The following is a 56,791-nucleotide window of genomic DNA, read 5'->3' as shown; positions in this document are numbered from 1 at the left end:
GGGCCGACACGAAAACCGGCCTGCTGCTGCGCGCACAGACGCTCGATCCGAACGGCCAGGTGCTCGAACAGCTGTCGTTCACGCAGATCCGCATCGGCGTGCCGGTCGACAAGGCAGGTATCGCCAACGGCATTCGCAATACCGCCGGCTGGACCGTGGTGCATCCGCCGGTCGAGCCGGTCGACATGGAAGCGCAAGGCTGGCAGATCGCACCGACGGTGCCGGGTTTCCGCAAGATTCGCGAATTGCGCCGACCCATGGCCGCGCGCGATGCCGGCGATCCCCCGATTCCCGTGGACCAGGCGGTGTTCTCCGACGGTCTCGCCGCGATTTCGATTTTTGTCGAACCGACCGAAAAGAATTCCCGCAAGGAAGGTTCGGGCAGCAGCGGCGCGACGCATGTGCTCGTCAAGCGGCGCGGCGATTTCTGGATCACCGTTCTCGGGGAAGTGCCCCAGACCACGTTGCAGCAATTTGCGTCTGCCATAGAATACAAAGCTCCCAAGTAAATCCTTCGGCTCGCTACGATATGACGACTCTCCCGGTGCGCAAATTTCTCGCGGCCGCAGCGGTGGCTGTTTGCCTGCCGTTCGTACCGCACACGGCTTCCGCGGCGCCCGCGGCCAGTCTTCCCGACTTCACCGATCTCGTCGACAAGGTCGGTCCTGCTGTCGTTAACATCCGCACGACCACCAAGGTGTCGAATTCGACGCGTGGTTTGCCGCCGGGTCTCGACGACGGCGACATGTCCGAATTCTTCCGGCGCTTCTTCGGCATTCCGTTGCCGCAGTCACCGCAACAACCCGGCACGCCTCGCGGTAATGGTGGCGGTAAAGGGGACAATGGCGGCAACGGCGGCAATGGTGGTAACGGCGGCAGCCAGGATTCGCCCGATAGCGGCAGCGACTCCGAGCAGAGCAGCGGCGTCGGCTCCGGCTTCATCCTGTCTTCGGACGGCTACGTGATGACCAACGCGCACGTCGTCGACGACGCGGACACGATCTACGTGACGCTCACCGACAAGCGCGAATTCAAGGCGAAGCTGATCGGCGTCGACGATCGCACCGACGTCGCCGTCGTCAAGATCAGCGCCGCGAACCTGCCTACCGTCACGATCGGCGACTCGAACAAGGTTCGCGTCGGCGAATGGGTGGTCGCGATCGGTTCGCCGTTCGGGCTCGAGAATACGGTCACGGCGGGCATCGTCAGCGCGAAGGGTCGCGATACCGGCGACTATCTGCCGTTCATCCAGACCGACGTGGCCGTCAATCCGGGTAACTCGGGCGGTCCGCTGATCAACATGCAGGGCGAGGTGATCGGCATCAACTCGCAGATCTACAGCCGGACCGGCGGCTTCATGGGGATTTCGTTCGCGATTCCGATCGACGAAGCGATGCGCGTCGCCGATCAGTTGAAGACCACGGGCAAGGTCACGCGAGGCCGTATCGCGGTCGCGATCGGCGAGGTGACGAAGGACGTCGCGGATTCGCTCGGTCTGCCGAAAGCACAGGGTGCGCTCGTCAGCAGCGTCGAACCGAACGGCCCGGCCGATAAGGCAGGCGTGCAGCCCGGCGACATCATCCTGAAGTTCAACGGCCATTCCGTCGATACCGCGACCGATCTGCCGCGCATGGTCGGCGAAACGAAGCCGGGCACGAAGGCGACGATCACCGTGTGGCGCAAGGGTCAGTTACGCGATCTGCCCATTACGATCGCGGAAATGCAGACCGACAAGGTCGCGAAGGCCGACCAGAAGAAGACGCCGCCGCCGAAGCCGCGCGCGTCGAATGCGCTCGGCGTTGCGGTCAGCGACCTCCCGGCCGACCAGCAGAAAGCGTTGAAGGTGAACGGCGGCGTGCAGGTCGATTCCGTCGACGGGCCGGCGGCACGCGTCGGACTGCAGCGTGGAGACATCATCCTGCGGGTCGGCGACACCGATATCACGAGCGCTCGCCAGTTCGAAGACCTCACGTCGCATCTGGATTCGCAGAAGATGGTCGCGCTGCTGGTCCGGCGCGGCGACAACACGCAGTTCGTGCCGATCCGTCCGCGCGCGCCGGCGCAGAAATGATGGCGATGGCACCGCTCACGCTCTATGGGCGCGCGTGGTGCCACCTCTGCGACGACATGCGCGCGGCACTCGAGCCCGTGCTGGCCGAGTTCGGCGCGACGGTCGACGTACTCGACATCGACGCCGATCCAGCGCTCGAAGCGCGCTTTAACGAACTGGTGCCGGTGTTGATGTGCGATGGCGTCGAGTTATGCCACTACCACTTCGACGAGGCACGCGTGCGTGCGGCATTGACGGCGCGCGTTGCGCGCAGCGTCTGAATTACAAATAGTCAGAGATAACCCTGCGGCTAGTCCGAAACGCCGAACGGCGTGCTCCAGTCTGGTAAACCCGCCGGGCGAGGCCCTTTTCGGCTAAAATAGATAAGTTTTTCACCTACTTACAAGGCGTGCTCCGCAATTGTCAGAGCGCGCCTTTTTCGCTTGATCGGCACTGAATGGATCATATTCGTAATTTCTCGATCATCGCGCACATCGACCATGGCAAGTCGACGCTCGCAGATCGCATCATCCAGCTGTGCGGCGGTTTATCGGACCGCGAAATGGAGTCGCAGGTGCTCGACTCGATGGATATCGAGCGCGAACGGGGCATCACCATCAAGGCGCAGACCGCCGCATTGTCGTATCGCGCGCGCGACGGCCAGGTCTACAACCTGAATCTGATCGACACGCCCGGGCACGTCGATTTCTCGTACGAAGTGAGCCGTTCGCTGTCCGCATGCGAAGGGGCGCTGCTCGTCGTCGATGCGAGCCAGGGTGTCGAGGCGCAGACCGTGGCGAACTGCTACACCGCGATCGAACTGGGCGTCGAGGTCGTGCCGGTCCTGAACAAGATCGATCTGCCGGCGGCGGATCCCGACAACGCGATTTCCGAAATCGAAGACGTGATCGGCATCGACGCAACCGATGCCACGCATTGCAGCGCGAAGACCGGGCTGGGCGTCGAGGACGTGCTCGAAGCGCTGATCGCGAAAGTGCCCGCGCCGAAGGGCGATCCGAACGCGCCGCTGCAGGCGCTGATCATCGATTCGTGGTTCGACAACTACGTCGGCGTCGTGATGCTCGTGCGTATCAAGAACGGCACGCTGCGCCCGAAAGAGCGCATCAAGCTGATGGCGACCGGCGCGCAATACCCGGTCGAGCACGTCGGCGTGTTCACGCCGAAGTCCAGGGATCTGGAGTCGCTGTCGGCGGGGCAGGTGGGCTTCATCATCGCGGGGATCAAGGAACTGGCCGCGACGAAAGTCGGCGACACCGTCACGCATGTGACGAAACCCGCGTCTGAACCGCTGCCCGGTTTCAAGGAAGTGAAGCCACAGGTGTTCGCTGGCCTGTATCCGGTCGAGGCGAACCAGTACGACGCGCTGCGCGAGTCGCTCGAAAAGCTGAAGCTCAACGACGCATCGCTGCAGTACGAACCCGAAGTTTCGCAGGCACTCGGCTTCGGTTTCCGCTGCGGCTTCCTCGGTCTGCTTCACATGGAGATCGTGCAGGAACGGCTCGAGCGCGAGTTCGACATGGACCTGATCACGACCGCGCCGACCGTCGTCTACGAGGTGCTGCTGCGCGACGGCTCGACGATCATGGTCGAGAACCCCGCGAAGATGCCCGATCCGTCGAGGACCGAGGAAATCCGCGAGCCGATCGTCACTGTGAACCTGTACATGCCGCAGGACTACGTCGGCTCGGTGATCACGCTGTGCACGCAGAAGCGCGGCAACCAGATCAACATGCAGTATCACGGCCGCCAGGTGCAGCTCACGTACGAAATCCCGATGGCGGAAATCGTGCTCGACTTCTTCGACCGGCTGAAGTCGGTGTCGCGCGGCTATGCGTCGATGGATTACGAGTTCAAGGAATACCGCTCGTCAGATGTCGTGAAGGTCGACATGCTGATCAACGGCGACAAGGTCGATGCGTTGTCGGTGATCGTGCACCGTTCGCAGTCGCAGTATCGCGGCCGCGAAGTGGCGGCGAAGATGCGCGAAATCATTCCGCGCCAGATGTACGACGTTGCGATCCAGGCCGCGATCGGCGCGCACATTATCTCGCGCGAGAACATCAAGGCGCTGCGCAAGAACGTGCTGGCCAAGTGCTACGGCGGCGACATCTCGCGTAAGAAGAAGCTGCTCGAAAAGCAGAAAGAGGGGAAGAAGCGGATGAAGCAGGTCGGCTCCGTTGAAATCCCGCAGGAAGCTTTCCTTGCTATCCTGCGCGTCGAAGACAAATAAACCGTCCGACAAAAATAGGTCCGATAACAGGAACCCGTATGAATTTTGCGCTGATTCTTTTTGTGCTCGTCGTCTTGACGGGTGTTGCATGGGTCTTGGATAAACTGATTTTCGTGCCGCAGCGCCGCCGCGCGGCAGACGCGGCCGTCGCCGAGTTCGATCGCCAGCAAGCACGCGTGGGCGAGCGTTTCGCCGACGAGAACGCACCGCAGACGCGAGCGCACCTGCGTGACGAGAAACTGCGCCAGCCGTGGTGGCTCGAATACACCGCGAGCTTTTTCCCGGTCATTCTCGTTGTGTTCGTCGTGCGCTCGTTCGTCGTCGAACCGTTCAAGATTCCGTCGGGGTCGATGGTGCCGACGCTGCTGGTCGGCGATTTCATCCTCGTCAACAAGTTCGATTACGGCATCCGCCTGCCGATCGTCAACACGAAGATCACGCAGGGACGGCCGCTGCAGCGCGGAGACGTAGTTGTGTTCCGCTATCCGAAAGACGAATCGGTCGACTACATCAAGCGCGTGATCGGCCTGCCCGGCGATGTCGTCGCGTATCAGGACAAGCAACTGACGATCAACGGCAAGCCGGTGCCCGAAACGGCGCTGCCGGACTACTTCGACGAAGAGCGCATCGGCTATGCGAAGCAGTTCGAGGAAGATCTCGACGGCCGCAAGAACGCCATTCTGAACAACCCCGCAGTGCCGCCGTTCATCGTCGGCGCAGAAGATTATCCGTATCGCGACAACTGTCAATACAACGCGCGCGGCGTGATCTGCAAGGTGCCGCCGGGCAACTACTTCATGATGGGCGACAACCGCGACAACAGCGCCGACAGTCGCTATTGGGGCTTCGCGCCGGACCAGAACATCGTCGGTCGCGCGTTCTTCATCTGGATGAATTTCAGCAACCTGAAACGCATCGGACCGTTCCACTGAGTTTGACGGTCGCGCAACGTCTGCGCATGCCTCGCATCCTCTTCGATACACGCCGCGCACTCGCGCGGCGTGTTATCACGCTACTTTAAGAACGCGCGGTAACGTCGCTTCGCGACGGTTTTTCGCCTGCCGGACCGCGTTGTCGCCGGGCGAGGCGCCCGCGTTATACTCTGCACATGCCTTCATCTCCGTTGGAAAGCCGTTTGCGCTACGAATTTCGCAATGCGGAATTGTTGCGCCAGGCTTTGACACATCGCAGTCACAGCGCCACGCATAACGAACGGCTCGAGTTTCTTGGCGACTCCGTTCTGAATTGCGCGGTTGCTGCACTTTTGTTCCAGCGTTTCAGCAAGCTGGACGAAGGCGATCTGTCACGTGTCCGCGCCAACCTGGTCAAACAGCAATCCCTCTACGAAATAGCTCAGGCCCTGAATGTTTCGGAGGGGTTGCGCCTCGGCGAAGGCGAGTTGCGCAGCGGCGGGTTCCGCCGGCCGTCGATCCTTGCCGACACGCTGGAAGCCATTCTGGGTGCGGTCTTCCTCGACGGCGGCTTCGACGCCGCCCAGACGGTAATCAAACGCCTGTACGTGCCGATCCTCGACCATATCGACCCGCGCACGCTCGGCAAGGATTCGAAGACGCTGCTGCAGGAATACCTGCAAGGCCACAAGCTGCCGCTACCGACCTACACGGTCGTCGCGACGCATGGTGCGGCGCACAATCAACAGTTCGAAGTCGAATGCTCGGTGCCCAAGCTGGACGTCAAGGTGTCCGGGTCGGGTGCGAGCCGCCGCGCGGCCGAGCAGGGCGCCGCGAAGAAGGCACTCGACGAGGTCATGGCGGCAGCGCCGGCGATGGTCGCGAAGCCGCGCCGCTCGAAGGGCACCCGCGCCGCGAAGCGCGCCGAGCCGGAAATCGTGCCGGGCGTCGCTGGCGTGCAGACAGCACTCGATCTCCGTACACCTGATCGCAAGAGCGAACGCGCCGCGCGCAGCGAGGCGAAGCCGGCTGTCGTGCCCGACGCACCGACTGCAGTCTCACCGGCGCTTGCCCCCGTACCCGCGCCGCTCGCCGTGATCCGGGCGGCTCACGTGGAATATAGCCAGCCGGCTGCGTCGTCTGCGGACAAGGACAAAGCCGACCGGACCGAGAAGAACGACAAAAACGAGCGCGGCGAGAAAGCCGTCGAAAAGCTCGTCGAAAAGGTTGCCGAAAAAACCGCCGCACATCGCCACACCCGCGGCGAGCCGTTGAACGGTGCAGCCGCCGAGCCTGGCACGGCCGGCGCCGCCGAAGCCGAACTCGAACCCGGGCTCGTCGACGTACCGCAGCGTGTCGCCGACGCCGGCCATTGATCTACCGATATCGACCGGGCGCCGCACACGACGCCCGCTCCCCCTGAACTTGCGGTAACCGAATATGAACGCTCCCACTCCCTCTGGTTTTCGCTGCGGCATGGTCGCGATCGTTGGCCGTCCGAACGTCGGCAAGTCGACACTGATGAATGCGCTCGTCGGCCAGAAGGTCAGTATCACGTCGCGCAAGGCGCAGACCACGCGGCACCGCATCACCGGCATCCATACGCTCGAAGACGCGCAGTACATCTTCGTCGATACGCCCGGCTTCCAGACGCGCCACGCCAGCGCGCTGAACCGTTCGCTGAACCGCGCGGTGACATCGACGCTGTCGTCGGTCGACGCGGTGCTGTTCGTGATCGAAGCGGGCCGCTTCGGTCCGGACGACCAGAAGGTGCTCGACCTGATTCCCGCGTCGGCGCCTACGCTGCTGGTCGCGAACAAGCTCGACCGCGTGTCCGACAAGGACTCGCTGTTCCCGTTCATGCAGCAGATGAGCGCGCTTCGCGAGTACAAGGAAATCGTGCCGCTGTCGGCGAAGAATCCCGACGACATCAAGCGGCTGATGGTGACGGTGCGCCCGTATCTGCCGGAAGGCGAGCCGATCTACGGCGAAGACGATCTGACCGATCGCAGCGAGCGCTTCCTTGCGGCCGAAATCCTGCGCGAGAAAGTATTCCGCTGGACCGGCGACGAGTTGCCGTACACGAGCACCGTGCTGATCGAGAAATTCGAAACCGAAGGGCGGCTGCGCCGCATCTTCGCGACGATCCTCGTCGAACGCGACACCCACAAGGCGATGATCATCGGACAGAAGGGCGCGAAGCTGAAGCAGATCAGCACCGATGCGCGCATCGACATGGAAAAGCTGTTCGACGGCCCGGTGTATCTCGAGACTTTCATCAAGGTGAAGAGCGGCTGGGCCGACAACGAAGCCGGACTTCGTGCGTATGGGTACGAATGACGGGTGGATGACCCTGCCGTCGGATGCAGAGCCGGACGACGCCGAACCGGCCGAGCCCACGCGTCCGCGTGCCGCGAAAAAGACACCACGTGCGTCGACCAGCAAGCGTTCGTCGGCTGCCGCCGGCTTCGACACCGATCCAGCCGCAGCCGAACCTGAAGCGGCTGAACCCCGCAAGACCCCGACCCGCCGTACACCCCGCACCCCCCGCGCAACTGCATCCGAATACCGGATCGCGGAGCAACCGGCGTTCGTGCTGCACAGCTATCCGTACCGCGAAACGAGCCTGATCATCGACGTGCTGTCGCGCGATCACGGGCGCCTTGCGCTCGTCGCGAAGGGCGCGAAGCGTCCGCATTCGGCGCTGCGCGGCGTGCTGCAGACGTTCCAGCCGCTGGCGCTGTCGTGGTCCGGCAAAGGCGAGGTGCGCACGCTGACCGGCGCCGAATGGGTCGGCGGGATGCTGCCGCTCGGCGGCGACGCGCTGCTGTGCGGCTTCTACGTCAATGAGCTGATGGTGAAGTTCTGCGCGCGCGAAGACCCGCATCCGCAACTGTTCCATCACTACGTCGTCACCATGACGCGTCTTGCGCACGACGAACCGCCCGTGCAGGTACTGCGCTCGTTCGAGCGCGTGCTGCTGCGCGAGACGGGCTACGCGATGGCGCTCGACCGTACGGTGACGCGCCAGGCCGTCCAGGCCGAGCGCCGCTACGTGTTCGATCCCGAACGCGGCGTGCGCGAGGCCGCCGACGATCTGCCCGCACAATGGCCGATCGTCGCGGGGCAGACCTTGCTCGACATGGAGCACGACGATTACCATCGGCCGCAGACCGTCGCGCAAAGCAAGACGCTGATGCGCTTCCTGCTGAACACCTACCTCGGCGGCACGCCGCTCGCGACGCGCCAGATCCTGATCGACCTGCAAAACCTATGAGCTTCTTTCTCACCTCGCCCAACGTGATCGACCTCGGCGTGAATATCGACCACGTCGCCACGCTGCGCAACGTGCGCGGCACGACCTATCCCGATCCGATCCGCGCGGCACTCCTCGCCGAAGAGGCCGGCGCCGACGCGATTACGCTGCATCTGCGCGAAGACCGCCGCCATATCGTCGACGCGGATGTGCGCGCGCTGCGCCCGCTGCTAAAGACGCGGATGAACCTCGAATGCGCGATCACGCAGGAAATGCTCGACATCGCGTGCGACGTGAAACCGCACGACGTCTGCCTCGTTCCTGAAAAACGTGCGGAGCTGACGACCGAAGGCGGTCTCGATGTCGCGGGCCAGTTCGACTCGGTGCGCGCCGCGTGTGCGCAACTGGCCGAAGCCGGCTCGCGCGTATCGCTGTTCATCGATCCCGACGACGCGCAGATCCGCGCCGCGCACGAAGCGGGCGCGCCGGTCGTCGAGCTGCACACCGGCCGCTACGCGGAAGCGCACGACCCCACCGAACAGCAGCGCGAATACGAACGCGTCGTGCGCAGCGTCGAGCTGGGCGTGTCGCTGGGTCTGAAGGTCAACGCGGGGCACGGCTTGCACTACACGAACGTCCAGACGATCGCGGCGATCGACGGCATCGTCGAGCTGAACATCGGGCACGCGATCGTCGCGCATGCGATTTTCGCCGGCTGGGACAACGCGGTGCGCGAGATGAAGGCGATCATGGTCGCGGCGCGTCTCGCCGCGCGGACTTAACTCTGCACGGGCGACGACGCATGGCGATCTACGGCATCGGTACCGACATCGTTCAGGTCAGCCGCGTCGCGGCCGTGATGACGCGCACGAACGGCCGCTTCGCCGAGAAGGTGCTCGGCCCGGACGAACTGCGGGTTTATCACGCGCGCCGTGCGCGCTCGGAGGCACGCGGGCTCGCGTTTCTCGCGACGCGTTTTTCGGCGAAGGAAGCGTTCTCGAAAGCGATCGGCCTCGGCATGCACTGGCCGATGACGTGGCGTGCGCTGCAGACCCTGAACGAACCGAGCGGCCGGCCGATGGTGGTCGCATCCGGCGAACTCGCCGAATGGCTCGCCGCGCGCGGCATTACCGCGCGCGTGACGATCACCGACGAGCGCGACTACGCGGTGTCGTTCGTGATCGCGGAAACCGGCGAACCTGCCGCGCTGTAACTCTTTGATCACCCCGAGGCACGGTTCGCACTGTGCCTCTTTCTTTCTGCCTATCTGTTGCTTAATCGAATGAAAACCTCTCCTGGACCGGTGATGCTCGACGTGGTCGGCAAGACGCTGACCGATGACGACCGTCATCGTCTCGCCCATCCGATGACGGGCGGCGTGATCCTGTTCGCCCGCCATTACGAAAACCGCGCGCAGCTGGTCGCGTTGACCGACGCGATCCGCGACGTGCGCGAAGACATCCTGATTGCCGTCGATCACGAAGGCGGTCGCGTGCAGCGCTTTCGGACCGACGGATTCACCGTGCTGCCGTCGATGGGCGCGCTCGGCCAGCTGTGGGACAAGGACGTGCTGCGCGCGACGAAGGTCGCGACGGCGGTCGGCTACGTGCTCGCAGCCGAACTGCGCGCGTGCGGGATCGACATGAGCTTCACGCCGGTGCTCGACCTGAACTACGGGCAGTCGAAGGTAATCGGCGATCGCGCGTTCCATCGCGATCCGCGCGTCGTCGCGATGCTCGCGAAGAGCGTCAATCACGGCCTCGCGCTGGCCGGCATGGCGAACTGCGGCAAGCATTTTCCGGGGCACGGGTTCGCGCAGGCGGACTCGCACGTGGCGGTGCCCGTCGACGACCGGCCACTCGACGCGATCCTGCGCGACGACATCGCGCCGTACGACTGGCTCGGGATGTCGCTCGCGTCGGTGATCCCGGCGCACGTGATCTATCCGCAGGTCGACACGAAGCCGGCGGGTTTTTCGCGTGTGTGGCTGCAGGAAATCCTGCGCGGCAAACTGCGTTTTCCGGGTGCGATCTTCAGCGACGATCTGTCGATGGAGGCTGCGCGGCAGGGCGGTTCGCTGACCGAGGCCGCGACGGCCGCGCTCAACGCCGGCTGCGACATGGTGCTGATCTGCAATCAGCCGGACCAGGCAGGTAAGGTGCTCGAGGCGCTGCGCTTCACGCCGACGAAAGCGTCGCAGCGTCGGTTGAAGCGGATGCGTCCGCGCGGCAAGGCGTTGAAGTGGAGCAAGCTGATCGCGGAGCCGCAGTATCAGCAGGCGCAGGCGCTGTTGCGCGAGGCGTTCGCGTAAGTATCAAGCAGCGCGGGGGCCGTCGTTCAGAACGACGGCCCCCGCGTCTTCATGCCAATCTCACTCGCGCTCAGTTCAGCCGCATGCGCTGCAGCTTGTTGTAGAGCGTCTTCGGACTGATGCCGAGCAGCGATGCAGCGCGATGCCGCGTACCGCCGACCGCGTCGAGCGTCGCGCGGATCAGCATTTCCTCGACGTCCGCGAGCGGTGTGCCGACGGTGACCTGCACACGGCTACCGTTCAGATCCCGCGTGCCGCCTGCGCCGGACTCGTCCGCGCGCAGCGATTCGAGCACGTCGCCGGACGCCTGGTACGCACGCCGCACGCGCTCCTGCAATTCGCGGACGTTGCCGGGCCAGTCGTACGAAAGGCATTCGCGGATGAAGTTTGGGCTCACCAGGCGCGTCGTGTCCGCGACGCCATGCGCGTTCGCCTCGCGATTCAGTTCGTCGATGAGCGCCTGCGCGAACAGCGCCGGGTCGTCGCCGCGTTCACGCAGCGGCGGCAGCGCCAGCGCCGCGGCTTCGAGCCGCAGGCCCAGGTCCTCGTGCAGCGAACCGTCCGCGATCGCATTGCGCGGCACCTTGCGGGTCGACGCGATCAGCCGGAAGTCGGTGACCACCTGGTTCGTGCCGCCCACGCGCATGAACGTCTGCGAATCGAGCGCGCGTAGCAGCGCTTCCTGCAGCTCGCGCGGCAATTCAGCGATCTCGTTGATGTACAGCGTGCCGCCGCTCGCCTGCTCGAAGAGCCCGGGTTCGCGTTGCTCGGCGCCGCTGAACGCGCCGCGTTCATGACCGAACAGCAGGCTTTCGAGCGAACGGCTGCCCGCGCGTTCGATGGCAGCCTGTTCGGTGCGGCAATCGAACACGACGAACGGCCCCTTGCGACGCCGGCTCATCTCGTGCAGCGTGCGCGCCGCGACGCTCTTGCCGGTGCCGACCTCGCCGGAAATCAGCACGGCCGTCTCGGTCGGTGCGAGTTGTTCGATCGTGTCGTACACGTGCTGGATCGCACCGCTGCGCCCAATCATCGTGCCGAAGCGGCCGAGCTGACGCAGCGTCGCACGCAGCGTCTGCACCTCCTCGGTCAGTTCGTACGGACGCGGAATACGCGCCAGCAGGCTGCGCAGCCGCGGGATGTTGACCGGCTTCAGCAGATAGTCCCAGATGCCGTGGCGCAGACCCTCGATCGCGCTTTCGACCGTCGCGTTGCCGGTCATCACGATCACGGGCAACGCGCCGCCGGGCGGCTGCGCGGGCAGATGCTGCAAGAGGTCCAGTCCGCTGCCGTCGGGCAGGTTCAGGTCGACCAGCACGACGTCCGGAATGAACCGCGTCAACGCGGCACGTGCTTCGGCGAGCGTCGTGGCGGTGTCGACGGAGAAACCGTCGGCGGCGAGGATCGCGGACAGCCCGGACAGGCTATTGGGATCGTCTTCGACAATCAGGGCATGTGGCATGGCGAGTGCAACTGGTTAAGTGAATCGAAAACCGGCCGATCTTCTTGCGGACGGCACCGGCATGTCTTGCTGCAGCAGTCGGGGCGCCGCAGCCTTGCCGACGATCTGCTTCCACGTTCCTTCAGCAATATCGTTGTTCATGGTTCGCTCCCTCCGTTCGAAACCCGTCTGGGTGATCTCTTCGAACTAGCAGAGAGCATGCCATTCAGCTTAATTCAGTGAATTCAGTACCTTACGTTCGTCGCTGGCGACGCGAACCGTGCAGTGCCGCCAATTTGACAATCGAACCGGTAAAGATTGCTTCAACCATACACGGTCGCGCAAAAAAGAAAAAGCGCCCGGGAGGGCGCTTTTTAATTCGGCCGCGAATTTTGCGGCCGTGCAGCGACGCGCTTTATGCGCGGCTGCGGTACTCGTTGGTGCGGGTGTCGATTTCGATCTTGTCGCCGATGCTGCAGAAGAGCGGCACTTGCAGTTCGAAGCCGGTGTTCAGCTTCGCGGTCTTCAGCACCTTGCCCGACGACGTATCGCCCTTGACCGCCGGTTCCGTGTAGATGATCTCGCGGACCAGCGTGGTCGGCAGTTCGACCGAGATCGCTTTCTCGTTGTAGAAAACGACTTCGCAGGCCATGCCGTCCTGCAGATAGTTGAGCGCCTCGCCCATCATTTCCGCCTCGACTTCGAACTGGTTGTAGTCGGCGTCCATGAACACGTACATCGGATCGGCGAAATACGAGTAGGTGACTTCCTTGCGATCCAGCAAGACGACGTCGAACTTGTCGTCGGCCTTGTAGACCGTTTCCATGCCCGCGCCCGTCAGCAGGTTCTTGAACTTCATCTTGACGACGGCGGAGTTGCGGCCCGATTTGTTGTACTCGGCTTTTTGCACGACCATCGCGTCGTTGCCGATCATCACGACGTTGCCCGTGCGGAGTTCCTGTGCGATCTTCATAAAACTGTCCTGTCCGAAATAAAGTGCTTCAAATTCAATAGATTCAATGACCTGTGGCGCAGTAGGCCCGACCCGCCTGGCCTGAGGCCGCGGCGGCGTGTTTGCCGACCGGCGCTGTACTTTTTCGACGCTGTTCTTTCTCGAGTTACCGACCGGCCGGGTACGTTTCGCGCCATTCGCGTGCCGGTTCCCCGGCGGAATGCTCCGCAGCTTTGCCGCGGTCACGTAGCAACGCTGCGTCGGCGCGATTTACCGCTTCATCGCCGATACCCACAGCCATGCCCGCGATCGGATAACCGCTTATTTTAACTGACTTTTTGCGAATCCGGCCAGATTTCCGGCGAGGTCGCCGATCACCGCGAGCTCCGATGACCAGGTCTTCGCGCGGGCGTCGAACGCGGCACGATGACGCTGGAAATCCGCCCAATCCGGCTCGCCCACCCCGTTCCATGCATGCCAGAAGCGGCCGAGTGCCGCGCGGGCGTCGGGTGCCAGCGGCGCGGCATAGTGGGCGAGCGTAGCGTCGAGCTTTGGCAGATGCGCGTCGTCGGCTTGCGGGTAGATGTGCCAGACGAACGGCCGTGCTGCCCACTGCGCGCGGACGAACGAGTCTTCGCCACGCACGAAATTGACGTCGCTTGACCACAGCAGCCGGTCGTAGCCCGCCTGGTCGGTGAACGGCAGCGCGTGCGCGGTGAGGTTGCCGCGTTGTGCGTGCGTGCCGGCCGAGAATGACGACAGCCCGGACGACACCCCGAAAAAGCGTGCGATGGCGCCGGAGATCCGGCCTTCGGGCACCAGTAGAACAATCGGCTCATTACTGTCGCGCCATTGGGCGAGCAGGCTGTCCGCCGCGCGGTTCTCGTACGCGAACAGCGACACGACCGTCGTGCTGGCGTCGGGGGGCGGCTCGCCCGTCGTCTCGCGCCACCACGCGGCGCGCGCTTCCGGTGAATCGACAAACGCCGTGCGGGCCACATCCAGCGTGCGTTCTTTCAGCACGCCGCCGGTGCCGGGTCCGAGCCCCGGGAAAAAGAACGATTTAACGAGCGAATAGCGCGGATGCGGCGACGGCCGCAGATGGAAATCGGCGACCCAGTCTTCGCCGCTCAGATATTCGAGGTTGATCCACGCCGGCGCCTGCTCGCGACGCGCCATCGCCGCGACGTACGCAGGCGGCAGCTCGCACGCAAAGGCCTCGACGACGACGTCCGCGACCTCGAGCGTCTGTCCCGCATGCGCCGGCTCGTGCCAGTGCTCGACGACGATGCCGTCCACCGTCTGTCGCGCGCGCGCCGTGTCGAGCGCGGGGCACAGCTTCTGGAACGTATGCAGGTCGTCGACGAACACGCGCACCTGCCAGCCGTGCTCGTGCGCGAGCTGGCGCGCAAGACGCCAGCACACGCCGATGTCGCCGAAGTTGTCGATCACCGCGCAGAAAATGTCGCACGCGATGCCGGTCGACGCGGGTGCCGTGGACGTGTCGTTGACGGAAGAAGAGTGGGCGGAGGACATGGCGTTCCGCGTCCGTGTTCGGACGTGTGCGGAATGTTCTAAACTGACGATTCTAAAGCAGCCGCCGCTATCCGTTTTTGCGGCGGCTCATGTCCCTTTCTGGCCGTCGGCCCCGCATTCATGCTGGGCCGCCCAATCGACCTGCATGACCCGAACCGACGTTCCCCAAGCTTCCAGCGACCCGGCGCCCACCGATCCGGCCGATCCCTTCGATCCGAAGAAGGTGCTTGTCCAGTTGCCGCATCTGCCGGGCGTGTATCGCTATTACGACGTGCACGGCGCGGTGCTCTACGTCGGCAAGGCACGCGATCTGAAGAAGCGCGTGTCGAGCTATTTCACGAAGACGCTACTGTCGCCGCGTATCGCGATGATGGTCACGCGCATCGCGCGGATCGAAACGACGGTGACGCGTTCCGAGGCCGAGGCGCTGCTGCTCGAAAACAATCTGATCAAGGCGCTCGCGCCGCGCTACAACATTCTGTTTCGCGACGACAAGTCCTACCCGTACCTGAAGATCACCGGACATGCGTACCCTCGCATGGCGTACTACCGCGGTTCGGTCGATCGCAAGAACCAGTACTTCGGGCCGTTTCCGAGCGCGTGGGCCGTGCGCGAGAGCATTCAGATCCTGCAGCGCGTGTTTCAGCTGCGTACCTGTGAAGACTCGGTCTTCAGCAATCGCACGCGGCCGTGTCTGCTGCATCAGATCGGTCGCTGCACGGCGCCGTGCGTGCACGCGATCAGCGAAGAGGACTACGCGCGCGACGTCGCGAACGCATCGCGGTTTCTGCTTGGCCGGCAAAGCGAGGTGATGAGCGAACTCGAGCAGAAGATGCACGCGTTCGCCGCCGAACTGAAGTTCGAGCAGGCCGCGGCGGTGCGCAACCAGATGAGTTCGCTGTCGACCGTGCTGCATCAGCAGGCGATCGAAGTGGGCGGCGACAGCGATGTCGATATCCTCGCGGTCGTCGCGCTCGGCGGTCGAGTGTGCGTGAATCTCGCGATGGTGCGCGGCGGCCGGCATCTCGGCGACAAGGCGTATTTTCCGGCGCATGTCGAGAGTGCGTTGAGCGTCGAAGAAGGGGGACTCGGTTCCGATGAAGGCGCCGATGCGCAAGACGTCGACGACGCGGTCGAAGTGCTTGCGGCATCGCGCGATGTGCTTTCTGGTGTGGACGTGGAAGACGTTACTGTGATTAGCGATGAGGCAGGCGATCTCGTCGACGAAGCGGAAGGGGTCGAAGAAACGCAACCGCAAGCCAGCCCGCGTCGCGGCGGCAGAAAACCCCTTCCCACAGGCATCGAAGCCGAAGTGCTCGAAGCGTTCATCGCGCAGCACTACCTGGGCAATCGCGTGCCGCCAGTGCTCGTGGTGAGTCACGCGCCCGCGAATCACGAGCTCGTCGATCTGCTGATCGAGCAGGCCGGTCACAAGGTCACGGTGCTGCGGCAGCCGCAAGGCCAGAAGCGCGTGTGGCTCGGGATGGCCGAACAGAACGCGCGGCTCGCGCTCGCGCGGCTGCTGTCCGAGCAGGGGTCGCAGCAGGCACGCACGCGGGTGCTTGCCGAGACGCTCAGCCTCGAATGCGATGACCTCGGTCAATTGCGGATCGAATGCTTCGACATCAGTCACACGATGGGCGAGGCGACGCAGGCGTCGTGCGTCGTGTATCACCATCACAAGATGCAGTCGGGCGAGTACCGCCGCTACAACATCACCGGCATCACGCCCGGCGACGACTACGCCGCAATGCGCCAGGTGCTCACGCGGCGCTACGAGAAGATGGTCGCGCAGGCCGCGGCGAATGCGGACCAGCAGACGGAAGATGAAGTTGTCGTCGCGCCGGCCGAAACCGGGGCCAACACCGAACCGTCCGCGGAAAGCACGCCCGCTGTCGTTGCGGAGCTTCCCGCGGCAGGCAGCACGATGCCGAACATCGTGTTGATCGATGGCGGCAAGGGGCAGGTCGAGATTGCGCGGCAGGTGTTCACAGAACTCGGCATCGACCACAGCATCCTCGTTGGCGTCGCGAAGGGCGAGGGGCGCAAGGTCGGGCTCGAGACCCTCGTGTTCGCCGACGGCCGGACGCCGCTCGAACTCGGCAAGGAAAGCGCCGCGCTGATGCTGGTCGCGCAGATCCGTGACGAAGCGCACCGGTTCGCGATCACAGGCATGCGCGCGAAGCGCGCCAAGACCCGCCAGACGTCGCGGCTCGAGGAGCTCGAGGGCGTGGGCGCGAAGCGCCGGCAGCGGCTGCTCGCGCGCTTCGGCGGACTGCGCGGCGTGGTCGCGGCGAGCGTCGAGGATCTGGCGAGCGTCGAGGGCATTTCGCAGGCGCTCGCCGAGCAGATCTACCGGCAGCTGCATTGATGCGTTTGTATGCACACTCCCCGTCGTGGAGCCCCGCGGCCGCGTTGCTTGTGGCACGCCCGGCGACACGGCACAATTGCAACTCCCTTGTCAGACGCTGCGCCTGCCCATGCCGTTCAATTTCCCGATTTTCCTGACGTGGCTGCGGATCGTCCTGATTCCGCTCGTCGTGGGCGTGTTTTATCTGCCCGACATGATGATGAGCCCCGCGCACCGTAACTGGGCCGCTGCGGCGATCTTCATCCTCGCGGCGCTGACCGACTGGTTCGACGGCTATCTCGCCCGTAAATGGAACCAGACGTCCGCGTTCGGCGCGTTCCTCGATCCAGTCGCCGACAAGCTGATGGTGACGGCCGCGCTGCTCGTGCTGGTCCAGCTGGCGCGGCTCGATTCGGCGATCGCGCTGGTGATCGTCGGCCGCGAGATCGCGATTTCGGCGCTGCGCGAGTGGATGGCACAGATCGGCGCGTCGAAGAGCGTCGCGGTGAATTCGCTCGGCAAGCTCAAGACCGTATGCCAGATGGTCGCGATCCCGATGCTGCTGTTCTACGGCACGTTGCCGCTCGGCGGCGGGCTCGTCGTCGATACGCGCGTGTGGGGCCTGTGGCTCATCTATCTCGCGGCGTTCCTCACGATCTGGTCGATGCTGTATTACATGAAGCTCGCGTGGCCGCAGATCCGCGAGCGCGGCGGGATGGCCTGATTCCGCGGAGGCGCCCGCCACATGCGGCGTCGGCTTGGGAGGGGTTGACACTTTTCGGTCGTTTATACATAATCTCGTTTCTTCGCGGCAGGCAGGTGGCTGAAGCGGAGTAAAAAGGTAGTAGAAGCAGTAAAACGCGGGAGTAGCTCAGTTGGTAGAGCGCAACCTTGCCAAGGTTGAGGTCGCGAGTTCGAGCCTCGTCTCCCGCTCCAGATTCGAAGCAGCGTTTTGTGTTTCTGTCGCGGTTCAAAACGTTGTACGCAGGACCATGCGGGAGTAGCTCAGTTGGTAGAGCGCAACCTTGCCAAGGTTGAGGTCGCGAGTTCGAGCCTCGTCTCCCGCTCCAGACATACGGGGAAGCAACGCTTCCCCTTTTGTTTGGCAGGCCGGTTGGCCAATGCACCTTTCTGCGGACCGTTGCAGTTGCAGCGAGCAAGACGGTCCGGCAGCCCGCTTACGGCGCGATAGCAAAGCGGTTATGCAGCGGCCTGCAAAGCCGTCCAGGCCGGTTCGACTCCGGCTCGCGCCTCCAGCAGTTGAAAAGAAAAGCCCCGATTTTCCGGGGCTTTTCTTTTTTGTAGCGGCGATTCTCGAGTCACTGCGTCCGGACAGATCCACGGTGCGGTACTGACGTTCTCGATACCGACCCGCGTCAATCCACACGCTTCGCAAGCAACCCCGGCAACTCCTTCATAAACGCATCGCGCGCCCGTACCCCGGCCAGACCCTGCATCACTCTATCCTCCTGCACGAGCCGCGCGAACACGACGGTCCGCGTGCCTTTCGTCGCCCAGCCGACGAACCAGCCGTAGCCGTGTGCTTTATCCGTGGTGCCGTCCGCGGCAAGCGGGAAGCCCGAGCCCGTTTTTCCGTGCACGTCCCAACCGTCAGGCAACTGCGCGACCTCGGTGATCTGGTTCGTCATGTCGTACGCGTGTGGATTCACGGGCAACTGACGGTTGACCACCTTCTCGAGAAACGCGACCTGCTCGAGCGGCGAGATGCGCAGCGACGAGCTGAGCCACGCGTGTTCGAGTCCGTTGTGTTTGCCCGGGTCGCCGGACACGTCGCGGTTGCCGTAACCGAACGCGTCGACGTAGTAGCGGAAACGCACGTCGCCGAGCGACTTCGTGACCTGTTGCGAAAACCATATGACCGAATAGCGGATCCAGCGGGTGGGGTCGGTCGGTTGCAGCCAGTCCGCGCCACCCCAGTCGGGATAGCCGGCGCGATACGGCAGGACAGGCGAGTGCGCGTCCTTCAGGAACCCGGAGTCGAAGCCCATCAGACTGATTGCGATCTTGAACGTCGATGCGGGTGTCACGCGTGTGCTGCAGTCGCCTTCCTGCATTAGAACCGTTTGGGATCGCGCGTCGGCCAGTGCGGTGCAGACCGTTCGCGCCTGCGCTGTGGATGCAGCGGCAACTGCGCAGGCCGCTGCGAGAAAACCCTTCAAAACAAGTCGTTTAAGCATCGTTTTCGTTTTCGGTCAGGCGCGGGTTCGCGCGACAGGGTGAACTATCGATGGTTTCCGCGCGGCCCGCAAACGATGATAAATTGCCGGATGAACAAGAAAATCTAATGCATAGAAGACGATGCGATGCGACTCCAGCTACCTCTGAACGCGCTGCGCGCGTTCGAATCCTCCGCTCGACATCTGAGTTTCACGAAGGCGGCGCACGAACTTGCCGTGACGCAGGCGGCGATCAGCCAGCAGGTTCGCGTGCTCGAGGCGCGTGTCGGTACGGTGCTGTTCAAGCGTTTGCCGCGTGGACTCGCGTTGACCGACGAGGGGCTCGCGCTGTGTCCGGTGCTGACCGAGGCGTTCGACCGGATGGAGACCGTGCTGCGGCAATTCGAGAACGGCCATTTTCATGAGGTGCTGACGGTCGGCGTGGTGGGGACATTCGCGGTCGGCTGGCTGATGCCGCGGCTCGCTGCGTTTCGCGATGCGCATCCGTTTATCGAACTGCGCGTGCTGACGCACAACAACCTCGTCGATCTCGCGACCGAAGGGCTCGATTTCGCGATCCGCTTCGGCGACGGCACATGGCCGGGCTCGCTCGCGCTGAAGCTGCTCGATGCGCCGCTGTCGGTGCTGTGTCGTCCCGATATCGCGCGGCGTTTGCGCACGCCGGGCGATCTGGCCGGCGAAACGCTGCTGCGTTCATATCGTATCGGCGACTGGGCCAGCTGGTTTGCGGCGGCACACGTCGCGCCGCGGCCGGTGCGCGGTCCGGTGTTCGATTCGTCGCGACTGATGGTCGAAGCCGCGATGCAGGGCGCGGGCGTCGCGCTCGCGCCGGCCGCGATGTTCGCGCACGAACTGGACGCGGGCCGGCTCTGTCGTCCGTTCGATATCGAGGTCCACGCGGGGAGCTACTGGCTCACGATGCAAAAAGCGAAGACGCCCACGCCTGCGATGCGGCTCTTCAACGACTGGGTTGTGCGCGAAGTGCAGAAGGGCGGGGCGGACTATCGGTCGGCGCAAAACGATGCGCAATGAATCTCAATGAATCTCACGTTCATATACGAGATGAACTGCGCGCCGATCGACCGGTCGTAACTGTCGAAGCGACTATAGTTAAGAGCGGTTAAAAGCGCTTCAGCCGACCCCAAGGAGGATAACGATGAAAATTAACACCCGTCGAATCACGACCCGAACGACGTCCCGCATCGCCGCGGGCGTCGCCACCGCGGGCTTTCTGCTCGCTGCATCGCTGCCGTTCCAGGCCGCACATGCCCAGCTCGGCAATCTGCTGCCAGGCGGCGGTTCGAACAGCTCGTCGGGTGGCGGCGGGCTTAGCGGCAACCTTGGCAGTCTCGGCGGCCTCGGTAGCTCACTGTCCGGACAATCGATGACGTCGGGCAGCACCGGCAACGTCGCCGGTGTGCTGCAGTTCTGCATCAAGAACAACTACCTGAGCGGCAACAGCGCGTCGTCGGTGAAGGACTCGCTGATGAGCAAGCTACCCGGCGGCTCATCGACGACGGACAGCGGCTACACCCAGGGTTCAAACGGCATCCTCAGCGGCAGCAACGGCAAGCAGATCGACCTGAGCGGCGGCGGCCTGAAGGAGCAGGTAACCAAGCAGGTCTGCGACAAGATCCTCTCGCAGGGCAAGTCGCTGATGTAGTCCAGGGGCGGACGGGCGAGGCGGTTGCCGGTAGTCGCAGGAGAGCGCAGCCGCCGCGCCCGAGAAAACCCCTGGCCTCGCGTCATTGGCCTGCAGCCGCCGGTCCCGGCATAATCGGGTATCGCCATGGCGCATCCGCGCCATTCCACCGATTCACCGATTGCACCCATGACCGATCCGCAGCACGCCGGCTCACAGGCGGCCTCTTCTCAAACTAGCCAGACTTCTGACGCTTCCCAGGCGATCCTTTTCGACTGGCGCTGGAAAGCGTTCGACGACCTGTCGCCCACCGAGGTTTATGACATCCTCGCCGCGCGCAGCGCGGTGTTCGTGGTCGAGCAGAAGTGCGCGTACGACGATGTCGACGGCCTCGATCCGCAGGCCTGGCATCTGTGCGCGTACAGCACCGGCGGCGCACGGCCGCGGATCGCGGGCTATCTACGCGTGCTGCTGCCTGGCGACGGCGACGCCGACGTGCGCATCGGCCGAGTGCTGACGATGCCTGACTTTCGCGGCGTCGGCATCGGCCGCGCGATGATGGAGCGCGCGCTGAGCCACATTTACGCGCAGTGGCCGGGCGTCCCGATCCGTCTGCATGCGCAGGCGCATCTGCAGGCGTTCTACGGTGCGTTCGGTTTCGAGCCGGTCTCCAACGTTCACGACGACGACGGCATCCCGCACGTGTGGATGCGCTCGAGCTAACGCGAGGGCCTGAGGGCGTTAACGCTTCACGGCAGTCACGGAGCACTCAGGAAGAGGGCGACTCGATCACGCGACGCACATCGTGTGCGATCACGTCCGGCGAATCATGATCGGTCGCGAGCAGGCGTGCGTGTCCATTGGCATCGAACACATAGACGGCCGAGCTGTGCGTGACTTCGTAGTCGCCGTTCGGATCGCGCTTTTCCATCTGATACGCGACGCGATATTTCCTCGCCATCGATTCGATCTGCGCATCGGTGCCCGTCAGGCCGCGCGCGTGTTCGGCGTCGAACGCGGCCATATAGTCGTGCAGCGCTTTCGGCGTGTCGCGTGCCGGGTCGACGGTGATGAACAGGATGCGCACCTGCTGTGCGTCGGGGCCGAGCTTCGCAAGCACCTGCATCAGACGCGCCATCGTTTCCGGACAGACGTCGGGGCAGTGCGTGTAGCCGAAGTAGACCAGCGACGTGCGACCCTTGAACGTCGCGCCGGTGACGGGCTTGCCGTCGTCGGCGGTCAGCGAGAACGACAGGTCGGGCAGGTGGCCGGTCACGTCGGTGAGTTGCCACGGGGTGCTGTCGTGCTGCGTGCAGCCGGCGAGCGCTGCCACGGCGAAGAGGCCGAGCGCGGCGCGGCGTGCGCGCAGCAGGATGGCCGGACGTCGGATCGCGTTCGCGCCGCGGTGAAGAAAATCCATTTGCATGGCGTCGCGGAGAAGTTCTGGGGAACCATGCCCGTAGCGCGCACTCGATCCCTTATCGGTTCAGGATGAGCGGGCGTATCGCGAAAAGGCGCGGGCCATCGTGGCTGCGACTCTAACGCAAATCGCGGGGCGGTGTCGCGGCTACGGCAGTGGTTCGGCGCCGACGAGTCAATTTGCCGCACGAGCCGGAGGGGCACGAGGCGCGCTGAAATCCCGGGGGCAGCATCGAGCGTCGCTCGGGGCCCACCGGCATCGTGCCTCGCCTTACGTTCTCGAAAAATCGACGGATGCGCGGTAAGATGCGCACACTTTTCCGGCGGCATATCCGGCTGCATACGGCCGAGAGGCAAGATAAACCGATGCATGCACTTCCGGCAGTTCTGTCTCCGACGGAGACCGCATTTTTCTTCGATTTCGACGGCACGCTCGTGGAGCTCGCGCCGACGCCCGACGGCGTACAGGTGGAGCCCGGCACCGTCGAGCTGCTCGCCGAACTGCGCCGGCTGACGAACGGCGCGGTGGCGATCGTGTCGGGTCGCGGCATCGACAGCATCGACGGGTTTCTCGGCATGCCTGACCTGCCCATAGCGGGCCTGCATGGAGCCGAACGGCGCGACGCGAACGGCGACACGCAGCGCATCGGCTTCAACGACGAGCGGCTGCTGCGGATGGAGCAGGTGCTCGCCGACGTCGTGAACCATCACCCCGGCATGCTGCTCGAGATCAAGGGTGCCGCGCTCGCGCTGCATTACCGCAACGCACCGGATCGCGAAACGGTCGCGCGCGAGGTCACGTCGCGCCTCGTCGCGGACTACCCGGGCGCGTATGTGCTGCAGCCCGGCAAGATGGTCTACGAGATCAAGCCGAAAGACGTCGACAAGGGTCGTGCACTGCGCGCGTTCCTCGACGAGCCGCCGTTCGCCGGCCGTCGTCCGGTGTTCGCTGGCGACGATCTGACCGACGAAAAGGGCTTCGCAGTCGTCAACGAATACGGCGGCGTGTCGATCAAGGTCGGCGACGGCGACACGATCGCGCGCACGCGCCTCGACTCGGTGAAGGCGCTGCACACGTGGCTCGCGTCGGTAGTCGCAGCGGCGGCGGCGCGCGGCGCATGAGCGTAACGTCGCGTCGTCCCGAGCGCCTGCCGATCCATTCATCGCACGGGGAGCGCCGGCAATGGGCCGACTGATCATCGTATCGAACCGCGTGGCGCCGATTTCCGAAGGCGGTCCGGCGGCGGGCGGTCTCGCAGTCGGCGTGTACGACGCGCTGAAGGAAACCGGCGGGATGTGGTTCGGCTGGAGCGGCGACGTGCTCGCGTCCGGGCAGCCGCAGATCAAGGTCGAGGAGCGCGGGCCGGTGACCTTCGCGACGATCGGTCTGACGCGCCGCGACTACGACCAGTACTACCGCGGCTTTTCGAACGCGACGCTGTGGCCCGCGTTCCACTATCGTCCCGATCTGCTGCAATACGACCGGCACGAATTCGAAGGCTATTGCCGCGTCAACGCGTGGCTCGCGCAGCAACTGGTGCCACTGCTGCAGCCCGACGACGTGATCTGGGTGCATGACTATCACCTGATCCCGTTCGCGCAGGCGCTGCGCGCATCGGGCGTCGCGAATCGCATCGGCTTCTTTCTGCACATTCCGTTCCCCGCGTCGCAGGTTTTGCTGGCGGTGCCGCCGCATCGCGCGCTCGTCGAGGCGCTGTGTTCGTTCGATCTGCTCGGCTTCCAGACCGCGCCGGATCTGCGCGCGTTCTGCGATTACATCGTGCATGAAGCGAACGGCTCGATCGATGCGTCGGGTGACGGTCCGCACGTCGTGCGCGCGTTCGGCCGCACGCTGCATGCGGCCGATTATCCGATCGGCGTCTATCCCGACGAGATCGCGGCGCTCGCGAAAGCAGGCGAACCCGGCAAGGCCGTGCGTACGATGAAGGCGACGCTGCATGCGCGCAAGCTGATCATGAGTGTCGACCGGCTCGATTATTCGAAAGGGCTTGTCGAGCGTTTCCGCGCGTTCGAACGGCTGCTCGAGCAGGTGCCCGCGCAGCGCAATCACGTGTCGTTCCTGCAGATCGCACCGCCGACGCGCGCCGACCTGCATGCGTATCAAGACATCCGGCTGCAGCTGGAAGGCGAGTCCGGCCGCATCAACGGACGCTTCGCCGAGCTGGACTGGACGCCGATCCTGTACATCCACCGACAGTACGAGCGCTCGGTGCTGGCCGCGCTGTTCCGCACCGCGCACGTCGGCTATGTGACGCCGTTGCGCGATGGGATGAATCTCGTCGCGAAGGAATATGTGTCGGCGCAGGACCCGGAGAATCCGGGCGTGCTGGTGCTGTCGCGTTTCGCCGGTGCGGCGCAGGAGTTGCACGGCGCGCTGATCGTCAATCCGGTCGACATCGACGGTATGGCCGACGCGCTCGCCGCAGCACTCACGATGCCGCTCGCGGAGCGGCAGGCGCGCCATCGCGACATGATGGTGCTGCTGCGGGAGAACAATGTATCCGTGTGGCGCGACCGCTTCATGCGCGATCTGCAGCGGTCGGGCGAGCACGCTGCCTAGCGGGTTGGGCTGGCGGGGAGGCGGTCCCATCGGGACCGCCGTCAAAGTGGATTGCGTGCGTTACGCGACGTGCTGCTCGTCGACCTTCTTGCCGCCGATGTGCAGCGTCGTGCCCTTGCCGTACTGCTTCGACAGCAGATCGCGGTAGAGGCCGGGGCGGTTGCGCAATTCTTCGGGGGTACCGTCGTCGATGACCTTGCCCGTGTTCATCACGATGATCCGGTCGAAGTTGTGCAGCGTCGACAGCCGGTGGGCGATCGCGATCACCGTGCGGCCGACCATCAGCCGGTCGAGCGCCTTCTGGATCGCTTCTTCCGATGCGCTGTCGAGCGCGGATGTCGCTTCGTCGAGCAGCAGGATCGGTGCGTCCTTCAGGATCGCGCGCGCGATCGCGATGCGCTGCCGTTGACCACCCGACAGTTTCACACCGCGGTCGCCGACGATCGTGTCGAACCCTTCCGGCATCGCTTCGATGAAGTCCGAGCAGCGCGCCTCGCGGGCGGCGGCGATCACTTCTTCGCGCGACGCATCGGGCCGGCCGTACGCGATGTTCTCGTACACGGTGCGGTGAAATAGCGAGATGTCCTGCGGCACCAGCGCGATCGTGTGACGCAAGCTGTCCTGGGTGACCGCGGCGATATCCATGCCGTCGATCTTGATCTGACCGCCCTGGGTTTCGTAGAAGCGCTGCAGCAGCGCGAGCACTGTCGACTTGCCGGCGCCCGATTTGCCGATCAGGCCGACGCGCTGGCCCGGCTCGATGTGCAGGTCGAAATGATCGAGGATCGGCCGGCGGCGTGGGTACGCGAACGTGACGCGCTCAAAGTCGACGCGCCCGCCCTGCGGCACGAGTTCGGCCGCGTCCGAGTGGTCCGGCATCCCGTGCGGCTCGAGCAGCGTCTTCACGGCTTCCGCGAGACGCGCGACGTGCTGTGTCACGTCGACCAGCGCGACGGCGAGGTCGCGCGTGCCGTGCAGGATCGTGAAGCCGAGCGAGCTGACCAGCACGATGTCGCCCGAGGTCGCCTTGCCCTGATCCCACAACCACAGCGCCCAGCCGAGCAGCCCCGCCGACAGCAGCGCGGTGATCACCGCGTGCAGCAGCCGCAGCTTCTCGAGGTACAGCAGGCTTTGCTGCCGGGCGTCCATCTCGGCCTTGACGGTCGCACCGAAGCGCTTCTGCTCGCGAAAGGTCATGCCGAACGCGCGCACGAGCCCCATGTTGCTGATCACGTCGACCAGCTCGCCGTCGACCGATGCCGCTTTGGTCGCGAACTGGTGGTGGCGCGCGGAGCCGCGGCCGGCGAGCTTGTACAGCACCACCGACAGAATTGCCGAGCACGTCAGCAGGCCGGCCGCCATCAGCGGATTGACGGCAATGATCATCACGATCGCGCCGCACACCGCGATGCATGGCGGCAGCACGTTCCACGCAGTGGTGTTTTCGGCGGTATAGACTGCGTTCGACGTCGCGGTGATGCGGCTCGCGAGCATGCCGGGCTGCTTCTCCGCGTAGTAGCTCGGTGAATGTCCGCTCAGATACTGGAACAGGTCGCGCCGCAGGTCGCCCGTGACGGCGACGAACGTGTGCGCGGCGACCCAGCCGCCGACCCGCCACAGCATGTTGTCCGCTGCGATCAGGCCGACGAGGATCGCGAACGCGCTCCACAGCGGCCCGGGATGATGCCGGCCCGTGCCGAGCACGTCGATCAGGTGCTTGATCGCGTATTGCGATGCGAGCGCGCAGCCCACCGCGGCGAACACGCTGCACAGCACGATGGTGTGCGCGAGCGGATGGCGGCGGATGAAGCGGAAGAGAAACGCAAGCGGCCGGTCCGCATAGCTCGCGAGCTTTGCGTTGCGGGCGTTACGCTGTGCGATGGTCAAATGTTCCAATTGATCGTGAAGTCGGAGTGAGGCGGTTAGCGATGCAGCGTCATCGGTTGCGATGCGTCTGCAAGACAAGTGAATGTTTCGGCATTGTAGATACGCAAAAGCTATTCCGCATGCGGAATGTCGCCCGGTCGACAGCCATCTTCAGCAATTGCGATGAGCAGGCCTCGTTTGCTGGACCGATCTCGCGGCCCGACGTTCGCGGAATCGCGTATTTTCGGATGGCAATCCAGCTATAATTACAGATTGCATTCAGCGTTCGTTGCGTGCTACCGACTTCGGGCCGTCGCCGGAAGTCAACGGAAGTCACGCAGGGCGTATTTCTGCAGTCTTCCCGCAGTCCGTTTTTCCCGCAGTGCAGCGAACCTGTTCCCAATGTAAAACTCCGTTGGAAAACAAGGGTTTGCAAAATGTTGCGCCTTTGTAACAACGTAAAGACTTTGAAATGTTGCGCGCCGCGGAGGCGGCTGGGCGCGGATAATGCGCTCTCGGTCAGCCCGCCGCGAATTTTCAGACGTCTGTCAACGGGTGTTCATGCCACGCGTTTACGCCGGGATGGGCAAACTGGCAGACGTTGACCAGTGTGGGTGTCCTTGCCAAGCGATCTATCGCAGGGTTTCTCGAGAAAACAGGCCCGACCGGCTTTTGCCGGTCACACCGCCGTAGCGAGCAAGCGAATCGCTTTTACCAACCGCAGTATCTTTGCCTGATTTTTTACGAGGAGTTCTCCATTATGCGAATCGCTCAAATCGCTCCGTTGCACGAAGCGGTTCCGCCGAAGCTGTATGGCGGCACCGAACGCGTGGTGTCGTACCTGACCGAAGCGCTGGTCGAACAGGGGCACGACGTGACGCTCTTCGCGAGCGGCGATTCGCAGACTTCGGCGAAACTCGAAGCGTTCTGGCCGCAGGCGCTGCGCCTCGACCCGACCATCCGCGATACGATGGCCCCGCACATGCTGCTGCTCGAAGAAGTGCGCCGCCGCGCGGACGAATTCGACGTGCTGCATTTCCACATCGACTACTACCCGTTCTCGCTGTTCTCGCGCCAGCCGGTCCCGTTTCTGACCACGCTGCACGGCCGTCTCGATCTGCCCGAACTGCAGCCCATCTTCAATACGTTCAACGATGTGCCGGTCGTGTCGATCTCCGACAACCAGCGCGTGCCGCTGCAGCAGGCGAACTGGTCGTCGACGGTTTATCACGGGCTGCCGGAAAACCTGCTGACGCCGCGCAAGGACATCAAGCCGGGCTACCTCGCGTTCCTCGGCCGTATCTCGCCGGAAAAGCGCCTCGACACCGCGATCCGCATCGCGCAGCAGGCCGGCATGCCGATCAAGGTGGCTGCGAAGCTCGACAAGGCCGACCGTGCCTACTATGAAGAAGTGATCAAGCCGCTGATGTCGCTGCCGCACGTCGAATACATCGGCGAAATCAGCGAAGGCGAGAAGGCCGAATTCCTCGGCGGCGCGCACGCGCTGCTGTTCCCGATCGACTGGCCGGAGCCGTTCGGTCTGGTGATGATCGAAGCGATGGCCTGCGGTACGCCGGTGATCGCATTCAAGCGTGGCTCGGTGCCCGAAGTGATCGAGAACGGCGTGTCGGGCTTCGTCGTCGAAGACGAAATCAGCGCGGTCGCCGCGGTGAATCGTCTCCATACGCTGCCGCGCGAAACGGTCCGCAAGGCATTCGAAGCGCGCTTCTCGTCGAAGGTGATGGCGAAGAACTACGTGGCCGTGTACGAAGAACTGCTGCGTCAGAAGCGTCGCACGGTGCTGCGCGAAGTTAACGCCGGCTGATCCCGAAAAGCGGTTTCACAGCAGTTTCATAGCAGATGCAACAACGCCCCGCATGCGGGGCGTTGTTGCATCTGCGCGTCGGAAGGTGGGGCGAAACGACGCGGCTCGGGTGAAAGGCGCCATTTCGCGCGGGTCTAGCGTGAGCGCGTGTTGCAATATCCCTATAATGGCCGTGCCGCAGACGGGCGGTGTTGCCGACGATACAGGAGGATGCTTTGCCGAGAACGAAAGAGACGCGTGCGAACGCGGCGCCCGGCGCCGGCATGCTCTTCGCGCTGCGCGCCATCGGTCTCGTGATCCTGGTTCGCTGGCTGTTCTCGATGTCGCAGATGGACCTGCTCGGCGCACTGTCGGGCATGGCTTCGTCGCCGTGGGCGTGCATCAATCTCGTCTTCCTGTTCCTGCTGATTTTCCTGCCTGGCGCCCGTGCGCAGGCGGAGCGTCCGTTTCATCCGCTGCCGCAATGGCTGCGTCAGGCGCTGCGGTTTTTCGCGTTTCTAGGGTTCGCCTTCGCGCTGTGGTCGATCGGTGCCTTCGTGTTCGTGGCCGGCTGGCGCCGTACGCTGAACACGGTCGCGGCGACCAACGGCTGGCTCGTGGCCGCGCCCGCGCTGTATGCGGCTGTCTTGTGGATCTGCCGGCCGCGCGCGCTGTGGCGGACCAACATCGCGGCGCGCCGTTTCGCGATCGGCCGTTATGCGGTCGCGCTCGATGTGGCGACCCGCACCGCGATCGTGTGGGTCGAGAGCCGCAAGCTCGGACAGTACGATGCACGCGAGCTGTCGCTGCGCTGGCCGGCGGAGATTTCGCATGGCGTGGCTGCGCCAGCTGTTCCGGCTTCGACGGAAGAGCCCGTGACGGGCATCGCTACCAGTGCCACCGGCGCCACTGCCGCAGCGAATGCGCAGCGTCCCGCCGACACTCGGTCCAGCCTGTTCCGCTGGCGGCGTTCCCCGAGAGTCGAACTGGTGTGGGATTCGCCGGCCGCTGCCGGACACAATCGACAGAGCGTGTTTCGCGCGCCGCTCGTTACCGAGGGCGATCGGGCGGCGGCACGCGCACTCGATACGACGCTGCGCCAGACGGTCTAGCCACAACGCCGTTCAATGCGGCTCATGATGGTCCGCGACGGTTCGTAATGCCCCGTAACCGCCCATCGACGAGATACCGCGATGTCGTGCCGCTAACGGCCAGGAAAAAGCTACATTGAGCGTGTCGCGTTTTTCAAGGAGTCGCCATGGTGATTCGCTGGTTGCTTGCCGCCATCCATCTGCTTGCCTACGGTTTTGCGCTCGCGTCGATCCTGCGACGCAGCGTCGCGCTTCGTCACTGTTCGACGCCCGCCGGTCTGCCGCCCGTTTTTCATGCCGACGGCGGCTGGGGTATCTCGGCCCTCGTGCTAATCGTGACCGGCCTGATGCGCGCGTTCGGCGGCTATGAGAAGGGCACCGACTATTACCTGCACGAGCCGCTGTTTCACTGGAAGATGGCCGCGCTGGTGCTGATCCTGTTGCTGGAGATCACGCCGATGATCGCGTTGATCCGCTGGCGCATCGTGTTGAAGAAGGGCGGCACGCCTGATCTGAGTCGCGCGAAACGCTATGCGGGCATCGGCGTCGTGCAGGCGGTGCTGTTGATCCTGATGGTATTTGCCGCCACCGGCATGGCGCGCGGTATCGGTTTGCCCGCCAATGCGGTGTGAGCAGGTTCGACGCGCAACGCTACGCGCGCGCGTGCTGAAAACGACAGCGGCCCGAGACCAGTAAGGGTCCCGGGCCGCTTTTTATCGTGCAGCGCTGCGAACTACCGCACGAGGCAAGGCCGCTTGTTATCGAACGTCCAGTTCGGGATCAGGTACTGCATCGCGATGCCGTCGTCGCGTGCGCCGAGGCCGTGCTGCTTGTACAGCTCGTGTGCCTTGGCCAGTTCGTCCATGTCGAGTTCGACACCGAGCCCCCCGCGCGGCGGCACCGCCACCATCCCGCCGACGATCTTCAGCGGGTCGCGCGTGAGACGCTGACCGTCCTGCCAGATCCAGTGCGTATCGATCGCGGTGATCTTGCCCGGCGCCGCGGCGGCGACGTGCGTGAACATCGCGAGCGAGATGTCGAAGTGGTTGTTCGAATGCGAGCCCCACGTGAGGCCCCATTCGTTGCACATCTGCGCGACGCGCACCGAGCCCTGCATGGTCCAGAAGTGCGGATCGGCGAGCGGAATGTCCACCGACTGCAACTGGATCGCGTGACCCATCTGACGCCAGTCGGTCGCGATCATGTTGGTTGCCGTGCGCAGGCCGGTAGCGCGGCGGAATTCCGCCATCACTTCGCGTCCCGAGTAGCCGTTCTCCGCGCCGCACGGATCTTCCGCGTACGCGAGCACGTCGTGCTGGTCGCGGCACAGGCGGATCGCCTCGGCGAGCGACCATGCGCCGTTCGGATCGAGCGTGATGCGCGCATCGGGAAAGCGTTCGGCGAGCGCGGTCACCGCTTCGATTTCATCGTCGCCGGCGAGTACGCCGCCCTTCAGCTTGAAGTCGTTGAAACCGTAGCGCGCATGCGCGGCTTCCGCGAGACGGACGACCGCTTCGGGATTCAGCGCGATCTCGGTGCGCAAACGCGTCCAGTCATCTTCATCGGTGCCGTCTGAATACGGCAGGTCCGTCTTGTGCCGATCGCCGACATAGAACAGATAGCCGAGCATCTCCACGCGATCGCGTTGCTGTCCTTCGCCGAGCAGCGCCGCGACCGGGACGTCGAGATGCTGGCCGAGCAGATCGAGCAGCGCGGCTTCGAGGCCGGTTACCGCGTGAATCGTTGTGCGCAGGTCGAAGGTCTGCAGGCCGCGACCGCCCGAGTCGCGATCGGCGAACTGCCGGCGTACGGTGTTCAGCACGTTGTTGAAACGGCCGACCGGCTGACCGACGACGAGCGGACGCGCATCGTCGATCGTCTGGCGGATCTTCTCGCCGCCCGGCACCTCGCCGACGCCGGTGCGTCCGGCGCTGTCCTTCAGGATCACGATGTTGCGCGTGAAGAACGGCGCATGAGCGCCGCTCAGGTTCAGCAGCATGCTGTCGCGGCCGGCGACGGGAACGACCCGCAGTTCGGTGATCTTCGGCGTGTCGTGGGGAGGCGTGGCGGTGGATGCGTTCATGATCGGTGGCAAGGAAGCAAAAAGAGAGATAACGGAGCAGTCAATGAGCACTAGGCAACGAGCAGCGATTCCTTGAGTTCGACACGCTTGATCTCGCCGACGACGAACAGATAGCACGCGATCGCGATCAACGCATTCGCGCCGACGAACACGAGCGCGGCGGCGAACGAACCGGTGCCCTGCACGAGGTAGCCGATGACGATCGGCGTCGTAATGCCGGCGGTATTGCCGAACGTGTTGAACAGCGCGCCGCACAGACCACTCGCCTGTTTCGGCGCGGTATCCGCGACGACGGCCCAGCCGAGTGCGCCAATACCTTTGCCGAAGAACGCGAGCGCCATGATGCCGACGACGACCCACTGCGCGTCGACGTAGTTGCACGCGATCATGCAGGTCGACAGCAGCATGCCGGCGACGATCGGCGCCTTGCGCGCGAACGTCGTCGAGTAGCCGCGGCGCAGCAGCGCATCGGAGATCACACCGCCGAGCACGCCGCCGAGAAAGCCGCAGATCGCCGGAATCGCCGCGACGAAGCCGGCCTTGAGGATCGACATGTGACGTTCCTGCACGAGGTAGATCGGAAACCACGTGAGGAAGAAATAGGTGAGCGTCGTGATGCAGTACTGGCCGATGAAGACGCCGAGCAGCATGCGGCTCTTCAGCATTTCGCGGATGCACGCGCCGGTTCTGACCTGCGGCGCGGACTTTTTATTCGCACCACGCCGCCCGTCGAGATCGACGAGGCCACCGCCTGCTTCGATATGGCGGATCTCGAGCTCGTTCGCGAGCGGATGTTCCTTCGGCGCGTAGACGGTCTTCATCCACAGCGCCGCGATCAGCACGCCGATCACGCCCATCACGGTGAACACGTGCGGCCAGCCGTACGCGTGCGTGATCCAGCCCATCAACGGCGCGAACATCACGGTCGCGAAGTATTGCGACGAGTTGAAGATCGCCGATGCGGTGCCGCGTTCCGCGGTCGGAAACCATGCGGACACGATCCGGCTGTTGCCGGGAAACGCAGGGGCTTCCGCGAAGCCGATCAGAAAGCGCAACGCGAACAGCGTGGCGATCGCCGCGGCCGCGGTGAGGCCGGCTACCCAGCCTTGCATCATCGTGAGCAGCGACCAGACGAAGATGCTGACCGCGTACGTGTGCTTCGAGCCGAAGCGGTCGAGCAGCCAGCCGCCCGGCAGCTGGGCGATTACGTAGGCCCACGCGAACGCGGAAAAGATATAGCCCATCGAGACTGGCGAGAGGCCGAGCGAATGCTGGATCGCCGTGCCGGTGATCGACAGCGTCGCGCGGTCCGCGTAGTTCAGCGTGGTCACGAAGAACAGCATGAACACGATCAGATAGCGGACTTTCGTCGCGCGGCGGAGCGGGGGAGTCGCGGGATCGTGCAACTGGTCGCGCGTGTTGAGTTCGGTCATGGTGATGTTGCCGGGGCCGGGCAGGCACCGGTTGTCTCCTTGGGATGCGCGGCAACGTCGGAGCAGCCGGGCGATATGTCTGTCGGAAGCCGGCATGGATGACGCGGCAAGGGCCGCATGAAGCCCGGGAACGGATCGTAACCGTATTTCCGGGTAAATCATCAGTCATCGGACGACCTCTGGCGCAGTATAATGAATCGTGACTGACCGCTCATACCCCGCGTAAACCCTCATTACAAGCGAACGCCGCCATGTCCGTGCCCACTTTACCTGTCGTGCCGCGCCGCCGTGCACGCAGTCTCGCGCAAGACGTCGTCGATGCGCTTAGTGCGCAAATCGAAGCGGGCGCAATGCGGCCCGGCGACAAGCTCCCGACCGAGACCGAAGTGATGGTCGCGCAGGGCGTGAGCCGCACGGTGGTGCGCGAAGCGATCTCGCGGATGCAGGCGAGCGGCCTCGTCGAAACGCGGCATGGGATCGGCAGTTTCGTGCTGGATCGCGTGCATAGTTCGGTTGGCATCGATCCGGCGACCATCACCACGATTCGTGACGTGCTCGCGATCCTCGAGGTGCGGATCAGCCTCGAGAGCGAATGCGCGAGCCTCGCTGCACAGCGCGCTACTGAAGACGATCTGGTCACGCTCCGACGTGCGCTCGATGCGATCGCCGCAGCCGCGAAAGCGGGCAGCGACACCGTCGCGCTCGACTATCAGTTCCATCTGCAGATCGCGCGCATTACGGGCAACCGCTACTTCGTCGACATCATGTCGCAGCTTGGCGCTACGTTGATTCCGCGCGCGCGCGTCAACTCCGCGCGGATCGCCGGCGACGATGCCGAGCACTACATGGCGCGGCTCGCGCACGAACACGACGACATCTACGAAGCGATCGCGCGACGCGATCCGGAGGCGGCACGCGCAGCCATCCGCACGCACCTGACGAAAAGCCGGGAGCGGCTGCGCCGCGCGAACGAAGCGGCCGAGGGCGCGAAAGCGGAGTGAGCGCCTGAGCTTCGGCGCGTCGTTATCGAGATGTGGTGCGGAGCGACATGGCGTCGTCGGACGTCTTATAAAAAACAACACCATCGGCGGCACGGCTCGAATGGGTGATTCGCCGGCCGCCGAGGGCTTGTGCAGATCGCGTTAAGCCCCGTAAAGCTGGTTAGCGCTTCGCCAGTGCGCCGTCGTGCAGGCGCCACAACTCCAGCGGATTCTCGTCGCGTAGTGCCCGCGGCAGCAGGTCCGCCGGTAGATCCTGATAGCAGACCGGCCGCAGGAAACGTTCGATCGCGCTCGATCCGACCGATGTCGCGCGGCTGTCCGACGTAGCCGGGAACGGGCCGCCGTGAACCATCGCGTGGCAGACCTCGACGCCAGTCGGATAACCGTTCGCGAGAATCCGCCCAGCCTTGCGTTCGAGTACCGGCAGCAGGCGGCGCGCGAGTGCCGCGTCGCCGGCATCCGCGGCATCGAGATGCAGCGTCGCGGTCAACTGGCCCTGCAGATGCTCCGTGACGCGCAACAGTGTCGCTTCGTCGCGGCAACGGATCACCGTCGATACCGGGCCGAACACTTCGTCTTCGAGTGCGGCGGTTTCGAGGAACGTCTCCGCTTCACATACGAACAGCGCGCCCTGCGCCTGGTTCGGTCCGCCTGCTACCGGTCCCTGCGCGGCCAGCGACACGCCGTTCAACGCCTGCAGATGCCCGATGCCGTCGCGATACGCCGCATGGATGCCGGCGGTGAGCATCGTCTGTGCGGGCTTGCCGGCGAGCGCGTCGCGTGCTGTCGCGATGAACGCGTTCAATGCGTCGCCTTCGAGCGCGATGACGAGGCCGGGGTTCGTGCAGAACTGTCCGGCGCCGAGCGACAGTGAGTCCACGAAGCCGCGCGCAATCGCGTCGCCGCGCGCTGCGAGAGCCGCGGGCAGCACGAAGAACGGATTGATGCTGCTCATTTCCGCGTACACGGGGATCGGCTCTGGGCGCGCGGCCGCCGTGCGGACCAGCGCGAGGCCGCCATTACGCGAGCCGGTGAAGCCGACCGCCTTGATCGCCGGATGCGCGACGAGCGCTTCGCCAACCTCGTTACCCGCGCCGACGATCAGCGAGAACGTGCCTTCCGGCAAGCCGCATTGCGCGACTGCATGCTGCACGACGCGACCGACCATCTCGGACGTGCCAAGGTGAGCGCGATGCGCCTTCACGACAACCGGGCAACCCGCCGCGAGCGCCGATGCGGTATCGCCGCCCGCCACCGAAAACGCGAGCGGGAAATTGCTCGCGCCGAACACGGCTACCGGACCGAGCGGCACATTCTGCTTGCGCAGATCGGCGCGCGGCAGCGGCTTGCGATCCGGCTGCGCGGGGTCGAGCGTCGCGTCGAGCCAGCGGCCGTCGCGCACGAGCGACGCGAACAGTTTCAGTTGACCGACCGTGCGTCCGCGCTCGCCTTCGAGCCGCGCCTTCGGCAGACCGCTTTCCGCGTGGGCGCGTTCGATCAGCGCGTCGCCGAGTGCGGCGATGCCGTCGGCGATCGTGTCGAGCAGGCGGGCTCGCGTGTCGAGCGGCGCGGCGCGGTAAGCGTCGAACGCGGCCGCCGCGAGCGAACAGGCACGCGCGACGTCTTCACGCGTGCCGCTGTGGAACGTGGGGGTGTCGATCGGAGCGTCGGTCGCGGGATTCAGCGCGAGCAGCGGTGCGCCGCTGCCGCGTACCGTCGAGCCGCCGATCAACATTTCGCCGGTCAACGTAGCGGGTGACAAATCGGACATGGAGGTGCCTCGTTTCAGTTCTGGAAGGGGATCGCGGCCCGCGTATTGCAAGCCAGAAGGAGTCTTGCCTAAGACATGCCAAATACATCAGTCATCGTACATCATGGGCAGAGCTGCGGCAATGTGGACTTCAACGAGGGAGGAGGGGTTTCGCGCCAAAGCCTTACGCAGTATGGGTGTGTGGCTTTGGCGGGGAGGGTGTGAGGCAGGAGAAATATCAAGACATCGTATGTCCTGACGCTCAAAACTCACGCGACCGTATGCTTCGCCATGATCTCGAGCGCCGTTACAAGTGCCGAATGATCGAGTTGCCCGGCATCGTGCGCGCTGCACAGATTGAATAGCTGCTGGCAGCTCGCGGTATGCGGCAGCGGCACGCCGAGCGCTTTCGCGCCTTCGAGCGCGAGCCCGAGGTCCTTGCGATGCAGGTCGATCCGGAAGCCCGGGTCGAACGTGCGCTTGATCATCCGCTCGCCGTGCACTTCGAGAATCCGCGACGACGCGAACCCGCCCATCAATGCCGCGCGTACACGCGCCGGATCCGCGCCTGCTTTCGATGCGAACAGCAGCGCCTCGCCGACCGCTTCGATCGTCAGCGCGACGATGATCTGGTTCGCGACCTTGCAGGTCTGCCCGGCGCCGACGTCGCCAACGAGCGTGATGTTCTTGCCCATCAGTTCGAACAGCGGCTTCACGCGATTGAACGCGGTCTCGCTGCCACCGACCATGATCGTCAGCGACGCGGCTTTCGCACCAACTTCGCCGCCCGACACCGGCGCGTCGAGATAGTCGCAACCGCGCGCCGAGATTTTTGCGGCGAACGCCTTCGTTTGCAGCGGTGCGATCGAGCTCATGTCGATCACGGTCTTGCCTGGGCTCAGGCCTTCCGCGACGCCGTTTTCGCCGAACAGCACGGCATCGACATCGGGCGTGTCGGGCAACATCGTGATGATGACGTCGGCCTGTCCGGCGACGTCTTTCGGCGAAGCGCACGATGTCGCACCACCGTCCTTCAGATCCGCGGGCAACGTGCCGCTGCGGCGATACGCGAACAGCGCGTGGCTGCCCGCTTGCAGATTGCGCGCCATCGGTGCGCCCATGATGCCGAGTCCGATAAAACCGATCTTTGCCATGATTGTCTTCCGTGCGAATTCGAGGAGTACGGGTGGATGTGGGTGCTGCACGTTGACAAGGATAAGCGCGGCTCGGGATGGTTGCAGCCATGCTCGGATTCATCGATTCCTTTACCGAAACCGCTTCGTTCTTTGCAAGGGTTTGAGACGAAGCTCGCTACGATGCCTGCGCCTGGCGTTGCGGTTCTACTGCATACGCCTTTCTCAGGAGCGACACCATGTTTCAGACAGGACGCGAATATTCGCGCGAAGACATTCACAGAATCACCGGCGGTTGCAAACAGGCCTTTTTGCCTGTGAAGGGCGGCAAGGTCGTTGCCGCCCGACTCAGACCGGATCTGAACCCGCATGCACCCGACACGATCGTGTGCGACGGCAGCGCCGCGGCGCGAGCGGCGGGACGACGACTCGCGCGACAGACCGATCCCATTCCGGTCTTCCTTCGAACGGCGACCGATCGCTTTCGATATGTCGGTGACTACGTCGTCGTCGAGTCGCTGATCGCACCGGTCGACTACGCGCCGTATGTCCAGAACAGCAGCTTTACGATGGGGCAGATTTCGCGTGTGCTGCGGATGAAGCGCTGTTGAATTTCACGACCGGCATCGCGGATAGCGGTGCCGGCACTGCCGTTTGATGATTCGTCCGTAATCTCGATCGATCGCTGCCGCGAGGCAACCGCGGCATCTACGAAACGCCTCTGGGATACGCTGTCCGTCACGTGATAAACCGTGTGATGGATGACCGCGAACGCGTGGCAGTCGGCGCAGCACGCATCGCGTCAGACGATCCGATTAACCGGCAGACATCCATCAGGAGGAGAGCGTGAAGAACAACGGAGCGGAACGCAAACGCGTGCCTTTTGCTTTTATCGTGGTGGGCAGCGTGTTTTCAATCATCGCGCTTGTGCTGCTGGCGATAGCGATCTGGACACTGCAACATCAGTTCAAGGCATCGACACCGTTGATGGCGTTGGTGGCATTTGGCTGGGCGTTCCTCGCAATGGTCGTCTCGATGATTCTGTCGCTGCCCGGTGCCCGGCAGCGCGATGGTCGCACGCGAGTGCGTGCAGGCACCGTGACGCTCGCCGATCCGTCGCCGCTGCCTGGTCAAACGCGCAGCACGCTCACCGGGCCCGGTGTCGAAGCGACAGGCAGCGCGACGATTACGGTGGGTAGCCGCGTGCCGTCGATCTGGTTAGGCATTGCATCGCTGGGACTGGTGGTTGTCTCGGTGCTGCTTTATCTCCATGGGCGCACGACAGGCATCGGCATTTTCATTGGTCTGATCATGTCGTTCTTCATCATGAGCTGGGCGACCAAAGCGTGGCCTCGTGAGCGGGTTGCGGAGGCTGAATGAAGAGGAGAGGAGAGGGCGAGATAAGAACGCAGCAAAAGAAAAAGGCCCTCGGCTTACGCCAGAGGGCCTTTATTCTTCGGGTTTCACGTACCCATAATTCTGGTGGGTAGTACTGGGATCGAACCAGTGACCCCTGCCGTGTGAAGGCAGTGCTCTACCGCTGAGCTAACCACCCGAAGAGGTCGAATTATGTCAGAGGTCCCGGACCTCGTAAAGCATTTTTTAAGCCGACTGTTCATTCGCGGCGGGCTCCGCAGGCACGAGCCGCCACACGCTCGATCCTTTAACAGCCTTGTCGAGATCGTCGAGTACTGCCTCGTGCGCAGCGGTCTCGTCCGCGGTGGCGGCGATGACCGGCAGGTCGAGCGCATCGAGTGCGACGCGCGGCGCATGCGTATCGCTGCTGCCGGTGCTTTCGCCGATCATGTCGATGACGAGGCTTTCCTGGCCGCGCGTCATCGCGAGATAGACCTCGGCGAGCAGTTCCGAGTCGAGCAGCGCGCCGTGCAGCGTGCGGTGCGCGTTGCTGATGCCGAAGCGGTCGCACAGCGCGTCGAGTGAATTGCGCTTGCCCGGGAACATCGCCTTCGCGCGGACCAGCGTGTCGATCACTTCACCGCATTGCGTGCCAACGCCTGGCAGGCCGAGCAGCGCGAACTCCGCGTCGAGGAAGCCGATGTCGAACGGCGCGTTGTGGATGATCAGCTCGGCGCCAGCGATGAAATCGCGCAGCGGCGCGGCGATTTCCGCGAACTTCGGTTTGTCGCTCAGGAACTCGGTGGTCAGGCCGTGCACGGCGAGCGCGCCCGGATCGCTGTCGCGCCCTGGGTTCACGTAGAAGTGCAGGTTGCTGCCGGTGAGCCGGCGGTTCACGAGTTCGACGCAGCCGATTTCGATGATGCGGTCGCCGGTGCGCGCATTCAGGCCAGTGGTTTCGGTATCGAGAATGATTTGACGCATGTCGGTCTATCGAGTCTGGTTCAGAAAACGGATCGGATGGAGAAGGGCAGGCATGCCGCTCGCAGTTCTCACAGTTCGGCGAGCGACGCGACGCCGCGGTTCGCGAGCGCGTCGGCGCGCTCGTTTTCCGGATGTCCCGCGTGGCCTTTCACCCAGCGCCACTCGATGTCGTGCTGCTGGACGAGCGCGTCGAGCCGCTTCCACAGGTCCACGTTCTTGACCGGCGTCTTCGCCGCGGTCATCCAGTTTTTCTTTTTCCAGCCGTGAATCCACTCGCTGATGCCTTTCTGCACGTACTGCGAATCGGTATGCACGATCGCGCGGCACGGCCGCTTCAACGCTTCGAGCGCGGCGATCACGCCCATCAGTTCCATGCGGTTGTTGGTCGTGCCGGCTTCGCCGCCGAACAGTTCCTTTTCCTGCGTGCCGAAGCGCAGCAGCGCGCCCCAGCCGCCAGGGCCCGGGTTGCCCTTGCAGGCGCCGTCGGTGAAGATTTCGATGAGTTCGGATTCTGATGTCATGGGTTGGGGTTGCGTGTATGCGGTGTCGCGGCCGGCGCGAGGCCTGCCTTCAGAACGGGTTTCTTGACCTTCAATGGACCGACGAGATGCATGCCGCGCACGCGCTTGATCGCGGTGACCATGTAGGCCGCGCCGAAGATCGGCCACCAGCGGTCGCCCGCGGCTTCCATGAAGGCGTAGCGGGACAGCCATTGATCGCTGGCAAGGGGCGGACGATAACAGCCGAAGCGTCCGCGTTCAAGGTCGAAGCCAAGCAGCTTGATCCAGTCCTTCAGGCGCGTGAACGCGATCAGGTCCAACGCGGCCGGCACGAACGGCCGGCCCGTCATCTTGCCGACCGACTGCCTCGCGCCCCACAGCGACAGCGAATTGAAGCCGAGGATGATCAGCTGCCCTTCGGGCATCAGCACGCGCTCGGCTTCGCGCAGCAGACGGTGCGGATCGCTCGTGAATTCGAGGGTGTGCGGCATCACGATCAGGTCGACGCTCTGCGCCTCGAACGGCAGGTCGAGCAGGTCGCACCACACGCTGCTGCTGCCGGCAGGCGCGGACGGGCCGCTTTGCGGCGTACCCGGCACCACATAGGGCGCGCTCGCGCCGCTTGCCGCGTCGAGCACGAGGCCGCGGCACGACATGCGGTTCTCGCGCAGCGCATCGAGTTGCGGCAAGCCGAGCTGGAGGGCGTGATAGCCGAACACGTCGGACACCACGCGGTCGAGCTGGGCCTGCTCCCATGCGAGCACGTAGCGCCCGGGCGGCGAATCGGTCCAGGCGGGCCAGTCTATAATCGGTCGATCAGACATGTCGAAGAATGCGTCGCCCCATGAATACGCTTGAATACGTGCCGGTACCGGCATTTGAAGACAATTACATCTGGCTCGTGTCGGACGGCGAACATGCCGTCGTCGTCGATCCGGGCGAAGCCGAGCCGGTTCGTACCTATCTGGCGAAACGTGGCTGGCGGTTGAGCGCTATTTTACTCACGCACCATCATCGCGACCATGTCGGCGGAGTTGCCGATCTGCTGAACGGCCAGGATCCCTCCGCGCCGCTGCCGGTTTATGGTCCCGCCGGCGAAGCGATCGATCATCTGACGCAGCGTCTCGCAGGAGGCGACCGCGTCCATATTGCGGCCCCCGCGCTCGAATTCGAGGTGCTCGACGTGCCCGGTCATACGAGCGGACACATCGCGTATTTCCAGGCGGCCGATCCGCGCGGCACGCCGCATGTGTTCTGCGGCGATACGCTGTTCGCGTGCGGTTGCGGGCGCTTGTTCGAAGGCACGCCGGTGCAGATGCTCGCGTCGCTCGACGCACTCGCCGCGCTGCCTGGCGCGACTGAGGTCCATTGCGCGCACGAGTACACGTTATCAAACATCCGTTTTGCGCTCGCGTGCGAGCCGGGTAATCGCGAACTGCAGGCGTGGCGCGACGAAGCGACCGCGCTACGCGCGCGCAACGTGCCGACACTGCCCACGACCATCGCGCACGAACGCGCGGTCAATCCGTTTCTGCGCGCCGACAGCGAAGCGATTCGCGCGTCGCTCGCGGAGCAGCTTCACGAAACGGTGACGGATCGGTTGGGCACGTTCACGTTGATGCGCGAATGGAAGAACAAGTTCCGCTGACCTGTTCCCCGTGGGGGCATGCTCACCAGGAAAGTCCAAAAAAATCGCCAAGGCCCGGATTTAGCTAGGTTTTCCGTATATTTTCGATTGACGGAGACGATGCTCTTTCGTACTATCGGCTGCAAATTCCAGTCCTGCGGAAGCCGAGACGTTCATGCGATTTATCCTGAGTGCGTTGCTTGTCCTGATGCTCGCCGCCTGCGCGAGTCAGGCGCCGACGCCGAGTAATACCCCCACCGCTTCCAGCCCCGCCACCCAGCAAGCCGTCGCCGACACCCTCCGCAAGACCGCCGCCGCCCAGGAAACGATCAACGTCGATCAAGGCTCCGTCGATCAACTGACGACCGCCGACAGCGATCTGTGGGCGCGTATTCGTCGCGGTTTCCAGATGCCCGATCTGCAGAGCGATCTCGTCGACATGCAGGCGAACTGGTACGCGCAACGTCCCGAATACGTACAGCGGATGACCGAGCGGTCGCAGAAGTACCTCTATCACATCGTCGAAGAGCTCGAGGCGCGGCACATGCCGACCGAGCTCGCGCTGCTGCCGTTCATTGAATCCGCCTACAACCCGCAGGCACTGTCGGTCGCGAAGGCCGCCGGCATGTGGCAGTTCGTGCCTGGCACCGGCCGCACCTACAACCTCAAGCAGAACATGTGGCAGGACGAGCGCCGCGACGTGCTCGCGTCGACGAGTGCCGCGCTCGATTACCTGTCCCGGCTGCACGACATGTTCGGCGACTGGTATCTCGCGCTCGCCGCGTATAACTGGGGCGAGGGCAATGTGCAGCGCGCGATCGCGCGCAACGAGGCGGCTGGCCTGCCGACGGATTACCAAAGCCTGCGCATGCCGGGCGAAACGCGCAACTACGTGCCGAAGCTGCAGGCCGTGAAGAACATCGTGATGAACCCGCAGATGTACGGGCTCACGCTGCCGCCGATTCCGAACCACCCGTACTTCGTCACGGTGACGACGGCGCACGATATCGACGTCGACACGGCCGCGAAGCTCGCGAACATGAGCGGCGACGAATTCCGTTCGCTGAATCCGTCGTTCAAGAAGCCGGTGATTCTCGGCGCGACGCAGCCGCAGATCCTGCTGCCGTTCGACAACGCGAGCGCGTTCGAGCGCAACCTGAAGGCGTATACAGGTCAACTGTCGTCGTGGACCACCTACACGGTGACCGAGCGCGCGCGGCCCGCGGCGATCGCCGAGAAGATCGGTGTCGACGCCGACACGCTGATGAGCGTCAACAAGATTCCGGCTGGCATGCGGCTGAAAGCGGGCTCGACGATCGTCGTGCCGCGCGGCGACGACGACGATGAGGACATCAGCGCGGACGTCGCCGAAAGCGCGGTGCTCGCGATGGAACCCGACGTGCCCGACACGCGCAAGATGCTGATCCGCGTGCGCCGCAAGCAGTCGATGACGGCGCTCGCCGACCGCTACGGCGTGTCGGTGTCGCAGCTGAAGGCATGGAACCGCACGCGTCGCGACCTCGTGACGCCGGGGCAGGTGATCGTGCTGCACGTGCCGGTGGGCAAGGCGATGCCGAGCGAGCCTGGACCGCAGCGCCTCGCCACCAATGTGCGCGGCGGCAGCGTCGAAAAGATCGGTACGCGTGTGGCAGACACCAAAGACGAACCGCGCTACGATAAGAAGCATGGTCGTGGGCGTTCGGGCGTCGTCAAGGTGGCGGATCCGGTCGGCAAGTCCGGCAAGTCCGGGGCCGTCAAGGGCAAGTCGACGGCAACTGCTTCGGGCGCGACCAGCAAGGCGTCGAAGGCCGCGGCAACCAGCCGCCCGAAAACCGCGGCCCACGCGAAGAAGAGCAACTAGACCAGGCGGCTCCCACGGGGGTGACCACATGCGTTGCGGGGGCATCGCATGGAAGTGCGCTCCGATCACACCTCGTTTTTTCGACGCCGTCACCCGCGTGACGGCGTTTTCATTTGGGCGCCCGCGCGAGCGCCTGGCGCTGCAAGCCTGGCGGCCTTTCCGGCGGGTCCCGGCACAGCCGGAGCGATCCCGGGTTTGAAGGAAGGGGTGTTTTGCGGCTATAATTTCAAGGTTTGAGCTTATCAACCCGCACCCTAGCGCCTACCGCTCCCATACCGTTCATCCGCCGCGCGCAGTCAACGCCCCGCACCCGCCCGAGCCGCCCGTAACAGGGTAGAACGCGCCTCTGCGACGTTGACGGCAGTCCGCGCGAGCGAGCCTGCGCGCGCATCCTCGATGCGCTTCGCCGCGGCCCGCACGGTCGGACAGACAGGTCGGCAACAGGGTGTTCCCCAAGGAGCCTCCCGTGTTGCCGTCTTTTTCTCCCGCTCTGCTTGCACTTGCCGACGGCACGGTCTTTCGTGGCTACTCGATCGGTGCCCCTGGTCACACGATTGGCGAAGTCGTCTTCAATACGGCCATCACCGGCTATCAGGAAATCCTGACCGATCCGAGCTATGCACAGCAGATCGTCACGCTGACGTATCCGCACATCGGCAATGTCGGTGTGAACGCCGAAGACGTCGAAGCCACGAAAGTCCATGCTGCCGGCCTCATCATCCGCGACCTGCCGGTTCTCGCGTCGAACTTCCGGATGGAACAGACGCTGTCCGACTATCTGGCCGCCGAAGGTGTGGTGGCGATCGCCGGCATCGACACCCGCCGGCTGACCCGCGTGTTGCGCGACAAGGGCGCGCAGAACGGCGCGATTGTCGCGGGCTCGACCGACGAAGCGAAGGCGATCGAACTCGCGCGCTCGTTCCCAGGCCTCGCCGGGATGGATCTCGCGAAGGTCGTGTCGGCCGACAAGCCGTACGAATGGACGGAGACCGAGTGGCGTCTCGGCACCGGCTACGGCACGCAGAACGCACCGAAGTACCGCGTCGTCGCGTTCGACTACGGCGTGAAGCGCAACATCCTGCGCATGCTGGCCGAGCGCGGTTGCCACGTCACGGTGCTGCCGGCGCAATCGAGTGCCGCCGATGCACTGGCGCTCGGACCGGATGGCGTATTCCTGTCGAACGGCCCCGGCGATCCGGAACCGTGCGACTACGCGATCGCCGCGACGAAGGAATTCATCGAGCGTGGCATTCCGACCTTCGGCATCTGCCTTGGCCACCAGATCATGGGGCTCGCGGTCGGCGCGAAGACGCTGAAGATGAAAACCGGCCACCACGGCGCCAACCATCCGGTGAAGGATCTGCGCGACGGCCGGGTCGTGATCACGTCGCAGAACCACGGTTTTGCGGTCGATGCGGATTCGCTGCCGGCCAACGCGCGCGTGACGCACGTGTCGCTGTTCGACGGCACGCTGCAGGGTTTCGAGCTGACCGACCGTCCGGCGTTCTGCTTCCAGGGCCACCCGGAAGCGTCGCCGGGGCCGCACGACATCGGCTACCTGTTCGACCGCTTTACCGCGGCGATGGACGCGAAGAAGGCCGGCACGGCTTCGGCGGCATAAGCGCCCGCGCACAGCACGGGCGCAGGCGCGCGGCAGGGCAGGACCAGACCGCGACGCGCGCCGACAGAAAGAATTCAGGAATAAATTAGCGAGAGCGTTATGCCCAAGCGGACAGACATCAAGAGCATCCTCATCATCGGCGCGGGTCCGATCATCATCGGCCAGGCGTGCGAGTTCGATTATTCGGGCGCGCAGGCGTGCAAGGCGCTGCGGGAGGAGGGCTACAAGGTCATTCTCGTCAACAGCAATCCGGCGACGATCATGACCGACCCGAACACGGCCGACGTCACGTACATCGAGCCGATCACGTGGGAAGTGGTCGAGCGCATCATCGCGAAGGAACGCCCGGATGCGATCCTGCCGACGATGGGCGGCCAGACCGCGCTGAACTGCGCGCTCGATCTTCATCATCACGGCGTGCTCGCGAAATACAAGGTCGAGCTGATCGGTGCATCGCCGGAAGCAATCGACAAGGCCGAGGACCGTCAGAAGTTCAAGGACGCGATGACGAAGATCGGGCTCGGTTCGGCGAAGTCGGGCACCGCGCATTCGATGGAAGAAGCGCTGAAGGTGCAGGCCGAGATCGCGGAGATGACCCAGTCGGGTGGCTATCCGGTCGTGATCCGGCCGTCGTTCACACTCGGCGGATCGGGTGGCGGCATCGCGTATAACCGCGAGGAATTCGAAGAGATCTGCAAGCGCGGCCTCGACCTGTCGCCGACGCGCGAACTGCTGATCGAAGAATCGCTGCTCGGCTGGAAAGAGTACGAGATGGAAGTGGTCCGCGATAAAAAGGACAACTGCATCATCGTGTGCTCGATCGAGAACCTCGACCCGATGGGCATCCACACTGGCGACTCGATCACGGTTGCGCCGGCACAGACGCTCACCGACAAGGAATATCAGATCCTGCGTAACGCATCGCTCGCGGTGCTGCGCGAAATCGGCGTCGACACCGGCGGTTCGAACGTACAGTTCTCGATCAATCCGGTAGACGGCCGGATGATCGTGATCGAAATGAATCCGCGTGTGTCGCGCTCGTCGGCGCTTGCGTCGAAGGCGACCGGCTTCCCGATCGCGAAGGTCGCGGCGAAGCTCGCGGTGGGCTACACGCTCGACGAGCTGAAGAACGAGATCACCGGCGGTCAGACGCCGGCGTCGTTCGAACCGACGATCGACTACGTCGTCACGAAGATCCCGCGCTTCGCGTTCGAGAAATTCCGCGAAGCCGATGCGCGCCTCACGACGCAGATGAAGTCGGTCGGCGAAGTGATGGCGATCGGCCGCACGTTCCAGGAGTCGTTCCAGAAAGCGCTGCGCGGCCTCGAAGTGGGTGTCGACGGTCTTGATGAAAAGACGACCAATCGCGACGAGATCATCCGCGAGATCGGCGAAGCGGGCCCGGACCGGATCTGGTATGTCGGCGATGCGTTCCGCGCCGGCATGACACAGCAGGAAATCTTCGAGGAAACCGCGATCGACCCGTGGTTCCTCGCTCAGATCGAGCAGATCGTGCTGAAGGAAAAAGCGCTCGAAGGCCGCACGCTGGCGAGCCTGTCGGTGGAAGAACTGCGCTACCTGAAGCAGAGCGGCTTCTCCGACCGGCGCCTCGCGAAGCTGCTCGGCACGAAGCAGGCGGACGTGCGCGCCCGCCGGATCGAACTGAACGTGCGCCCCGTGTACAAGCGGGTCGACACGTGCGCGGCCGAGTTCGCGACGAAAACCGCCTACATGTACTCCACTTACGAGGAAGAGTGCGAAGCGCAGCCGACGAACAACAAGAAGATCATGGTGCTGGGCGGCGGTCCGAACCGCATTGGCCAGGGCATCGAGTTCGACTACTGCTGCGTGCACGCGGCGCTCGCGATGCGCGAGGACGGCTATGAAACGATCATGGTCAACTGCAACCCCGAGACCGTGTCGACCGACTACGACACGTCGGATCGCCTGTACTTCGAACCGCTGACGCTCGAAGACGTGCTCGAGATCGTCGACAAGGAAAAACCGCTCGGCGTGATCGTGCAGTACGGCGGCCAGACACCGCTGAAGCTCGCACTCGATCTCGAGGCGAACGGCGTGCCGATCGTCGGCACGTCGCCGGATATGATCGACGCGGCCGAAGACCGCGAGCGTTTCCAGAAGCTGCTGCAGGACCTGAACCTGCGCCAGCCGCCGAACCGCACTGCACGTGCCGAAGACGAAGCGCTGAAGCTCGCCGACGAAATCGGCTATCCGCTCGTCGTGCGTCCTTCGTACGTGCTCGGCGGCCGTGCGATGGAAATCGTCCACGAGCCGCGCGATCTCGAACGCTATATGCGCGAGGCCGTGAAGGTATCGCACGACTCGCCGGTGCTGCTCGACCGCTTCCTGAACGATGCGATCGAATGCGACGTCGACTGCATTTCGGATGGCGAAGCGGTGTTCATCGGCGGCGTGATGGAACACATCGAACAGGCGGGCGTCCACTCGGGCGACTCGGCGTGCTCGCTGCCGCCGTACTCGCTGTCGAAGGAAACCGTCGCCGAGCTGAAGCGTCAAACGGGTGCGATGGCGAAAGCGCTGAACGTGATTGGCCTGATGAACGTGCAGTTCGCGATCCAGCAGGTGCCGCAGGCGGACGGCTCGAAGGCCGACGTGATCTACGTGCTCGAAGTGAACCCGCGAGCCTCGCGTACGGTGCCGTACGTGTCGAAGGCGACGAGCCTGCCGCTCGCGAAGATCGCGGCGCGCGCGATGGTCGGCCAGACGCTCGCGCAGCAGGGCGTGACGAAGGAAGTCATCCCGCCGTACTTCAGCGTGAAGGAAGCGGTGTTCCCGTTCGTGAAGTTCCCGACCGTCGACCCGGTGCTCGGACCCGAGATGCGTTCGACCGGCGAAGTGATGGGCGTCGGCCAGACGTTCGGCGAAGCGCTCTTCAAGTCGCAGCTCGCGGCCGGATCGCGTCTGCCCGAGTCGGGCACCGTGCTGCTCACGGTGATGGATGCGGACAAGGACAAGGCCGTCGAAGTCGCGCGGATGCTGCACGAACTGGGCTATCCGCTCGTCGCGACACGCGGCACGGCTGCGGCGATCGACGCGGCCGGCGTGCCGGTGAAGGTCGTGAACAAGGTGAAGGACGGTCGTCCGCACATCGTCGACATGATCAAGAACGGCGAGATCGCACTCGTGTTTACGACGGTCGACGAAACCCGTGCGGCAATCGCCGATTCGCGTTCGATCCGCATGAGCGCGCAGGCAAACAAGGTCACGTACTACACGACGATGTCGGGCGCGCGCGCGGCCGTCGAGGGCCTGCGCTACCTGAAGGACCTGGAAGTCTATGATTTACAAGGCCTCCACGCTCGCCTAAACTAAGGCTTCGAGTATTTGTCAGAAGACGTAAGTGCCGCGGTTAAGCGGCGTCCCTCTACGCGTCGGCCAGTCAGTTCTACGGCAGCCAGTGCGCGTCGGGGATGCACTTAACCGCGGTGATTTTTTTTACGGCTGTTTTTTTGCCACTAGAGTTGTTTATGAGCACTATTCCCTTGACGAAGCGCGGCGCGGATAAGCTGCGCGACGAACTTCAGCGTCTGAAATCGGTGGAGCGTCCGTCCGTGATCAATTCGATCGCCGAGGCGCGCGCGCAGGGCGACCTGTCCGAAAACGCGGAATACGATGCCGCAAAAGAGAAACAGGGCTTCATCGAAGGCCGTATTGCGGATATCGAATCGAAGCTGGCCGGCGCGCAGATCATCGATCCGGCTGGGGTCGATGCGGAAGGCCGCATCGTGTTCGCGGCGACCGTCGAACTCGAAGACCTCGGCTCCGGCGTATCGGTGACCTACCAGATCGTCGGCGACGACGAAGCGGACCTCGAGCACGGCCTCATCTCGATCAGCTCGCCGATTGCGCGGGCGCTGATCGGCAAATCGGAAGGCGACGTCGCATCGGTGCAGGCACCCAGCGGCGTGCGCGAATACGAAATCATCTCGGTCCGCTACGTTTGAGCGCCGTTGTGTCGACCGTGCCCCATCGGGTCTTCCGGCTGCTGACCGTACTGTGGGTCGGCAGTCTTCTGACCATCGGTTATGTCGTGGCGCCTGTGCTGTTCGCGTCGCTCGACCGCATGATGGCCGGTGCGGTCGCGGCCCAGCTGTTTCGCATCGAAGGGATGACGGGCGCAGTGTGCGGCGTGCTGCTGCTCGTGCTCGTCAACCGGCTGGTGCGTCTCGGCGACCCTACGTATCGTCGGCTGCGATGGCTGGTGGCCGGTATGCTGCTGTGTGTGCTGGTCGGCTATTTCGCGCTGCAGCCGTTCATGAACGCGCTGCGCATGGAGGCGCTGAATGCGGGGGTGGATGTCGGCCATTCCGCGTATGCGACACGCTTTGGGATCCTGCACGGCGTGTCGAGCCTGTTCTATCTGATCGAGAGCCTGCTGGGTCTCGTGCTCGTATGGAAGCTGCCGGCCGCCGCCGGTATTCCGGTCGCAGCGGACGGGCAGCGCGCGCGTTAGCAAAACGACGCAACTACGCGCGCCGCTGCGGGTTTTACTTCGTCGACTGGTGCTGGCGCTTCGCGCTGGTTTGCCGCTTCTTCGCCCGCTTGATGTTGCCGCCCGCGGTCACGCGTTCGTTGCCGCGCACGACCATCTTTTGGGCTTTCGGACGACGCACCGGGCTGTCCGTCGGTTTGACGACTTTCACGACTCGCGGCGCACGGCCCTTGCCGGGTTTCGTTTCGGCGGCAGCCGCTTCGCGTGCGCTCGGCGGCATCGTGCTGCGACGGCCTCGCGCGACCGGTTCGGGAGCGCCTTCCGGCTTCCAGATCACCAGCAGCTTGCCGATGTGCTGGATCGGTGCGGCATTCAGGCGATCGCAGATCTGGTCGTAGGTCGCGATCCGCTCTTCGCGTTCGTCGCCAAACACGCGGATCTTGATCAGTTGATGCGCGGCGAGGTGGACCTTGATTTCCGCGAGCACCGCGTCGGTCAGCCCTTCGGCCCCGACGAGCACCACCGGTTTCAGCGCGTGCGCCTGGGAGCGCAACTCGGCGCGTTGGTCGGAAGAGACAATGAGGGCTGGCATGAGGGTATGGAAGACTCGACTAAAATGGCGCCGCCGCGATCCGGTTGCCCGCGCGACGGCGTCGGCGGCATCCTGCGGGGTGCATGGCGGGAAAATCTGAGGAAACCCGTCTGAGGAAAACCGGGCACATGGGCCCGGAACGTCGCCTGGCAGGCGGCAGCCGCGTAAATTAAACGCGTATTATCCGCAAAAGTGCGGCATTACGCAGCAAGAGTTCATCATTAATGGCAAAAAACCGTTTCAACCACTCGTGGCTGCACGACCACATCAACGACCCGTACGTGAAGATGGCGCAGCGGGAGGGCTATCGTGCCCGCGCGGCCTACAAGCTGAAGGAAATCGACGAGCAGGACAAGCTGATCCGCCCCGGCCAGGTCATCGTCGACCTCGGCTCGACACCCGGCAGCTGGAGCCAGTACGTTCGCAACAAGCTCGCGCTGGGCGTGAAGCGCGACGCCACGCGGGAAGGCGGAATCGACGGCACGGTGATCGCGCTCGATCTGCTGCCGATGGAGCCGATCGCCGACGTCCATTTCATCCAGGGCGATTTCCGCGAGGACAGCGTGGTCGCGCAGCTCGAAGAAGTGGTCGGCGAGCGTCAGGTGGACCTTGTAATTTCGGATATGGCGCCCAACCTGTCGGGAGTGGCGACTGCGGACGCCGCGCGCATCGAGCATGTTTGCGATCTCGCGCTGGAATTCGCGCAAAACCACCTGAAGCCAGATGGTGCCCTTTTAGTCAAATGTTTTCATGGCAGCGGATATAGCCAGATTGTCGAAAAGTTCAAGCATCAATTTAAAACGGTCGCTGCCCGCAAGCCGAAGGCATCGCGGGATAAATCGTCTGAAACGTTTATTTTAGGTAGGCATTTGAAACGGCCCCGATAACGGGTGCAACCGTGCGGCGCAGACACTCCGGGAACGCCCGGAAATGCCCGCCGGAGCCGCGCCGGGCGCTATTTGTGCAGTAGCGAATCGTTATGACAGTCCCCGGCGTACTGGATTAGAATGGCTTAGTGGTGCCGCAAGGCAAATGTAGGCGCCCGTCTATGAGTGAAGGAGTGGTGCTTTGAACAACAACATGTTTTCGAAGGCAGCAGTGTGGCTGGTAATCGCACTGGTGCTGTTTACGGTGTTCAAGCAGTTTGACAAGCCCCGTGTCCAGGAAGGCGTTTCCTATTCGCAGTTCATGGACGACGCGAAGAATGGCAAGGTCAAGAACGTCACCGTTCAGGGGCGGAGTCTGACCGTCACTCCCGCTGAAGGCCAGAAGTATCAGATCGTGTCGCCGGGCGACATCTGGATGGTCGGCGACCTGATGAAGTACGGCGTGCAGGTGAGCGGCAAGGCCGATGAAGAACCGAGCCTGCTGGTTTCCGCGCTGACTTACCTCGGACCGACGATCCTGCTGATCGGATTCTGGTTCTACATGATGCGACAGATGCAGGGGGGCGGGAAAGGCGGCGCATTCTCGTTCGGCAAATCCCGCGCACGTCTGATCGATGAGAACAACAACGCCATCAATTTCACCGACGTCGCCGGTTGCGACGAAGCCAAGGAAGAAGTGTCCGAACTGGTCGACTTCCTGCGCGATCCGCAAAAATTCCAGAAACTTGGCGGTCGCATTCCGCGCGGCGTGTTGCTGGTCGGCCCGCCGGGAACCGGCAAGACGCTGCTTGCACGCGCGATCGCGGGCGAAGCGAAAGTGCCGTTCTTCAGCATCTCGGGTTCTGACTTCGTCGAAATGTTCGTTGGCGTGGGCGCGGCCCGCGTGCGCGACATGTTCGAGCAGGCCAAGAAGCATGCACCGTGCATCGTGTTCATCGACGAAATCGACGCGGTCGGTCGTCATCGCGGCGCCGGCATGGGCGGCGGTAACGACGAGCGCGAGCAGACGCTGAACCAGATGCTCGTCGAGATGGACGGCTTCGAGGCGAACTCCGGCGTGATCGTGATCGCCGCGACGAACCGTTCGGACGTGCTCGACAAGGCGTTGCTGCGTCCGGGCCGTTTCGACCGTCAGGTCTACGTCGGTCTGCCGGACATCCGCGGCCGCGAACACATCATGAAGGTGCATCTGCGCAAGGTGCCGATTTCGAACGACGTCGACGCAGCGGTGATCGCACGCGGCACGCCGGGCTTCTCTGGCGCCGACCTCGCGAACCTCGTGAACGAAGCGGCATTGTTCGCGGCTCGCCGCGGCAAACGCATCGTTGAAATGACGGACTTCGAAGACGCGAAGGACAAGATCTTCATGGGTCCGGAGCGCAAGTCGGCCGTGATCCGCGAAGAGTCGAAGCGTGCCACGGCGTACCATGAGTCGGGCCACGCCGTGGTTGCGAAGCTGCTGCCGAAGGCCGATCCGGTGCACAAGGTGACGATCATTCCGCGCGGTCGTGCGCTGGGCGTGACGTGGCAGTTGCCGGAGCACGACAACGAAACGTACTCGAAGGACTACCTGCTGGACCGTCTCACGATCCTGTTCGGTGGACGTGCCGCGGAAGAGGTGTTCCTGAACCTGCTCAGCACAGGCGCGTCGGACGACTTCAACAAGGCGACCGCCACTGCCCGTGCGATGGTCGCGCGTTTTGGCATGACCGATGCGCTTGGACCGATGGTCTACGTCGACGACGAAAACGACGCTTCGCCGTTCGGCCGCGGCTTCACGCGCACGATTTCCGAAGCGACGCAGCAGAAGGTCGATGCGGAGATCCGCCGCGTGCTCGACGATCAGTACCACCTCGCACGCCGTCTGCTCGAAGAGAACCGCGACAAGGTCGAAGCGATGACCGCCGCGCTGATGGAGTGGGAAACGATCGACGCCGATCAGATCAACGACATCATGGCCGGCCGTCCGCCGCGTTCGCCGAAGAGCAGCGCGAGCACGGTGCCGCCGGCCGGCGACGCGCCGTCGGGCGGCAGCACGGGAACCGAGGTCAAGTCGGGCAGCGCTACCGCACCGGCCTGACGCGAACCGCTTCAGAACACGGGCCGGTGTGACGCCACACCGGCCCGTTTTGCATTCAACGTCGCGCGCTTTTCATTTGTCCACGCCATTCGTGTTTAACGTGTCCAACGCCGTTTCGCCGTCTCCTGCTGTTCCCGGTCCGCTGCAATGCGGCCGTTTCACGCTGTCGTTCGAGCGTCCGCTCGTGATGGGCATCCTGAACGTCACGCCCGATTCGTTCTCCGACGGCGGCCGGTATGTCGCGCGCGACGAAGCGCTGCGCCAGGCCGAGCGGATGATGCTCGATGGCGCGGATCTGCTCGACATCGGCGGCGAATCGACCCGGCCCGGCGCGCCGCCGGTTCCGCTCGACGAAGAACTCGAACGCGTCATTCCGCTGGTGCAGGCGCTGCGCGGCGCGAACGTGCCGTTGTCAATCGATACCTACAAGCCCGACGTGATGCGCGAAGCGCTGGCGGCGGGCGCGGACATGATCAACGACGTCTGGGGCTTCCGGATGCCCGGTGCGATCGATGCCGTGCGCGGCAGCACGTGCGGCCTCTGCGTGATGCACATGCTGGGCGAGCCGCGCACGATGCAGATGGGCGAGCCCGCATACGACGACGTGGTGACGGACGTGCGCGATTTTCTCGAGGCCCGCGTCGCGGCGCTGCGTGAAGCCGGCGTCGCGCAGGCCCGTATCAGCGTCGATCCGGGCTTCGGTTTCGGCAAGACCGTCATCGAACAGAATTACGCGTTGCTCGCGCGTCTCACGCAGACCGCGCCGCGCACGAATCCGCCGCTGCCGGTGCTCGCCGGCATGTCGCGCAAATCGATGCTCGGTGCCGTCACGGGCCGTGCCGCTGCCGACCGGCTCGCGGCGAGCGTCGCTGCTGCCGTCTGCGCGGCCGAACGCGGTGCGGCGATCGTGCGGGTGCACGATGTCGTGCAGACCGTCGATGCGTTGAAAGTCTGGAATGCGATGCGCGACGCAGCGCATCGCGGTTGAACCCCGCGGTTGAACCCTTCAAGCAAGAGAGGAAAGAACCACAATGGCACGTCGCTATTTCGGTACGGATGGGATTCGCGGTAAGGTCGGCGAGGTGCCCATCACGCCAGATTTCGTGTTACGGCTCGGCTACGCGGCGGGCAAGGTGCTGGCCGGCGCGGACCGCTGGGCGCGCACGGGCACACGGCCCACGGTGCTGATCGGCAAGGACACGCGGGTGTCCGGCTACATGCTGGAAGCGGCGCTGGAGTCGGGCTTTTCAGCCGCTGGCGTCGACGTGATGCTGGCTGGCCCGATGCCGACGCCGGGCGTCGCGTACCTGACGCGCGCGCTGCGTCTCGCGGCGGGCGTCGTGATCAGCGCGTCGCACAACCCGTACTACGACAACGGCATCAAGTTTTTCTCCGCCGACGGCAACAAGTTGCCCGACGAAGTCGAGCTGCAGATTGAACAACAGCTGGACCTACCGCTCGCTTGTGCGGCCTCGGAACAGCTCGGCAAGGCACGCCGCCTCGACGACGCGGCCGGCCGCTACATCGAGTTCTGCAAAAGCACGTTCCCGGCCGCATTCGACCTGCGCGGGATGAAGCTCGTCGTCGACTGCGCGCACGGCGCGGCCTATGACGTCGCGCCGAAGGTGTTCCACGAACTCGGCGCGGACGTGATTCCGATCGGCGTCGCGCCGAACGGCTTCAACATCAACGACGGCGTCGGTGCAACCGCGCCGGACGCGCTGATCCGCGCAGTGCGCGCGAATCGCGCGGACCTGGGCATCGCGCTCGACGGCGACGCGGACCGCGTGCAGATCGTCGATGCGACCGGCCGTCTCTACAACGGCGACGAACTGCTGTACGTGCTGGTCAAGGATCGCATCGTCACCGACGGCAAGGTCGAGGGTGCGGTCGGCACGCTGATGACCAACATGGCGGTCGAGGTTGCGTTGCAGCGGGTGGGCGTGAAGTTCGTCCGCGCCGCGGTCGGCGACCGTTACGTGCTCGAGCAGCTACGCGAGCATGGCTGGCAACTGGGTGCCGAAGGGTCCGGTCACATCCTGTCGCTCGACCGGCATTCGACCGGCGACGGCATCGTGTCGTCGCTGCTCGTGCTCGCGGCGATGCAGCGCGACGGCCGCTCGCTCGCGCACCTGCTCGACGGCGTCACGCTGTTTCCGCAGACGCTGATCAACGTCAGGATGAAGCCGGGCGCCGACTGGAAGGGCAGCGATACGATCCGCAAGGCGATTGCCGAGGCCGAGCGCGCGCTCGACAATCGCGGTCGCGTGCTGATCCGTGCGTCGGGCACTGAACCCGTGTTGCGTGTGATGGTCGAGGCCGAGCACGAGCGCGACGCCGTCAAGCACGCGGAAGCGATCGCTCACGTCGTCAAGCAGGCTACCGCCTAAGGCGCCACGCCATCCATCTGGGGCAGGGGTGTGGGGCATTTCGTCGCACCTCTGGTGCATCTCTGCGTCACGCAAACGTTCGCGCCCCGCTTTTCTTCGACTACTCTCTACGAAAGCACCGAAAACGCCGTTTCTGCGGCGTTTTTGCGATGCGAATCACCTTTCGCTCCCGTAATAAGACTGTCATGTCAGCTTCACGGTTAGTCACGTTACTGTCATAGAGAGACCCTAAGCTTCGCGGTGTCGTGTCATCCGCTCACACCACTGGAGGTCTCATGAAATTGATGCAAACCGCGTTCGCTGGCCTGGCTGGCGCGCTCTTCGCGATGGCAGCGCAAGCCGCCGATGTAACCGGCGCGGGCAGCACGTTCGCAGCACCGATCTACACGAAATGGGCTGACGCCTATCAAAAATCGGGCGGCGGCAAGATCAACTACCAGGGCATCGGTTCGTCGGGCGGCATCAAGCAGATCGTCGCGAAGACGGTCGATTTCGCTGGCTCTGACGCTCCGCTGAAGGACGACGAACTCGCGAAGGACGGCCTGTTCCAGTTTCCGACGGTGGTCGGCGGCGTCGTGCCGGCGATCAACGTGCCGGGCGTGAAGCCGGGCGAACTGACGCTGTCGGGTGAAGTGCTCGGCGACATCTATCTCGGCAAGATCAAGAAGTGGAACGACCCGGCGATCGCCGCGCTGAACCCGAAGGTCAAGCTGCCGGACACGGACATCGCCGTGGTGCGCCGCGCCGACGGTTCGGGCACGAGCTTCATCTGGACGAACTATCTGTCGAAGGTGAACCCGGAATGGAAGTCGAAGGTCGGCGAAGGCACGACGGTGAACTGGCCGGTCGGTACGGGCGGCAAGGGTAACGACGGCGTCGCGGCATTCGTGCAACGTCTGCCGGGCGCGATCGGCTACGTGGAATGGGCGTACGCGAAGCAGAACCACATGACGTACACGTCGATGAAGAACGAGTCGGGCGCGGTGGTCGAGCCGACGACGGACACGTTCAAGGCCGCAGCAGCAGGCGCGGACTGGAAGAAGTCGTTCTACCAGATCCTGACGAACGAGCCGGGCAAGAACGCATGGCCGGTCGTCGGCGCGACGTTCGTGCTGCTGCACACGGCGCAGGACAAGCCGGACCAGGGCAAGGAAACGCTGAAGTTCTTCGACTGGGCATTCAAGAACGGCGGCTCGGCTGCTGACGATCTGGACTACATTTCGCTGCCGTCGTCGGTCGTGAGCGAAATCCGTTCGCAGTGGAAGGAGAAGGTCAAGGATACGTCGGGCAAGGCAATCGCCGAGTAAGCGTTATCCAATCAGCTGTGTGACCCGCCGCCCGGCCGCGCGAAATGCGCGGC

The 56,791-nt window shown here is 64.1% G+C and carries 50 protein-coding genes and 4 tRNA genes (1 of these 54 cut by a window edge); 38 read left to right on the top strand and 16 right to left on the bottom strand.

All coding sequences use genetic code 11. The features are described from left to right. The 11 genes from ACREXZ_RS20715 to nagZ all read left to right on the top strand — a co-directional run. Nucleotides 1-509: the 3' end of a MucB/RseB C-terminal domain-containing protein gene (locus tag ACREXZ_RS20715; protein ID WP_431766104.1), read on the top strand. The gene continues 535 nt to the left of window position 1, outside the view; only the last 509 of its 1,044 coding nucleotides appear in the window; the start codon falls outside the window, past its left edge; the stop codon is at nt 507-509. Nucleotides 510-529: 20 nt separating this feature from the next. Beyond that, nucleotides 530-2,071, top strand: coding sequence for a DegQ family serine endoprotease (locus ACREXZ_RS20710; RefSeq protein ID WP_431765989.1), 1,542 nt, complete (start codon nt 530-532; stop codon nt 2,069-2,071). Then, nucleotides 2,068-2,331 carry a glutaredoxin family protein gene (locus ACREXZ_RS20705; protein WP_431765988.1) on the top strand — a complete coding sequence of 88 codons (264 nt, stop codon included), beginning with the start codon at nt 2,068-2,070 and terminating at the stop codon, nt 2,329-2,331. The genes ACREXZ_RS20710 and ACREXZ_RS20705 overlap by 4 nt, the downstream gene beginning before the upstream one ends. Nucleotides 2,332-2,507: 176 nt before the next feature. Further along, nucleotides 2,508-4,301 (top strand): translation elongation factor 4, encoded by a 1,794-nt coding sequence (lepA, locus tag ACREXZ_RS20700; protein WP_431765987.1) that lies wholly within the window; start codon nt 2,508-2,510, stop codon nt 4,299-4,301. A 38-nt stretch (nt 4,302-4,339) separates the two neighbouring features. Beyond that, the gene (lepB, locus tag ACREXZ_RS20695) at nt 4,340-5,233 is read left to right on the top strand and encodes a signal peptidase I (protein WP_431765986.1); all 894 of its coding nucleotides are present in this window, start codon (nt 4,340-4,342) and stop codon (nt 5,231-5,233) included. A 176-nt stretch (nt 5,234-5,409) separates the two neighbouring features. Then, nucleotides 5,410-6,588 (top strand): ribonuclease III, encoded by a 1,179-nt coding sequence (rnc, locus tag ACREXZ_RS20690; RefSeq protein ID WP_431765985.1) that lies wholly within the window; start codon nt 5,410-5,412, stop codon nt 6,586-6,588. Nucleotides 6,589-6,652: 64 nt separating this feature from the next. After that, nucleotides 6,653-7,552: a GTPase Era gene (gene era / locus ACREXZ_RS20685; RefSeq protein ID WP_431765984.1), complete on the top strand. Its 900-nt coding sequence runs from the start codon at nt 6,653-6,655 to the stop codon at nt 7,550-7,552. Then, nucleotides 7,539-8,489: a DNA repair protein RecO gene (gene recO / locus ACREXZ_RS20680; protein ID WP_431765983.1), complete on the top strand. Its 951-nt coding sequence runs from the start codon at nt 7,539-7,541 to the stop codon at nt 8,487-8,489. Before era ends, recO begins: the two co-directional genes overlap by 14 nt. Then, nucleotides 8,486-9,250 (top strand): pyridoxine 5'-phosphate synthase, encoded by a 765-nt coding sequence (pdxJ, locus tag ACREXZ_RS20675; protein ID WP_431765982.1) that lies wholly within the window; start codon nt 8,486-8,488, stop codon nt 9,248-9,250. Before recO ends, pdxJ begins: the two co-directional genes overlap by 4 nt. 20 nt (nt 9,251-9,270) lie before the next feature. Further along, on the top strand, nt 9,271-9,681 hold the full coding sequence (acpS, locus tag ACREXZ_RS20670; protein WP_431765981.1) for a holo-ACP synthase: 411 nt from the start codon (nt 9,271-9,273) through the stop codon (nt 9,679-9,681). A gap of 69 nt (nt 9,682-9,750) precedes the next feature. Next, the gene (gene nagZ, locus ACREXZ_RS20665) at nt 9,751-10,779 is read left to right on the top strand and encodes a beta-N-acetylhexosaminidase (protein ID WP_431765980.1); all 1,029 of its coding nucleotides are present in this window, start codon (nt 9,751-9,753) and stop codon (nt 10,777-10,779) included. 70 nt (nt 10,780-10,849) lie between these two features. On the opposite strand, the gene ACREXZ_RS20660 is transcribed toward nagZ, so the two are convergent. From ACREXZ_RS20660 to earP, 4 genes are all read right to left on the bottom strand, one after another. Continuing rightward, complete coding sequence (locus ACREXZ_RS20660; RefSeq protein WP_431765979.1) at nt 10,850-12,241, bottom strand: sigma-54-dependent transcriptional regulator; 1,392 nt, start codon at nt 12,239-12,241, stop codon at nt 10,850-10,852. A 15-nt stretch (nt 12,242-12,256) separates the two neighbouring features. Then, nucleotides 12,257-12,382: a hypothetical protein gene (locus tag ACREXZ_RS20655; protein ID WP_431765978.1), complete on the bottom strand. Its 126-nt coding sequence runs from the start codon at nt 12,380-12,382 to the stop codon at nt 12,257-12,259. Between the two features lie 253 nt (nt 12,383-12,635). Beyond that, nucleotides 12,636-13,193 carry an elongation factor P gene (gene efp, locus ACREXZ_RS20650; protein WP_431765977.1) on the bottom strand — a complete coding sequence of 186 codons (558 nt, stop codon included), beginning with the start codon at nt 13,191-13,193 and terminating at the stop codon, nt 12,636-12,638. A gap of 300 nt (nt 13,194-13,493) precedes the next feature. Next, nucleotides 13,494-14,708, bottom strand: a complete 1,215-nt coding sequence (gene earP, locus ACREXZ_RS20645; protein ID WP_431765976.1) for an elongation factor P maturation arginine rhamnosyltransferase EarP — start codon at nt 14,706-14,708, stop codon at nt 13,494-13,496. Between the two features lie 145 nt (nt 14,709-14,853). On the opposite strand from earP, the gene uvrC reads away from it, so the two are divergent. The 5 genes from uvrC (at nt 14,854) to ACREXZ_RS20620 (ending at nt 18,314) form a co-directional block, all read left to right on the top strand. Beyond that, complete coding sequence (gene uvrC / locus ACREXZ_RS20640) at nt 14,854-17,079, top strand: excinuclease ABC subunit UvrC (protein ID WP_431765975.1); 2,226 nt, start codon at nt 14,854-14,856, stop codon at nt 17,077-17,079. Between the two features lie 109 nt (nt 17,080-17,188). Beyond that, on the top strand, nt 17,189-17,782 hold the full coding sequence (gene pgsA, locus ACREXZ_RS20635; RefSeq protein ID WP_431765974.1) for a CDP-diacylglycerol--glycerol-3-phosphate 3-phosphatidyltransferase: 594 nt from the start codon (nt 17,189-17,191) through the stop codon (nt 17,780-17,782). A gap of 136 nt (nt 17,783-17,918) precedes the next feature. Further along, a tRNA-Gly gene (locus ACREXZ_RS20630) sits at nt 17,919-17,994 on the top strand. A 58-nt stretch (nt 17,995-18,052) separates the two neighbouring features. Next, nucleotides 18,053-18,128, top strand: a tRNA-Gly gene (locus ACREXZ_RS20625). Between the two features lie 112 nt (nt 18,129-18,240). Continuing rightward, nucleotides 18,241-18,314, top strand: a tRNA-Cys gene (locus ACREXZ_RS20620). Between the two features lie 120 nt (nt 18,315-18,434). On the opposite strand, the gene blaOXA is transcribed toward ACREXZ_RS20620, so the two are convergent. Then, on the bottom strand, nt 18,435-19,256 hold the full coding sequence (gene blaOXA, locus ACREXZ_RS20615; protein ID WP_431765973.1) for a class D beta-lactamase: 822 nt from the start codon (nt 19,254-19,256) through the stop codon (nt 18,435-18,437). Between the two features lie 126 nt (nt 19,257-19,382). On the opposite strand from blaOXA, the gene ACREXZ_RS20610 reads away from it, so the two are divergent. The 3 genes from ACREXZ_RS20610 to ACREXZ_RS20600 all read left to right on the top strand — a co-directional run bounded on the left by ACREXZ_RS20610 (nt 19,383) and on the right by ACREXZ_RS20600 (nt 21,621). After that, the gene (locus ACREXZ_RS20610) at nt 19,383-20,288 is read left to right on the top strand and encodes a LysR family transcriptional regulator (RefSeq protein ID WP_431765972.1); all 906 of its coding nucleotides are present in this window, start codon (nt 19,383-19,385) and stop codon (nt 20,286-20,288) included. Between the two features lie 124 nt (nt 20,289-20,412). Next, entirely contained in the window at nt 20,413-20,919 is a 507-nt protein-coding gene (locus tag ACREXZ_RS20605) for a DUF2501 domain-containing protein (RefSeq protein ID WP_431765971.1), read from the top strand. A gap of 168 nt (nt 20,920-21,087) precedes the next feature. Further along, on the top strand, nt 21,088-21,621 hold the full coding sequence (locus tag ACREXZ_RS20600; RefSeq protein WP_431765970.1) for a GNAT family N-acetyltransferase: 534 nt from the start codon (nt 21,088-21,090) through the stop codon (nt 21,619-21,621). A gap of 46 nt (nt 21,622-21,667) precedes the next feature. Here the strand turns inward: ACREXZ_RS20600 and ACREXZ_RS20595 are convergent, their stop codons facing one another. After that, nucleotides 21,668-22,324 (bottom strand): SCO family protein, encoded by a 657-nt coding sequence (locus ACREXZ_RS20595; RefSeq protein WP_431765969.1) that lies wholly within the window; start codon nt 22,322-22,324, stop codon nt 21,668-21,670. A 359-nt stretch (nt 22,325-22,683) separates the two neighbouring features. Between ACREXZ_RS20595 and otsB the strand changes: the two genes are divergently transcribed. Both otsB and otsA read left to right on the top strand, forming a co-directional pair. Further along, on the top strand, nt 22,684-23,439 hold the full coding sequence (gene otsB / locus ACREXZ_RS20590; RefSeq protein ID WP_431765968.1) for a trehalose-phosphatase: 756 nt from the start codon (nt 22,684-22,686) through the stop codon (nt 23,437-23,439). Nucleotides 23,440-23,500: 61 nt separating this feature from the next. Continuing rightward, nucleotides 23,501-24,898: an alpha,alpha-trehalose-phosphate synthase (UDP-forming) gene (gene otsA, locus ACREXZ_RS20585; RefSeq protein ID WP_431765967.1), complete on the top strand. Its 1,398-nt coding sequence runs from the start codon at nt 23,501-23,503 to the stop codon at nt 24,896-24,898. Between the two features lie 60 nt (nt 24,899-24,958). Here otsA and ACREXZ_RS20580 read toward each other — a convergent pair whose 3' ends face one another. Next, entirely contained in the window at nt 24,959-26,794 is a 1,836-nt protein-coding gene (locus ACREXZ_RS20580; RefSeq protein ID WP_431765966.1) for an ABC transporter ATP-binding protein, read from the bottom strand. A gap of 730 nt (nt 26,795-27,524) precedes the next feature. Between ACREXZ_RS20580 and ACREXZ_RS20575 the strand changes: the two genes are divergently transcribed. The 3 genes from ACREXZ_RS20575 (at nt 27,525) to ACREXZ_RS20565 (ending at nt 30,291) form a co-directional block, all read left to right on the top strand. Beyond that, complete coding sequence (locus ACREXZ_RS20575; RefSeq protein WP_431765965.1) at nt 27,525-28,589, top strand: glycosyltransferase family 4 protein; 1,065 nt, start codon at nt 27,525-27,527, stop codon at nt 28,587-28,589. Nucleotides 28,590-28,804: 215 nt separating this feature from the next. Then, a complete protein-coding gene (locus ACREXZ_RS20570) occupies nt 28,805-29,680 on the top strand; it encodes a hypothetical protein (RefSeq protein WP_431765964.1) in 876 nt (291 codons plus the stop codon). Nucleotides 29,681-29,826: 146 nt separating this feature from the next. After that, on the top strand, nt 29,827-30,291 hold the full coding sequence (locus ACREXZ_RS20565; protein ID WP_431765963.1) for a DUF2214 family protein: 465 nt from the start codon (nt 29,827-29,829) through the stop codon (nt 30,289-30,291). A 101-nt stretch (nt 30,292-30,392) separates the two neighbouring features. On the opposite strand, the gene gudD is transcribed toward ACREXZ_RS20565, so the two are convergent. Both gudD and ACREXZ_RS20555 read right to left on the bottom strand, forming a co-directional pair. Further along, complete coding sequence (gene gudD / locus ACREXZ_RS20560) at nt 30,393-31,742, bottom strand: glucarate dehydratase (RefSeq protein ID WP_431765962.1); 1,350 nt, start codon at nt 31,740-31,742, stop codon at nt 30,393-30,395. Between the two features lie 50 nt (nt 31,743-31,792). After that, nucleotides 31,793-33,175: an MFS transporter gene (locus ACREXZ_RS20555; protein ID WP_431765961.1), complete on the bottom strand. Its 1,383-nt coding sequence runs from the start codon at nt 33,173-33,175 to the stop codon at nt 31,793-31,795. A gap of 251 nt (nt 33,176-33,426) precedes the next feature. Here ACREXZ_RS20555 and ACREXZ_RS20550 point away from each other — a divergent pair, with 251 nt between their 5' ends. Then, nucleotides 33,427-34,176, top strand: a complete 750-nt coding sequence (locus tag ACREXZ_RS20550) for a FadR/GntR family transcriptional regulator (protein ID WP_431765960.1) — start codon at nt 33,427-33,429, stop codon at nt 34,174-34,176. Between the two features lie 160 nt (nt 34,177-34,336). On the opposite strand, the gene ACREXZ_RS20545 is transcribed toward ACREXZ_RS20550, so the two are convergent. Further along, nucleotides 34,337-35,947, bottom strand: a complete 1,611-nt coding sequence (locus tag ACREXZ_RS20545; RefSeq protein ID WP_431765959.1) for an aldehyde dehydrogenase (NADP(+)) — start codon at nt 35,945-35,947, stop codon at nt 34,337-34,339. Nucleotides 35,948-36,195: 248 nt separating this feature from the next. Then, nucleotides 36,196-37,080 carry a 2-hydroxy-3-oxopropionate reductase gene (locus ACREXZ_RS20540; protein ID WP_431765958.1) on the bottom strand — a complete coding sequence of 295 codons (885 nt, stop codon included), beginning with the start codon at nt 37,078-37,080 and terminating at the stop codon, nt 36,196-36,198. A 218-nt stretch (nt 37,081-37,298) separates the two neighbouring features. Here ACREXZ_RS20540 and ACREXZ_RS20535 point away from each other — a divergent pair, with 218 nt between their 5' ends. Further along, nucleotides 37,299-37,670, top strand: a complete 372-nt coding sequence (locus ACREXZ_RS20535) for a hypothetical protein (protein ID WP_431765957.1) — start codon at nt 37,299-37,301, stop codon at nt 37,668-37,670. 235 nt (nt 37,671-37,905) lie between these two features. Next, the gene (locus ACREXZ_RS20530) at nt 37,906-38,439 is read left to right on the top strand and encodes a hypothetical protein (protein ID WP_431765956.1); all 534 of its coding nucleotides are present in this window, start codon (nt 37,906-37,908) and stop codon (nt 38,437-38,439) included. 100 nt (nt 38,440-38,539) lie between these two features. Here the strand turns inward: ACREXZ_RS20530 and ACREXZ_RS20525 are convergent. From ACREXZ_RS20525 to ACREXZ_RS20510, 4 genes are all read right to left on the bottom strand, one after another. Next, nucleotides 38,540-38,614, bottom strand: a tRNA-Val gene (locus ACREXZ_RS20525). A 47-nt stretch (nt 38,615-38,661) separates the two neighbouring features. Continuing rightward, nucleotides 38,662-39,399: a DNA polymerase III subunit epsilon gene (dnaQ, locus tag ACREXZ_RS20520; protein WP_431765955.1), complete on the bottom strand. Its 738-nt coding sequence runs from the start codon at nt 39,397-39,399 to the stop codon at nt 38,662-38,664. 68 nt (nt 39,400-39,467) lie between these two features. Next, nucleotides 39,468-39,920, bottom strand: a complete 453-nt coding sequence (gene rnhA / locus ACREXZ_RS20515; protein WP_431765954.1) for a ribonuclease HI — start codon at nt 39,918-39,920, stop codon at nt 39,468-39,470. Continuing rightward, on the bottom strand, nt 39,917-40,723 hold the full coding sequence (locus ACREXZ_RS20510; RefSeq protein ID WP_431765953.1) for a class I SAM-dependent methyltransferase: 807 nt from the start codon (nt 40,721-40,723) through the stop codon (nt 39,917-39,919). The genes rnhA and ACREXZ_RS20510 overlap by 4 nt, the downstream gene beginning before the upstream one ends. Before the next feature lie 20 nt (nt 40,724-40,743). Here ACREXZ_RS20510 and gloB point away from each other — a divergent pair, with 20 nt between their 5' ends. The 6 genes from gloB (at nt 40,744) to ACREXZ_RS20480 (ending at nt 49,503) form a co-directional block, all read left to right on the top strand. Continuing rightward, the gene (gloB, locus tag ACREXZ_RS20505; protein WP_431765952.1) at nt 40,744-41,547 is read left to right on the top strand and encodes a hydroxyacylglutathione hydrolase; all 804 of its coding nucleotides are present in this window, start codon (nt 40,744-40,746) and stop codon (nt 41,545-41,547) included. A gap of 154 nt (nt 41,548-41,701) precedes the next feature. Beyond that, entirely contained in the window at nt 41,702-43,387 is a 1,686-nt protein-coding gene (locus ACREXZ_RS20500; RefSeq protein ID WP_431765951.1) for a transglycosylase SLT domain-containing protein, read from the top strand. A 466-nt stretch (nt 43,388-43,853) separates the two neighbouring features. After that, complete coding sequence (gene carA, locus ACREXZ_RS20495) at nt 43,854-45,008, top strand: glutamine-hydrolyzing carbamoyl-phosphate synthase small subunit (RefSeq protein WP_431765950.1); 1,155 nt, start codon at nt 43,854-43,856, stop codon at nt 45,006-45,008. 99 nt (nt 45,009-45,107) lie between these two features. Then, a complete protein-coding gene (gene carB, locus ACREXZ_RS20490; RefSeq protein WP_431765949.1) occupies nt 45,108-48,362 on the top strand; it encodes a carbamoyl-phosphate synthase large subunit in 3,255 nt (1,084 codons plus the stop codon). A 155-nt stretch (nt 48,363-48,517) separates the two neighbouring features. Continuing rightward, a complete protein-coding gene (gene greA, locus ACREXZ_RS20485) occupies nt 48,518-48,994 on the top strand; it encodes a transcription elongation factor GreA (protein ID WP_431765948.1) in 477 nt (158 codons plus the stop codon). A gap of 17 nt (nt 48,995-49,011) precedes the next feature. Beyond that, nucleotides 49,012-49,503, top strand: coding sequence for a DUF4149 domain-containing protein (locus ACREXZ_RS20480; protein WP_431766103.1), 492 nt, complete (start codon nt 49,012-49,014; stop codon nt 49,501-49,503). A gap of 34 nt (nt 49,504-49,537) precedes the next feature. On the opposite strand, the gene ACREXZ_RS20475 is transcribed toward ACREXZ_RS20480, so the two are convergent. Further along, nucleotides 49,538-50,074: a YhbY family RNA-binding protein gene (locus ACREXZ_RS20475; RefSeq protein ID WP_431765947.1), complete on the bottom strand. Its 537-nt coding sequence runs from the start codon at nt 50,072-50,074 to the stop codon at nt 49,538-49,540. 224 nt (nt 50,075-50,298) lie between these two features. Here ACREXZ_RS20475 and ACREXZ_RS20470 point away from each other — a divergent pair, with 224 nt between their 5' ends. The 5 genes from ACREXZ_RS20470 (at nt 50,299) to pstS (ending at nt 56,738) form a co-directional block, all read left to right on the top strand. Further along, nucleotides 50,299-50,961, top strand: coding sequence for an RlmE family RNA methyltransferase (locus ACREXZ_RS20470; protein ID WP_431765946.1), 663 nt, complete (start codon nt 50,299-50,301; stop codon nt 50,959-50,961). Between the two features lie 181 nt (nt 50,962-51,142). Continuing rightward, entirely contained in the window at nt 51,143-53,041 is a 1,899-nt protein-coding gene (gene ftsH, locus ACREXZ_RS20465; protein ID WP_431765945.1) for an ATP-dependent zinc metalloprotease FtsH, read from the top strand. A 187-nt stretch (nt 53,042-53,228) separates the two neighbouring features. Next, nucleotides 53,229-54,029, top strand: coding sequence for a dihydropteroate synthase (gene folP / locus ACREXZ_RS20460; RefSeq protein ID WP_431766102.1), 801 nt, complete (start codon nt 53,229-53,231; stop codon nt 54,027-54,029). A 43-nt stretch (nt 54,030-54,072) separates the two neighbouring features. Beyond that, a complete protein-coding gene (glmM, locus tag ACREXZ_RS20455) occupies nt 54,073-55,431 on the top strand; it encodes a phosphoglucosamine mutase (RefSeq protein WP_431765944.1) in 1,359 nt (452 codons plus the stop codon). A 275-nt stretch (nt 55,432-55,706) separates the two neighbouring features. Then, complete coding sequence (gene pstS, locus ACREXZ_RS20450; RefSeq protein ID WP_431765943.1) at nt 55,707-56,738, top strand: phosphate ABC transporter substrate-binding protein PstS; 1,032 nt, start codon at nt 55,707-55,709, stop codon at nt 56,736-56,738. The last annotated feature ends 53 nt before the right edge of the window (nt 56,739-56,791 follow it).

Origin of the sequence: Paraburkholderia sp., from assembly GCF_050742655.1 — a bacterium.
Classification (GTDB): Bacteria; Pseudomonadota; Gammaproteobacteria; order Burkholderiales; family Burkholderiaceae; genus Paraburkholderia.
Note: the sequence above shows the minus strand (reverse complement) of the source record. Positions and strands in the feature narration are given on the sequence as shown.

Bases quoted from the DNA above. Each gene is read 5' to 3' on its own strand.
- blaOXA (WP_431765973.1), bottom strand. From the start codon at position 19,256: ATGCTTAAACGACTTGTTTTGAAGGGTTTTCTCGCAGCGGCCTGCGCA.
- ACREXZ_RS20605 (WP_431765971.1), top strand. From the start codon at position 20,413: ATGAAAATTAACACCCGTCGAATCACGACCCGAACGACGTCCCGCATC.
- ACREXZ_RS20555 (WP_431765961.1), bottom strand. From the start codon at position 33,175: ATGACCGAACTCAACACGCGCGACCAGTTGCACGATCCCGCGACTCCC.
- ACREXZ_RS20600 (WP_431765970.1), top strand. From the start codon at position 21,088: ATGACCGATCCGCAGCACGCCGGCTCACAGGCGGCCTCTTCTCAAACT.
- acpS (WP_431765981.1), top strand. From the start codon at position 9,271: ATGGCGATCTACGGCATCGGTACCGACATCGTTCAGGTCAGCCGCGTC.
- ACREXZ_RS20510 (WP_431765953.1), bottom strand. From the start codon at position 40,723: ATGTCTGATCGACCGATTATAGACTGGCCCGCCTGGACCGATTCGCCG.
- uvrC (WP_431765975.1), top strand. From the start codon at position 14,854: ATGACCCGAACCGACGTTCCCCAAGCTTCCAGCGACCCGGCGCCCACC.
- dnaQ (WP_431765955.1), bottom strand. From the start codon at position 39,399: ATGCGTCAAATCATTCTCGATACCGAAACCACTGGCCTGAATGCGCGC.
- ACREXZ_RS20470 (WP_431765946.1), top strand. From the start codon at position 50,299: ATGGCAAAAAACCGTTTCAACCACTCGTGGCTGCACGACCACATCAAC.
- gloB (WP_431765952.1), top strand. From the start codon at position 40,744: ATGAATACGCTTGAATACGTGCCGGTACCGGCATTTGAAGACAATTAC.
- nagZ (WP_431765980.1), top strand. From the start codon at position 9,751: ATGAAAACCTCTCCTGGACCGGTGATGCTCGACGTGGTCGGCAAGACG.
- lepA (WP_431765987.1), top strand. From the start codon at position 2,508: ATGGATCATATTCGTAATTTCTCGATCATCGCGCACATCGACCATGGC.
- ACREXZ_RS20655 (WP_431765978.1), bottom strand. From the start codon at position 12,382: ATGAACAACGATATTGCTGAAGGAACGTGGAAGCAGATCGTCGGCAAG.
- ACREXZ_RS20535 (WP_431765957.1), top strand. From the start codon at position 37,299: ATGTTTCAGACAGGACGCGAATATTCGCGCGAAGACATTCACAGAATC.
- ACREXZ_RS20575 (WP_431765965.1), top strand. From the start codon at position 27,525: ATGCGAATCGCTCAAATCGCTCCGTTGCACGAAGCGGTTCCGCCGAAG.
- greA (WP_431765948.1), top strand. From the start codon at position 48,518: ATGAGCACTATTCCCTTGACGAAGCGCGGCGCGGATAAGCTGCGCGAC.
- ACREXZ_RS20550 (WP_431765960.1), top strand. From the start codon at position 33,427: ATGTCCGTGCCCACTTTACCTGTCGTGCCGCGCCGCCGTGCACGCAGT.
- ACREXZ_RS20565 (WP_431765963.1), top strand. From the start codon at position 29,827: ATGGTGATTCGCTGGTTGCTTGCCGCCATCCATCTGCTTGCCTACGGT.
- earP (WP_431765976.1), bottom strand. From the start codon at position 14,708: ATGTCCTCCGCCCACTCTTCTTCCGTCAACGACACGTCCACGGCACCC.
- ACREXZ_RS20705 (WP_431765988.1), top strand. From the start codon at position 2,068: ATGATGGCGATGGCACCGCTCACGCTCTATGGGCGCGCGTGGTGCCAC.
- ACREXZ_RS20660 (WP_431765979.1), bottom strand. From the start codon at position 12,241: ATGCCACATGCCCTGATTGTCGAAGACGATCCCAATAGCCTGTCCGGG.
- gudD (WP_431765962.1), bottom strand. From the start codon at position 31,742: ATGAACGCATCCACCGCCACGCCTCCCCACGACACGCCGAAGATCACC.
- pgsA (WP_431765974.1), top strand. From the start codon at position 17,189: ATGCCGTTCAATTTCCCGATTTTCCTGACGTGGCTGCGGATCGTCCTG.
- otsB (WP_431765968.1), top strand. From the start codon at position 22,684: ATGCATGCACTTCCGGCAGTTCTGTCTCCGACGGAGACCGCATTTTTC.
- efp (WP_431765977.1), bottom strand. From the start codon at position 13,193: ATGAAGATCGCACAGGAACTCCGCACGGGCAACGTCGTGATGATCGGC.
- ACREXZ_RS20545 (WP_431765959.1), bottom strand. From the start codon at position 35,947: ATGTCCGATTTGTCACCCGCTACGTTGACCGGCGAAATGTTGATCGGC.
- carB (WP_431765949.1), top strand. From the start codon at position 45,108: ATGCCCAAGCGGACAGACATCAAGAGCATCCTCATCATCGGCGCGGGT.
- ACREXZ_RS20595 (WP_431765969.1), bottom strand. From the start codon at position 22,324: ATGCAAATGGATTTTCTTCACCGCGGCGCGAACGCGATCCGACGTCCG.
- ACREXZ_RS20710 (WP_431765989.1), top strand. From the start codon at position 530: ATGACGACTCTCCCGGTGCGCAAATTTCTCGCGGCCGCAGCGGTGGCT.
- recO (WP_431765983.1), top strand. From the start codon at position 7,539: ATGGGTACGAATGACGGGTGGATGACCCTGCCGTCGGATGCAGAGCCG.
- pstS (WP_431765943.1), top strand. From the start codon at position 55,707: ATGAAATTGATGCAAACCGCGTTCGCTGGCCTGGCTGGCGCGCTCTTC.
- rnhA (WP_431765954.1), bottom strand. From the start codon at position 39,920: ATGACATCAGAATCCGAACTCATCGAAATCTTCACCGACGGCGCCTGC.
- ACREXZ_RS20475 (WP_431765947.1), bottom strand. From the start codon at position 50,074: ATGCCAGCCCTCATTGTCTCTTCCGACCAACGCGCCGAGTTGCGCTCC.
- ACREXZ_RS20500 (WP_431765951.1), top strand. From the start codon at position 41,702: ATGCGATTTATCCTGAGTGCGTTGCTTGTCCTGATGCTCGCCGCCTGC.
- era (WP_431765984.1), top strand. From the start codon at position 6,653: ATGAACGCTCCCACTCCCTCTGGTTTTCGCTGCGGCATGGTCGCGATC.
- otsA (WP_431765967.1), top strand. From the start codon at position 23,501: ATGGGCCGACTGATCATCGTATCGAACCGCGTGGCGCCGATTTCCGAA.
- ACREXZ_RS20540 (WP_431765958.1), bottom strand. From the start codon at position 37,080: ATGGCAAAGATCGGTTTTATCGGACTCGGCATCATGGGCGCACCGATG.
- pdxJ (WP_431765982.1), top strand. From the start codon at position 8,486: ATGAGCTTCTTTCTCACCTCGCCCAACGTGATCGACCTCGGCGTGAAT.
- glmM (WP_431765944.1), top strand. From the start codon at position 54,073: ATGGCACGTCGCTATTTCGGTACGGATGGGATTCGCGGTAAGGTCGGC.
- lepB (WP_431765986.1), top strand. From the start codon at position 4,340: ATGAATTTTGCGCTGATTCTTTTTGTGCTCGTCGTCTTGACGGGTGTT.
- folP (WP_431766102.1), top strand. From the start codon at position 53,229: ATGGGCATCCTGAACGTCACGCCCGATTCGTTCTCCGACGGCGGCCGG.
- rnc (WP_431765985.1), top strand. From the start codon at position 5,410: ATGCCTTCATCTCCGTTGGAAAGCCGTTTGCGCTACGAATTTCGCAAT.
- ACREXZ_RS20610 (WP_431765972.1), top strand. From the start codon at position 19,383: ATGCGACTCCAGCTACCTCTGAACGCGCTGCGCGCGTTCGAATCCTCC.